Annotated in this window: 52 protein-coding genes and 1 other annotated feature (1 of these 53 running past the window's edge); of the genes, 27 read left to right on the top strand and 25 right to left on the bottom strand. The window is 48.8% G+C overall.

Features of this window, described 5'->3' with window-relative positions:
• The 7 genes from AC3WU2_RS19995 to AC3WU2_RS19965 all read right to left on the bottom strand — a co-directional run.
• On the bottom strand, window positions 1–268 hold the 5' portion of the coding sequence (locus AC3WU2_RS19995) for an NUDIX hydrolase (RefSeq protein ID WP_492456827.1). 218 nt of this gene lie to the left of the window's left edge; only the first 268 of its 486 coding nucleotides appear in the window; its start codon is at window positions 266–268; the stop codon falls past the left edge of the window.
• 124 nt (window positions 269–392) lie between these two features.
• Window positions 393–791: a DUF2871 domain-containing protein gene (locus tag AC3WU2_RS19990; RefSeq protein WP_492456826.1), complete on the bottom strand. Its 399-nt coding sequence runs from the start codon at window positions 789–791 to the stop codon at window positions 393–395.
• A gap of 126 nt (window positions 792–917) precedes the next feature.
• Window positions 918–3,143, bottom strand: coding sequence for an MMPL family transporter (locus tag AC3WU2_RS19985; protein ID WP_492456825.1), 2,226 nt, complete (start codon window positions 3,141–3,143; stop codon window positions 918–920).
• Between the two features lie 539 nt (window positions 3,144–3,682).
• Window positions 3,683–5,062, bottom strand: coding sequence for a sensor histidine kinase (locus AC3WU2_RS19980; RefSeq protein WP_018757477.1), 1,380 nt, complete (start codon window positions 5,060–5,062; stop codon window positions 3,683–3,685).
• On the bottom strand, window positions 5,059–5,739 hold the full coding sequence (locus tag AC3WU2_RS19975) for a response regulator transcription factor (RefSeq protein ID WP_492456824.1): 681 nt from the start codon (window positions 5,737–5,739) through the stop codon (window positions 5,059–5,061). Before AC3WU2_RS19975 ends, AC3WU2_RS19980 begins: the two co-directional genes overlap by 4 nt.
• A gap of 42 nt (window positions 5,740–5,781) precedes the next feature.
• Window positions 5,782–6,159, bottom strand: a complete 378-nt coding sequence (locus AC3WU2_RS19970) for an ArsR/SmtB family transcription factor (protein ID WP_379351333.1) — start codon at window positions 6,157–6,159, stop codon at window positions 5,782–5,784.
• Window positions 6,156–6,584 carry an SRPBCC family protein gene (locus AC3WU2_RS19965; protein WP_492456823.1) on the bottom strand — a complete coding sequence of 143 codons (429 nt, stop codon included), beginning with the start codon at window positions 6,582–6,584 and terminating at the stop codon, window positions 6,156–6,158. Before AC3WU2_RS19965 ends, AC3WU2_RS19970 begins: the two co-directional genes overlap by 4 nt.
• 824 nt (window positions 6,585–7,408) lie before the next feature.
• Here AC3WU2_RS19965 and AC3WU2_RS19960 point away from each other — a divergent pair.
• The 4 genes from AC3WU2_RS19960 to AC3WU2_RS19945 all read left to right on the top strand — a co-directional run bounded on the left by AC3WU2_RS19960 (window position 7,409) and on the right by AC3WU2_RS19945 (window position 14,349).
• Entirely contained in the window at window positions 7,409–10,534 is a 3,126-nt protein-coding gene (locus tag AC3WU2_RS19960; protein ID WP_492456822.1) for a beta-galactosidase, read from the top strand.
• A 3-nt stretch (window positions 10,535–10,537) separates the two neighbouring features.
• Complete coding sequence (locus AC3WU2_RS19955; RefSeq protein WP_492456821.1) at window positions 10,538–13,288, top strand: alpha-mannosidase; 2,751 nt, start codon at window positions 10,538–10,540, stop codon at window positions 13,286–13,288.
• A gap of 180 nt (window positions 13,289–13,468) precedes the next feature.
• The gene (locus AC3WU2_RS19950) at window positions 13,469–14,104 is read left to right on the top strand and encodes an FMN-dependent NADH-azoreductase (RefSeq protein ID WP_492456820.1); all 636 of its coding nucleotides are present in this window, start codon (window positions 13,469–13,471) and stop codon (window positions 14,102–14,104) included.
• A gap of 71 nt (window positions 14,105–14,175) precedes the next feature.
• On the top strand, window positions 14,176–14,349 hold the full coding sequence (locus tag AC3WU2_RS19945) for a hypothetical protein (RefSeq protein WP_492456819.1): 174 nt from the start codon (window positions 14,176–14,178) through the stop codon (window positions 14,347–14,349).
• Between the two features lie 174 nt (window positions 14,350–14,523).
• Here AC3WU2_RS19945 and AC3WU2_RS19940 read toward each other — a convergent pair whose 3' ends face one another.
• Window positions 14,524–15,858: an ABC transporter substrate-binding protein gene (locus AC3WU2_RS19940; protein ID WP_492456818.1), complete on the bottom strand. Its 1,335-nt coding sequence runs from the start codon at window positions 15,856–15,858 to the stop codon at window positions 14,524–14,526.
• Window positions 15,859–15,998: 140 nt separating this feature from the next.
• On the opposite strand from AC3WU2_RS19940, the gene AC3WU2_RS19935 reads away from it, so the two are divergent.
• The gene (locus AC3WU2_RS19935; RefSeq protein ID WP_492456817.1) at window positions 15,999–16,145 is read left to right on the top strand and encodes a hypothetical protein; all 147 of its coding nucleotides are present in this window, start codon (window positions 15,999–16,001) and stop codon (window positions 16,143–16,145) included.
• A gap of 554 nt (window positions 16,146–16,699) precedes the next feature.
• On the opposite strand, the gene AC3WU2_RS19930 is transcribed toward AC3WU2_RS19935, so the two are convergent.
• Window positions 16,700–17,152, bottom strand: a complete 453-nt coding sequence (locus AC3WU2_RS19930) for a hypothetical protein (RefSeq protein WP_492456816.1) — start codon at window positions 17,150–17,152, stop codon at window positions 16,700–16,702.
• A 955-nt stretch (window positions 17,153–18,107) separates the two neighbouring features.
• Between AC3WU2_RS19930 and AC3WU2_RS19925 the strand changes: the two genes are divergently transcribed.
• Window positions 18,108–19,352: an acyltransferase family protein gene (locus AC3WU2_RS19925; RefSeq protein WP_492456815.1), complete on the top strand. Its 1,245-nt coding sequence runs from the start codon at window positions 18,108–18,110 to the stop codon at window positions 19,350–19,352.
• Between the two features lie 327 nt (window positions 19,353–19,679).
• On the opposite strand, the gene AC3WU2_RS19920 is transcribed toward AC3WU2_RS19925, so the two are convergent.
• Entirely contained in the window at window positions 19,680–20,108 is a 429-nt protein-coding gene (locus tag AC3WU2_RS19920) for an Lrp/AsnC family transcriptional regulator (protein WP_492456814.1), read from the bottom strand.
• Window positions 20,109–20,242: 134 nt separating this feature from the next.
• Here AC3WU2_RS19920 and AC3WU2_RS19915 point away from each other — a divergent pair, with 134 nt between their 5' ends.
• Window positions 20,243–20,989, top strand: a complete 747-nt coding sequence (locus AC3WU2_RS19915; RefSeq protein ID WP_492456813.1) for an MBL fold metallo-hydrolase — start codon at window positions 20,243–20,245, stop codon at window positions 20,987–20,989.
• Window positions 20,990–21,013: 24 nt separating this feature from the next.
• Here the strand turns inward: AC3WU2_RS19915 and AC3WU2_RS19910 are convergent, their stop codons facing one another.
• Window positions 21,014–22,927: an arginine--tRNA ligase gene (locus AC3WU2_RS19910; protein ID WP_492456812.1), complete on the bottom strand. Its 1,914-nt coding sequence runs from the start codon at window positions 22,925–22,927 to the stop codon at window positions 21,014–21,016.
• A gap of 42 nt (window positions 22,928–22,969) precedes the next feature.
• Window positions 22,970–23,202, bottom strand: a binding site (T-box leader).
• Between the two features lie 211 nt (window positions 23,203–23,413).
• Between AC3WU2_RS19910 and AC3WU2_RS19905 the strand changes: the two genes are divergently transcribed.
• The 10 genes from AC3WU2_RS19905 to AC3WU2_RS19860 all read left to right on the top strand — a co-directional run bounded on the left by AC3WU2_RS19905 (window position 23,414) and on the right by AC3WU2_RS19860 (window position 33,902).
• Window positions 23,414–24,337, top strand: coding sequence for an ArsR/SmtB family transcription factor (locus AC3WU2_RS19905; protein ID WP_492456811.1), 924 nt, complete (start codon window positions 23,414–23,416; stop codon window positions 24,335–24,337).
• 279 nt (window positions 24,338–24,616) lie between these two features.
• A complete protein-coding gene (locus AC3WU2_RS19900) occupies window positions 24,617–26,350 on the top strand; it encodes an ABC transporter substrate-binding protein (RefSeq protein ID WP_492456810.1) in 1,734 nt (577 codons plus the stop codon).
• A gap of 57 nt (window positions 26,351–26,407) precedes the next feature.
• Window positions 26,408–27,361, top strand: coding sequence for an ABC transporter permease (locus AC3WU2_RS19895; protein WP_492456954.1), 954 nt, complete (start codon window positions 26,408–26,410; stop codon window positions 27,359–27,361).
• Between the two features lie 18 nt (window positions 27,362–27,379).
• Window positions 27,380–28,300, top strand: a complete 921-nt coding sequence (gene opp4C, locus AC3WU2_RS19890; RefSeq protein ID WP_492456953.1) for an oligopeptide ABC transporter permease — start codon at window positions 27,380–27,382, stop codon at window positions 28,298–28,300.
• A gap of 10 nt (window positions 28,301–28,310) precedes the next feature.
• The gene (locus AC3WU2_RS19885) at window positions 28,311–29,294 is read left to right on the top strand and encodes an ABC transporter ATP-binding protein (RefSeq protein WP_492456809.1); all 984 of its coding nucleotides are present in this window, start codon (window positions 28,311–28,313) and stop codon (window positions 29,292–29,294) included.
• Window positions 29,287–30,255: an ABC transporter ATP-binding protein gene (locus AC3WU2_RS19880; protein ID WP_492456808.1), complete on the top strand. Its 969-nt coding sequence runs from the start codon at window positions 29,287–29,289 to the stop codon at window positions 30,253–30,255. The genes AC3WU2_RS19885 and AC3WU2_RS19880 overlap by 8 nt, the downstream gene beginning before the upstream one ends.
• A 208-nt stretch (window positions 30,256–30,463) precedes the next feature.
• The gene (locus tag AC3WU2_RS19875; protein ID WP_018757496.1) at window positions 30,464–31,054 is read left to right on the top strand and encodes a hypothetical protein; all 591 of its coding nucleotides are present in this window, start codon (window positions 30,464–30,466) and stop codon (window positions 31,052–31,054) included.
• Between the two features lie 73 nt (window positions 31,055–31,127).
• Complete coding sequence (locus AC3WU2_RS19870) at window positions 31,128–31,475, top strand: hypothetical protein (RefSeq protein ID WP_492456807.1); 348 nt, start codon at window positions 31,128–31,130, stop codon at window positions 31,473–31,475.
• 350 nt (window positions 31,476–31,825) lie between these two features.
• A complete protein-coding gene (locus AC3WU2_RS19865) occupies window positions 31,826–32,395 on the top strand; it encodes a hypothetical protein (RefSeq protein WP_492456806.1) in 570 nt (189 codons plus the stop codon).
• A 4-nt stretch (window positions 32,396–32,399) separates the two neighbouring features.
• The gene (locus AC3WU2_RS19860; RefSeq protein ID WP_492456805.1) at window positions 32,400–33,902 is read left to right on the top strand and encodes a methyl-accepting chemotaxis protein; all 1,503 of its coding nucleotides are present in this window, start codon (window positions 32,400–32,402) and stop codon (window positions 33,900–33,902) included.
• Window positions 33,903–34,005: 103 nt separating this feature from the next.
• On the opposite strand, the gene AC3WU2_RS19855 is transcribed toward AC3WU2_RS19860, so the two are convergent.
• The 4 genes from AC3WU2_RS19855 to AC3WU2_RS19840 form a co-directional block, all read right to left on the bottom strand.
• Window positions 34,006–35,085: a M42 family metallopeptidase gene (locus tag AC3WU2_RS19855; RefSeq protein ID WP_314587566.1), complete on the bottom strand. Its 1,080-nt coding sequence runs from the start codon at window positions 35,083–35,085 to the stop codon at window positions 34,006–34,008.
• Between the two features lie 267 nt (window positions 35,086–35,352).
• Window positions 35,353–35,826 (bottom strand): VOC family protein, encoded by a 474-nt coding sequence (locus tag AC3WU2_RS19850; protein ID WP_492456804.1) that lies wholly within the window; start codon window positions 35,824–35,826, stop codon window positions 35,353–35,355.
• A gap of 15 nt (window positions 35,827–35,841) precedes the next feature.
• The gene (tatC, locus tag AC3WU2_RS19845) at window positions 35,842–36,606 is read right to left on the bottom strand and encodes a twin-arginine translocase subunit TatC (protein WP_492456803.1); all 765 of its coding nucleotides are present in this window, start codon (window positions 36,604–36,606) and stop codon (window positions 35,842–35,844) included.
• Window positions 36,607–36,626: 20 nt separating this feature from the next.
• Window positions 36,627–36,860 carry a twin-arginine translocase TatA/TatE family subunit gene (locus AC3WU2_RS19840; RefSeq protein WP_018757505.1) on the bottom strand — a complete coding sequence of 78 codons (234 nt, stop codon included), beginning with the start codon at window positions 36,858–36,860 and terminating at the stop codon, window positions 36,627–36,629.
• Window positions 36,861–37,116: 256 nt separating this feature from the next.
• Here AC3WU2_RS19840 and AC3WU2_RS19835 point away from each other — a divergent pair, with 256 nt between their 5' ends.
• Genes AC3WU2_RS19835 through AC3WU2_RS19825 form a run of 3 tightly spaced genes read left to right on the top strand, consistent with a single transcriptional unit; the run spans window position 37,117 to window position 40,190 of the window.
• Window positions 37,117–38,121 (top strand): Gfo/Idh/MocA family protein, encoded by a 1,005-nt coding sequence (locus AC3WU2_RS19835; RefSeq protein ID WP_492456802.1) that lies wholly within the window; start codon window positions 37,117–37,119, stop codon window positions 38,119–38,121.
• Window positions 38,122–38,156: 35 nt separating this feature from the next.
• Window positions 38,157–39,092 carry an AraC family transcriptional regulator gene (locus AC3WU2_RS19830; RefSeq protein ID WP_492456801.1) on the top strand — a complete coding sequence of 312 codons (936 nt, stop codon included), beginning with the start codon at window positions 38,157–38,159 and terminating at the stop codon, window positions 39,090–39,092.
• 12 nt (window positions 39,093–39,104) lie between these two features.
• Window positions 39,105–40,190 carry a Gfo/Idh/MocA family protein gene (locus AC3WU2_RS19825; protein ID WP_492456800.1) on the top strand — a complete coding sequence of 362 codons (1,086 nt, stop codon included), beginning with the start codon at window positions 39,105–39,107 and terminating at the stop codon, window positions 40,188–40,190.
• A gap of 314 nt (window positions 40,191–40,504) precedes the next feature.
• Here AC3WU2_RS19825 and AC3WU2_RS19820 read toward each other — a convergent pair whose 3' ends face one another.
• The 3 genes from AC3WU2_RS19820 to selD form a co-directional block, all read right to left on the bottom strand.
• A complete protein-coding gene (locus tag AC3WU2_RS19820; protein ID WP_492456799.1) occupies window positions 40,505–42,073 on the bottom strand; it encodes a stalk domain-containing protein in 1,569 nt (522 codons plus the stop codon).
• Window positions 42,074–42,179: 106 nt separating this feature from the next.
• A complete protein-coding gene (mnmH, locus tag AC3WU2_RS19815; protein WP_492456798.1) occupies window positions 42,180–43,214 on the bottom strand; it encodes a tRNA 2-selenouridine(34) synthase MnmH in 1,035 nt (344 codons plus the stop codon).
• A 15-nt stretch (window positions 43,215–43,229) separates the two neighbouring features.
• Window positions 43,230–44,279, bottom strand: a complete 1,050-nt coding sequence (gene selD / locus AC3WU2_RS19810) for a selenide, water dikinase SelD (RefSeq protein WP_492456797.1) — start codon at window positions 44,277–44,279, stop codon at window positions 43,230–43,232.
• A gap of 101 nt (window positions 44,280–44,380) precedes the next feature.
• Here selD and AC3WU2_RS19805 point away from each other — a divergent pair, with 101 nt between their 5' ends.
• From AC3WU2_RS19805 to AC3WU2_RS19795, 3 genes are all read left to right on the top strand, one after another.
• Window positions 44,381–45,100 (top strand): SOS response-associated peptidase, encoded by a 720-nt coding sequence (locus AC3WU2_RS19805; RefSeq protein WP_492456796.1) that lies wholly within the window; start codon window positions 44,381–44,383, stop codon window positions 45,098–45,100.
• Window positions 45,101–45,118: 18 nt separating this feature from the next.
• Window positions 45,119–46,381 (top strand): hypothetical protein, encoded by a 1,263-nt coding sequence (locus tag AC3WU2_RS19800; RefSeq protein ID WP_492456795.1) that lies wholly within the window; start codon window positions 45,119–45,121, stop codon window positions 46,379–46,381.
• A gap of 97 nt (window positions 46,382–46,478) precedes the next feature.
• Window positions 46,479–47,684 (top strand): hypothetical protein, encoded by a 1,206-nt coding sequence (locus AC3WU2_RS19795; RefSeq protein WP_492456794.1) that lies wholly within the window; start codon window positions 46,479–46,481, stop codon window positions 47,682–47,684.
• Window positions 47,685–47,728: 44 nt separating this feature from the next.
• Here the strand turns inward: AC3WU2_RS19795 and AC3WU2_RS19790 are convergent, their stop codons facing one another.
• Window positions 47,729–48,712 carry a helix-turn-helix transcriptional regulator gene (locus tag AC3WU2_RS19790; protein ID WP_492456793.1) on the bottom strand — a complete coding sequence of 328 codons (984 nt, stop codon included), beginning with the start codon at window positions 48,710–48,712 and terminating at the stop codon, window positions 47,729–47,731.
• 132 nt (window positions 48,713–48,844) lie between these two features.
• Between AC3WU2_RS19790 and AC3WU2_RS19785 the strand changes: the two genes are divergently transcribed.
• Complete coding sequence (locus AC3WU2_RS19785) at window positions 48,845–49,717, top strand: SDR family oxidoreductase (protein WP_492456952.1); 873 nt, start codon at window positions 48,845–48,847, stop codon at window positions 49,715–49,717.
• Between the two features lie 60 nt (window positions 49,718–49,777).
• Here the strand turns inward: AC3WU2_RS19785 and AC3WU2_RS19780 are convergent, their stop codons facing one another.
• The 6 genes from AC3WU2_RS19780 to AC3WU2_RS19755 all read right to left on the bottom strand — a co-directional run bounded on the left by AC3WU2_RS19780 (window position 49,778) and on the right by AC3WU2_RS19755 (window position 55,289).
• The gene (locus AC3WU2_RS19780) at window positions 49,778–50,635 is read right to left on the bottom strand and encodes an SDR family NAD(P)-dependent oxidoreductase (protein ID WP_492456792.1); all 858 of its coding nucleotides are present in this window, start codon (window positions 50,633–50,635) and stop codon (window positions 49,778–49,780) included.
• An 84-nt stretch (window positions 50,636–50,719) separates the two neighbouring features.
• Entirely contained in the window at window positions 50,720–51,310 is a 591-nt protein-coding gene (locus AC3WU2_RS19775) for a TetR family transcriptional regulator C-terminal domain-containing protein (RefSeq protein WP_492456791.1), read from the bottom strand.
• Window positions 51,311–51,846: 536 nt separating this feature from the next.
• Window positions 51,847–52,194 carry an MmcQ/YjbR family DNA-binding protein gene (locus tag AC3WU2_RS19770; protein ID WP_492456790.1) on the bottom strand — a complete coding sequence of 116 codons (348 nt, stop codon included), beginning with the start codon at window positions 52,192–52,194 and terminating at the stop codon, window positions 51,847–51,849.
• 29 nt (window positions 52,195–52,223) lie between these two features.
• The gene (trpS, locus tag AC3WU2_RS19765) at window positions 52,224–53,216 is read right to left on the bottom strand and encodes a tryptophan--tRNA ligase (protein WP_492456789.1); all 993 of its coding nucleotides are present in this window, start codon (window positions 53,214–53,216) and stop codon (window positions 52,224–52,226) included.
• 494 nt (window positions 53,217–53,710) lie between these two features.
• Window positions 53,711–55,009 carry an MFS transporter gene (locus tag AC3WU2_RS19760; protein ID WP_492456951.1) on the bottom strand — a complete coding sequence of 433 codons (1,299 nt, stop codon included), beginning with the start codon at window positions 55,007–55,009 and terminating at the stop codon, window positions 53,711–53,713.
• A gap of 82 nt (window positions 55,010–55,091) precedes the next feature.
• The gene (locus tag AC3WU2_RS19755) at window positions 55,092–55,289 is read right to left on the bottom strand and encodes a hypothetical protein (protein ID WP_492456788.1); all 198 of its coding nucleotides are present in this window, start codon (window positions 55,287–55,289) and stop codon (window positions 55,092–55,094) included.
• Window positions 55,290–55,497: 208 nt separating this feature from the next.
• On the opposite strand from AC3WU2_RS19755, the gene AC3WU2_RS19750 reads away from it, so the two are divergent.
• Genes AC3WU2_RS19750 through AC3WU2_RS19740 form a run of 3 tightly spaced genes read left to right on the top strand, consistent with a single transcriptional unit; the run spans window position 55,498 to window position 57,456 of the window.
• Window positions 55,498–56,460, top strand: a complete 963-nt coding sequence (locus AC3WU2_RS19750; RefSeq protein ID WP_492456787.1) for an ROK family protein — start codon at window positions 55,498–55,500, stop codon at window positions 56,458–56,460.
• Window positions 56,461–56,470: 10 nt separating this feature from the next.
• A complete protein-coding gene (locus AC3WU2_RS19745) occupies window positions 56,471–56,797 on the top strand; it encodes a YnfA family protein (RefSeq protein WP_492456786.1) in 327 nt (108 codons plus the stop codon).
• A complete protein-coding gene (locus AC3WU2_RS19740) occupies window positions 56,779–57,456 on the top strand; it encodes a bifunctional 4-hydroxy-2-oxoglutarate aldolase/2-dehydro-3-deoxy-phosphogluconate aldolase (protein WP_492456785.1) in 678 nt (225 codons plus the stop codon). The genes AC3WU2_RS19745 and AC3WU2_RS19740 overlap by 19 nt, the downstream gene beginning before the upstream one ends.
• Window positions 57,457–57,671 lie beyond the last annotated feature (215 nt).

Below are 57,671 nucleotides of genomic sequence, written 5' to 3'. Positions count from 1 at the left end.
TCATATAACCGAGCAGTGTGCAATCCCCTTCAACATACCCCTCTTCCATCGCTTCCCGGCGGAAACAAGCTTCAGGCGTTTCATCGATTTCAATGTGTCCTCCGGGGAAATCCCAGCCTCGATGATGAAGGTCTACCAATAGGATTTGCTGATGATGGAAGCAGAAACCGTGGACGCTTGTGATGAGATGCTGCGGCGGGAGTTCAGTGCTCTGCTGCCAAGTTAATAGGACACGGGATGCGCCCCAGTCTACAGCGATGGTTGTCAATACTATTCCTCCTTGGATGAAAGTCATGATCCGAGTCTAGCATAGCGCTCTTTTGCTGGGAATCCTCGGTAATAAAAAAAGCCCACTCTTCGAGTTGAAGAATGGGCTTTTAGGCTTCATATCTCTATTCCTTGATCTGTTTGCGGAATAATAAGAGGAACCAAATCAATGCGCCGAACATCAGGGTATGCGAAAGTCCAGCGATATGCGGAAGCCCAGCGAAATCAGCTCCTTCGATCTGTAAAATACCCCGGGCGATTAACGCACCGATCATAATGATGAAAGCGACATTGTAGACGATGAACCAGAGATTAAATTGCTTATGCTTGTGAATATCAAATAATTTGCACAGAATCAAAACGACGAGGAAGAACAGAAAGCCTAGGACGAGTAAATGCGTATGTGCGACGCTAAGAACGGATTGCCCGTCAAAGTTAGAATATTTGGTATATTCACGGTAGAATACACCGGCTAACATGCCAATGATGAGATAAAAGAATGCTGCATAATAACTCTTTTTCATAGTGATGTAGTCTCCTTAGGAATGATATGAATTGAACGATGTTCATGTACACGATTCATCATACGAGACGAATATGAACGGAGAATGAACAGAACATTACAACATGTCGTGCTGATCCAAGGCCGATTACAATCGGGATTGTTCTTTTGTAAGCGGGGCATTGATTGGTTTGCTGTGCGATCCCATGAGTGCCATCAGAGCTGGAAGCAGCATGCCGCGCACGAGGAACGTATCGATCAAGATGCCCATTGCCATGATGAATCCGAACAGGAACAGCTCTTGCAACGGCTGCGTGATCAGTACGCAGAACGTGGCTGCAAGGATGATCCCTGCGGAAGAGATGACACCGCCGGTTTTGGCGACGCCGCGGCTGATCGCTTCTTTCCAAGGGTAATGCTTCGCTTCTTCTCGAATGCGGGAGACGAGCATAATGTTGTAATCGACGCCGAGCGCGATCAAGAAGACGAATGTATACACTGGCAGTCGATAACTGATGGCTTCATAGCCGAGGATGTCGTGGAACACGATCCAGCCTAGCCCGAGCGTAGCGGTATACGAGAGCAGCATCGTGACGATCATCGTGAAAGCGAGTTTGAGCGAACGTGCTTGGAATGCGAGCATGCATGCAATAAAGATGGTGATGAGTGTGAAAGTAACGATGGTATCCTGCTTGTTCATGCCGCGAACATCGAGCTGTTGTGCCGTCTGCCCCGCGAATTGAAGCGTATTCTGTGCCGGATCGAAGCCGTTCTGCTCCAGAATGGATTCGCTTTTCTCGCGTAGGTTGCTAATAACCTCTAGCGCTTCGGGGTCATAAGGGTTCGCCTGCAGCGTTAGTTTCAACATCAGGGTGTGCTTCTGATCTGAGAGGAACCGATCTGGCAGCTTTGCACCCGGCGCTGCGAGGTCATTCGTGATATTCGGACGGATGTCATGGATGCCGCCCTCTGCTTCGAGCGCTTGGGTGAGTTTTGTTAACTTCTCTACATAGGCAGCGTCGATGGCGATTTCCTTATTGGATTGGAGCAGCATCGTAACCGGCGCCAATTGCCCTGGCGGGAACTGTTCTTCCAAGAGCTCGAACCCTTGCCGGGACGAGGTATCGCTCGGGAAGGATTTCATCAGATTGAAGGAGTAATTCATCCCTGTCACATTGATGGACGACACGATTAAGAAGAGCAATAGAATCCCAGATGTAAGGCCAGGTTTTCTCGTTACAACGCCGCCCATTCGGGTCCAGAAGCCTGGCTTCTTCGGCGTGGGAGCGAGCTCTTTCTTCGGCATGAAAGGCCAGAATCCACGACGTCCGAATAGGGCGTAGATCGCAGGGATCAAGGTCAACCCGCCGAGCAGAATAACGACCATCGCGACAGAGAAGACCGGTGCGAAGTTATGGTACGGCTTAAAGATTGCTGCGAACAGTGTCAGCATCGCAATCAATACCGTCCCGCCGCTAAAAGCAATCGGTTCAGCAACTTGACCAAGCGCGACGCCCATCGCCTCATATTTCGAATCGATCGTCTTCAAGGCCTCACGGTAGCGGGAGACGATGAATAGACAGTAGTCGGTTAGGACGGCGAACAACAGGATCATCATGATGGAGAGTGCCTGCTTGTCGACGACGAACCAATCATTTTTGGCTGCAAGCCCGAGGATGCGGTCGGTTACTTGGTAGACGAGCCCTGCAATGATTAACGGTATGATGGCCATCAGCGGCGAACGATAGATGACGATCAGGAGGATAAGAATGAGTCCGACGGTGGCGAACATCAGAACGAAGTCGGCATTCTTGAATAGACTCGTGGTATCGGCAGCGATCCCTGCAGGACCTGTAATTTCAAACTGCACATCATTCATCCCGATTTGAGCGACCTTATCTCGAATTTGCTGCATCGTATCGTAGACTTGAGCGGAATCGAGATCCTTATCTAACGCAATGTTGAGAAGGATCGTGGTCTGATCTTCTGAGAACATCTTGTCTTGAACAGGCTTCGGGAATTTGTGAAAAGGCAGTGCACTGGAGACATGCTCCGGCTTCTGATCTGACGACAGCCAAGTGCTGACTTCGGCGATCTTGGCGCGTTCCTCGGTTGTGATGGCCTGCTTCGCATGGAAGACGAGCAGCCCGACAGGTCCATCCTCGGACGGGAATTGTTCGTTCATCAGTTGTTCAGCGATTGCCGAAGGCGTATTCTCATGAATGCTGCCTTCACCGCTGCTGACGGCAAATTTCTTCGAGCTGGGTGCTACGCCGCTTAAAACAATGATGACGACGAGCCATATGGCGAGTACGGTCCAAGCGCCTTTACGCGTGCTTATTCGTTTTGCTAACGATTGGTAAAATCGGTGCATAGTTCAAGGCCTCCAATTCTATTTGGCGGTAGAAACTACCTCAGAACGCGGTCGCTCCTCTTGGAAGGACCTCGATAGAGGTTTTTCTTATACGATGCATTGTAGGTCTGGAATATGAACGCATGATGAACAGGGAATTACAAGTGTGGGGATATGCGAAAAAAACCGAGATCCCACGCTGCTGGATGCAGAGGGGTCTCGGTTATTGCTGTGTAGGATATGATGGGGGAATTAACTGTAATAGTGCAGTTAAATAGCATGGAGTGGCAGCCTGATGCCGAAATAACTGCAAAAGTGCAGCTGATGGGCAGGAAGAGGCCACCCGACGCCGAAATAACTGCAAAAATGCAGTTAATATGCTCGAAGAGGCTACCCGACGCCGAAATAACTGCAAAAATGCAGTTAATATGCTCGAAGAGGCAGCCTGACGCCGAAATAACTGCAAAAGTGCAGTTAATATGCTCGAAGAGGCCGCTCGACGCCGAAATAACTGCAAAAATGCAGTTATTTCGCGCGATCCGTCGCCCGTACACGCACACTCACCCCATCGGCACCCGAACCGTGAACTCGGTTCCCTCGCCCAATTGGCTCGTCACCTCGATCCGCCCGCCGTGCAGCGCGATGACCTTGCTCGCGATGGACAAGCCCAATCCGCTGCCGCCTTGCGTGCGATTGCGCATCTTATCCGCCTTGTAGAAGCGGTCGAAGATATGCGCCAGCTCGGCCTCCGGGATGCCGATGCCCGAATCGGCGATCCGCACGACAACAAGCCCGCCCTCCGCCGCAAGCACGACGCGCAGCACGCCTCCCGGGTTCGTGAACTTGATCCCATTCGTGATCAAGTTGTACCACACCTGGTTGAGTAGCTGCTGATCGGCAGTCACGACGACCTCCGGCAGGTCGAGATCCAGCTCGATATCGCGTTCGGACCACTGCTGCTCCGTCACGATAAAGATTTGTCGGATCTGCTCATCCAGCCGGAAGCTCGAACGCTTCAAGACATGATCTTCCTTGTCGAGCGTCGCCAAGGTTAACAACTGCTTGCTGAGGGAAGAGAGTCGTTTGCTCTCCTCTTCAATAATACGCAGATAACGTTCTTCTTCCTCGGGACTCGTCTTCTTCTCGAGGATCGAATGGGCGAAGCCTTGAATCGAAGTCAGCGGCGATTGAATTTCGTGCGAGACGTTCGCGACGAATTCCTGCCGCATGTCGTCCAGCTGCTTGATCGATCGTGCCATATGGGTGAAGTCCCTTGCGAGATCCCCGATCTCATCACGCCGCGTGACATCGAGCTCCATATGATAATCGCCGCCGACAATACGGTGCGTCGCATCGGTCAGCTTCTTGATCGGCTTGACGATAAATCGCGACAGCACGACGATCAAGATGATACTGAAGAGGAACGAGAAGCCGAGAAGCAGCGCGAGGATGATCCTCACTTCGCCGATCTGTTGTTCCATATTCGGTCGGATGAAGAGCGCATAAGGCTCGCCGTGAACTTGAACAGGCAGCCCGACGCTGTTGCGCAGACTATTTTCGAATAGACCATTGATTTTGAGCCATTGCGATTCTTGCTTGATGCCGTTATAGACACCACCTTCAAGGACATGTTTAATATGCTCACCATTGAACTGTTTGTGCTTGAACGGAGTACCGTAATATGTCCCGTTCAGCTCGCTGTCGACGGCATAGATCTGATATCCGAGGTTCGCGATATGCGTCAAATAACTGCCGAGCTCCATATTCGGATTCTGCTCATAGAGTGAGCGAATGTCCTCGCCGATGCTCATAATCTTCTTCTCGTTCGAATCTTGAATATGCCCGAGATAATAGAAGTTCGTGACAATGAGGGCGAGAATACCTCCTAGGAAACTAATCAGGAGGAAGATCATGACGATTCGAACGTAAAGGGTTCTCACGGTTCTGTCACCTCAAGCTTGTAGCCGAGACCTCGTACCGTCGTAATAACGAAGTCCTCTGGTCTGTCATGGAACCGTTCGCGTAATCGCTTAATATGCACATCAATCGTTCGGCTGTCGCCTTCATAATCCGCACCCCAGATGGCTTGCAGCAGTTGGTCCCGTGTGAAAATCCGTCCAGGATTGCTCGCGAGATGCGATAGAAGCTCGAATTCCTTGAGCGGAAGGACGAGCGTGTCCCCATCGATATGAATTTCATAGCTTCTACGGTCAATCATCGTTCGGCCGAGCTTAATCGTCTCCGAGGAGACGAGCTGATACCGCCGCAGCAGCGCGCGAATACGGAACAGCAGCTCCTTCGGTTCGAAGGGCTTCACCATGTAATCATCTGTCCCGGATAGGAATCCTTTTTCTTTATCATCGATTTCACCCTTGGCCGTCAAGAGAATGACGGGTATATCGTGGTGCCGCCGAATCTCTTCGCACAGCTCAAGCCCCGTCTTACCTGGCATCATGACGTCGATTACGGCAAGATGTACTTGTTCATTCTCTAGAACGCGCATCGCCTGCTCGCCGTCTTCCGCTTCATGAGGGACATAACCCTCCTTCTCCAGAATAAAGCGCAGCAGTTCGCGGATATGCGGATCATCGTCCGCAACGAGGAGATGTATTCTCATCGTGGCATGCTCCTTTCATCCCATCTATTGTGAAGGCAAGCCTTAGAGCGGCTTGAGCGGACCCGACATACTCGATTGACTCGGATCTGCGTTTGTACCCCCATCTGCCGCCTCCACCAAATGCTTCAACAAGGCGAGCTTGTTATCCCAGAATTGCTCGTAGTACGCGACCCAATCCTTCAGCTCTCGTAGTGGTGCAGCTTGAAGACTGTACCTTGTCTCGCGGCCGATCTTGCGCTCCGTGACGAGCCCCGCACTCTCAAGGACATGCAGATGCTTCGATACCGCGGTCCGGCTCATCGGGAAATTGCTGCTAATCACATTTACAGGAAGCTCTTGCTCTGCGAGCAAATGCAGGAGCTTTCGCCGCGTCGGATCAGCAATCGCTTGGAACACGTCATATTTTGGAGCAGCTGTCATGCCAATCCCTCAACATACGCTTTGAGTCTTGGCAGGACGCCTGAGTCCCATCCGCCGTTCATGCGCTCGCGAGCAACCGAATAAGGAATCCCCGTATCTGGTGCCACTTTGTCCACCCAGCCGCCATGGATCAATGTAAACGCAGTTCGATCCTCCATCGCTGTCAGCTCGAACGTAATGATCCAATCTTCTCCCCAGCTGAACACCAGCTTGTTCGGGGGATCAAGCTCGAGCACCTCGCAAGGCGATACCGCATAGGCGGACGTGATCGTGAATTTGTGTCCAAGCACTGGCTCGAAATCATTCGGCATGAACCAAGTGGCAATGCCTTCCGCTGTTGATACGGCATCCCATACCTTCTGGATGGGCGCGTTAAATTCAATTTCTTTTACAATATCGGGCATAGTCCCGGGGTGATTCGTCATGGGTTATAAACCTCCAAAAATGTATATTCGAAACCTATTGGTTTCATGAAAATTATACGGAACCGTTGATCACTGTGTCAATGCAAGAACACCACACCCCCTCAAGATGGCGAGAGATTATAGGGCCACGGGGGTCGTATTCTATCGTATTGTAAGTTTTGCTGCGTCTCGCAATTTCTGATAAGGAGGGATTACTATCAGGCAGTCATCGATCGAAAGATTAGCGACGATGCTGATTATTATGTCACTAGGCTCCATCGACAATACCAGTTATGAATCCAACCTATTTGGGGTAAGTATTCAAGTACGTGCTCGAGCGTGCGAATTTCCTCGTGCTAAATACGGATAAATGAATATATGAAATTGCGACAGAAGTAGGGTTCCCCGTGCTGGATTCGTTCTACAAACGTATTAAAGAGTATATGGGGAAAAGTGCAGGTGGACTCCGATCAGAGTCCGAGTTGATGTAAGGATCTCTATGAGTCTTTAAAATCACGACATATCGCACCGCCTATCTCATGCTTGTGTCGTAATTTTAGAATTGCGATGGTCCACGCCTTCCGTTACAATATTCGGGAAATATGTCCACTGTGGTTGCGTCATTAATAGATAAAGAATTGACCGAACGGGTCTTCCGATAGATAGAATTTTTTAGTTGGTTTGAAAGCGCTTGAATGAGGATCCAATCGTTTTCAGAAATAATACGGCGTTTAGCGCCGAGTGAAAAGAATCCTTAATACGTTGAAAGTCAGGCAGCACAGGGGATTGGAAGCCCGTATTTTATGGACACCGATGTCGTATAAATCTATGAAAGAGGGATTGCTATGAGTACAAAGGCTATTATTTTCTATGATCCATCATTTCCTATCATTCATGCAGAAGGCATTGAAGTAGAGGAGTTAGCTAGATTCGGTACCGTGGTAGGAGCCGAGGGGCTTGCTTCCGCATTGGAAGGCGTAGAAGGCGGCTGCTTCGTGAATATGCATGCGCCGTATTTCCCGAAATCCGCATGGAACGGGATCATTCAGTATTTGAGAAATGGCGGCGGACTTCTAAGCGTCGGAGGTGCGCCGTTCAAACGTCCGGTTCGTCATGAGAACGGCGAATGGATCGTGGAAGCGGAGCAAACAGGTTACCATCAGGAATTGTATATTCATGAAGCGCTCAAGGTTGATGCTGCGAAAGTAGCGCGTATGGAGGCATCTGAGGCATATCCGCTGCTTGCCGATCAAGTAGGGCTATTCGATATTGCTGATACATGGAATCTCGTTCCGCATACGACGAAGAACGCGGATTTGCCGCTCCAGATGGGTTCGGCGGGTACGATGAGCACACAAATCACCCCATTATTAATCGGGAAGAGTGCGGATGATCGGGAGCTTAGCGCACCGGTTGTATTATGGGAGAACTCGCGTGGGACATTCGTGGGATCGCGCTGGATCTTCATCCATATGCCGCTTAGTTCTTCATTCTGGTCGCAAGGCGGTGCGGCAGTGATTGCGAAGCTGGCAGCGTTCTGTGGCAGAGGTCTGACGGAAATTTCAATTAAACCGAATTATGCCAATTATGAAGCGGGTGAACGTCCAATGCTCATGCTTCAGACTCAGTGCTTGCAGCGCATGATCGCAGGTACTTCGGCTGCTGTGGAGTCTTGGACATTTGATCTTACCTTAACACGGCATGATGAAGAGACAGCTTGCTGGACGCATCGCGTTGAAGCGGAAGCTGGAAGTGAGCTTCAGTTCGTGCGCATCCCTGTGCCAGTAGAGATTCGCAGCGGCTTCTATCAGCTTCGTTGTGAAGCGACATCGGCTAGCGGTGAAGTACGTGTGCTTCGTCAAGGATTCTGGGGCCATGATGCGGCATTGCTTCGCGAGGGTGAGCCTATCTCCGCCAATCGGGATTATTTCGTAAAAGATGGACGTCCGCTTCCTGTGGTTGGGATGACTTATATGACATCGGATGTGGCGCGTAAATTCTTGTTCCTGCCGAATGTGGACGTCTGGGATCGCGATATGGCACAGATGAAGAAAGCCGGCATCAATTGGATTCGTACGGGCGTATGGACGGCATATCGGAACATTATGCAAGTGGATGGTCACGCGTCCGAAGAAGTACTGCGTGCCATCGATGCGTTCATCTTGACGGCGAAGCGTCATGATCTTCAGCTTACCTTCACCTTCTTCTCGTTCACACCAGAGACATGGGAAGGCGTAAATCCGTACTTGGATCCGCAAAGCGTCGAAGCACAGAAGCGCTTCATTCGCTCCATTGTTAGCCGTCACCGGGATACTTCGAATGTGGATTGGGACTTGATCAATGAACCGTCGATGTTCGCACCGGAGAAAATTTTCTCGTCAGGTCCTCGTTCCGCACATGATCCTTATGAGCGTGAGGCGTATCGGACGTGGCTGAAGGAACGCCATGGATCGATCGAGCTCTTGCAAGAGCGTTGGAATATGTCGCCGGCACAGCTGCCAAGCTTCGATGTGGTGTTACCGCCGGAAGAGGAAGAGATCAACTTCGACGTTCAGAATATGCACCAAGGCAAGAAAGGAACGCTTTGGCTGGATTACTGCTTGTTCTCGATGGAGATGCATAATCGTTGGGCAAAGGCGTTGTACGATACCATTAAGGACATTGTTCCGAATCATCTTGTCACGGTAGGCCAGGATGAAGCGCTCGGTGCGCAGCGTCCGTCGCCATTCTTCTATGAAGAAGCCGTCGATTATACGACCGTCCATTCCTGGTGGTTGAATGATCAATTGGTCTGGGATGGGATCTTCGCGAAGACGGCGAATAAGCCGAATGTGATTCAAGAGACAGGAATCATGTATGTCGAGACACCGGATGGTCGGGCGAAGCGTTCAGAGCTTGAACTGCGGAGCATCTTGGAGCGCAAATATGCGTATGCCTTCTCCACGGGCGGTGCAGGTGCCATTCAATGGATCTGGAACACGAACTTCTATATGGATAACGCGAATGAATCGCATATCGGCGCACTGCGAGCCGATGGTACGGAGAAGCCGGAAGCGGATGTATCCTATGATTTCGGTCAATTCATGAACGAGAACCGCGATTTGTTCGAAGATCGTGCGCTTGAGGACATCGCCGTAATTTTCCCGTATTCGAATGATTTCTCGAATCGGAAGCTGGCATTCGACGCGACGACGCGGATTACGCGTGTCATGAACTATAGTCTGAAATGGCCGTTCCGTGGGGTTTCGGAATATCATTTAGAAGATTTGCGCGTAAACCCGGCGAAGCTCATCGTGCTGCCGAGTGCACACAATGTGGATGATCAAGCCATGGAACAGCTCGTGGAGATCGTCAAGGAGACTGGTGCGACTTTGTTGATTACGGGTCCTGTAGGCATCGGTGCTTATTGGCAGCCATCGAACCGCTTGAACGAGCAGTTCGGTGAGCGGACGATTGGCAATGTTCGTCGTGAAGAGATGCTGTTGATAGGTGACAAACGCTACCGGGTATCCTTCGGACAGCGCCGCATTGCACAGCTCGCGAAGGAAGTGCCTTCGGTACAACAAGCGACGGGTGGGGATGCCATCGTTGAAGTGTCGATTGGCCAAGGCCGGATTCTCTGGAGTCCGCTGGCGGTTGAACTGAATGAACGGGATGAAGCAATCGAAGCGTTGTATCGTTATGCAGCAGGCCAAGCAGGTGTGAGTCCTGTCATGGAATGGCTCACAGGCAGCGATTTGCCGGGCGTGTATGGTCAGAAGCTGGCGTTCAAGAACGGGAACTTGTATATTTTCGTATCGGAATATGCTTGGGATGCGCCAGTTGAGATCAAAGATCCGGTATCAGGTATGACGTATCAATTCACGTTACCAGCAGAGCGCTCGATTCTATTCGCAACGGATCAAGGAGGACAGCTCGTATCCACTTATCGTCCACAAGAAGTGAACATTGCAGTGAAGGGAAGAGACTAAGCGATGGAACAACGTAGAACAGCACATATTATTTCGCATACCCACTGGGATCGGGAATGGTACCTCCCTTATGAGAAGCATCATGTACGCCTTGTGGAATTGGTTGATGCTTTGCTGGACAAGCTGGATCAGGATCCGGATTTCAAGAGCTTTTGCTTCGACGGGCAGACGATTATTCTCGAAGATTATTTGCAGGTTCGTCCCGGTCAGCGTGAGCGTCTGACGAAATTTATCCAAGAAGGCCGAATTATGATCGGCCCTTGGTACATTCTTCAGGATGCGTTCCTGACGAGCGGCGAAGCGAACGTGCGCAATATGCAGGTCGGCCATGAGGATTCGAAGCGATTCGGCGAACCGGCGAAAATCGGCTATTTCCCAGATACGTTCGGCCTTGTTGGACAGACGCCGCAATTGATGCGGCAATCGGGCATTACGAACGCATTCTTCGGACGCGGTGTGAAGCCGACCGGTTTTAATAACACGGTATCAGACGGGGGCTATGAGTCCTCGTTCTCCGAGCTCATGTGGGAAGGCCCAGACGGCTCGAAGGTGCTCGGCATTCTGTTCGCGAATTGGTATTCGAACGGGAATGAGGTTCCGACAGATAAAGAAGAAGCGAAAAAATTCTGGGATCGCAAGCTTGCGGATGCAGAGAAATACGCATCAACGCGGGAATTACTCTTCATGAACGGCTGCGATCATCAGCCAATCCAGTTGGACGTACCGGAAGCGATTTGCGTCGCGAAGGACCTATATCCGGATACGGAGTTCATTCATTCGAACTTCATCGATTATCTGGCGGCCGTCGAAGGTGCGATGGAACGGGAGTTATCTTCGGTTCGCGGCGAGCTTCGCAGTCAACGTACGGATGGATGGGGCACGCTCGTGAATACGGCGTCGGCGCGCGTCTATTTGAAGCAGATGAACCAGACGGGACAGATGCTATTGGAAAAGGTAGCAGAGCCGCTCGCGACATTCGCAGACCTGCTCGGCCGTCCTTACCCGCATGATCTGCTCACGTATGCATGGAAGACGCTGATGCAGAACCATCCGCATGATAGCATTTGCGGCTGCAGCGTGGATGAAGTGCACCGCGAGATGGTGATACGCTTTGATAAGAGCCGTCATGTCGCGGAATCGATTGTGGATACAAGCGTGCGTACGATTGCGGATGTGGTGGACACGACAGGGTTTGAAGCCTATGGTGAAGATCCATTACCGCTGGTTGTCTTCAATACGACAGGCTGGAGCCGTACAGGGGTTGTGTCGGTTGAGCTGGAAGTCGCGAAAATCTATGAGCGTGAAGGGATTCGAGCGAGAGAAATGACGGAGCGCATGAAGGCAGTAAGCCTCGCGGGACGGGTGCTCGTGGATACGGAAGGGAACGCGATTCCTTGTACGGTGGAGGATTTGGGTGTGGTGTTCGGTTATGATTTGCCGAACGATAAATTCCGTCAGCCATTCCTAACGCGCAAGGTTCGTCTTACGTTCCAAGCGGAGGGAATTCCTGCGCTTGGATTGCACACATATGCTTGGGTATTACGTAGTGAAGTGGCATCGCAGTTGAGCTCTCTGGTCACGAGCGAACGCAGCATGGCGAATCATCTGCTGCAAGTGGAGATTGCTGAAGATGGCTCCTATACGCTGACGGACAAGCGTACGGGACGTGTGTACACGGATCTTGGTATTTATGAAAGTACAGGCGATATCGGGAACGAATATATGTACAAGCAGCCGGAAGGTGAGCAAGCGCTAACGACGAAGGGACTTCCTGCACAAGTTCGCGTGCTTGAGGATTCGGCGTATCGCGCTTCGTTCGAGATTGTCCATGCATGGGAAATCCCAGCATCGGCTGAGGATTTGCTAGATACAGAACAGCGCGAGTTGGTCGGCTGGTCTGTACGTAAAGCGCAGCGCTCGAAGAAGATGGTACCGTTCATGGTTCGTACGGTATTGACGCTTGATCGTAATGGTCGTGGTGTACAGATCGAGACATCGTATAACAATCAGGCGCAAGATCATCGTCTGCGTGCGTTGTTCCCGACGGATGTCACAGCGAGCACGCATGACGTGGATTCGATGTTCGAAATCGTGAAGCGCTCGATCGAGCCTGCACCGGAGTGGACGAATCCGAGCAATACTCAGCATCAGCAAGCCTTCGTCGACGTGAGCGAAGAAGATGCGGGATTGACGATTGCGAACTTCGGTTTGAATGAATATGAAGTGCTCCGCGATGGACGCAATACGATTGCAGTCACCTTGCTGCGCAGTGTCGGCGAGCTCGGCGATTGGGGTTACTTCCCGACGCCAGAAGCACAGTGCATCGGCGAGCATACAGTACGCATGGAAGTCATCCCGCATGACGGCGACGGTATTGAATCCGGTGCTTATGCGGAAGCCTACCAGTTCCAAGTGCCTTGGACGGCATGTCAGACGGGCGTTCATGCGGGCCGCATAAGCGCGGTATGTACGCCGTTCCGTTGGGAATCGAAGGCTGCGGCCTTCTCTTCCTTGAAGATGAATCCGGAGACTGGCGACATGATGCTGCGTTGGTACAATATGAGCGCACAGCCTGTTGACATGGCGCTGAACGCAACGATTCAGACCAAGCAGCTCTACAAGACGACGATCTTGGAGCAGTCTGCAGAGCCTTTCGCAAGCGAGGCGACGGAAGGTGTAACGCTGCCGCTGGGTCCATGCGAGATCGTCACAATCGGCGTGAAGCCGGTACGTGTTGGTGTGAACTACGAATAAATTTGGCATGATTCTAATCAGCCGCCCTCTGATCCTGAATGAAGGATTAAGGGCGGCTTTTTATGCAAATATTAGAAAGCATAGGTTACACGAGGATAGAAATTGATCATTGCGGACATCGTATATGCTGGTGAATCCATTTTCGTTAAATTATAGACAGAAGGGAAGTTATTCGGGATCATGGCAACCGTCCTCTACATCACTGCGCATCCGAACGATCATCAAGTATCGTACAGCATGGCTGTGGGCAAAGAATTTATTGAAGCTTATCGTGAAGCGAATCCGAAAGATGAAGTCATTCATTTGGATTTGTACAAATTAAATATCCCGCATATTGATGCAGATATTTTTAGCGGGTGGGGGAAGCTCCAGGGAGGGTCTTCCTTTGATCAACTGTCAGAGAATGAGCGTTCCAAGGTAGCCCGTCTGAACGAGATCGTCGATCAATACGTGGCAGCGGATAAGTACGTGTATGTTACGCCGATGTGGAACTTCTCGTTCCCTCCGATTCTTAAAGCGTATATCGATGCGATCTGCGTCGCAGGCAAAACGTTCAAATATACCGAGAATGGCCCCGTCGGATTGCTGCCGAACAAGAAGGCTTTTCATATCCAGGCGAGCGGCGGGATTTACTCGGAAGGGCCGGCAGCAGCCATGGAAAGCGGACATAGCTACCTGCAAAAGATCATGCAATTCCACGGCGTTCCGTCGTTCGAAGGGATCTTTGTCGAAGGGATGGGGGCTATGCCGGATCAAGCGCAATCCATTAAAGAAAAAGCGATCGCTAAAGCCAAGGAGGCTGCAAAACGTTTCTAAATGGAATGGGATGAATTGCGGCAAATAACGATGCATATCTTCTGTTTAAGAACAATAGTTTGAGGAGTGGAATGATGTCGGCACGAGATCAGAAGTTTCCAGTTTATTACGATGGTTCTGCGCATGTAGAGTTTGCTGAAGAAATGATAGAAGGCCTGGAACATAATCAAGATGATCGTTCGATAAAGAATGAAGAATGGCGCCGCCATATTAGCGGCAATCCTTTTTTTTACACACAATCATGATCATGAGAAACGGCTGCTTCCGGTTATATACCTGAAGGCAGCCGTTTTTTCTTAAAATATAAAAATTTATAAGTTTCACGAATAAACTGTTCTTATATTTCTCGCTTAAATGCTTATTGTCCTATAGAGGACGACGAAGTCGTTTATGCTTGTTCAATCTGATAAGTATTCGCTTTACTTTTGTTTGGATATTGCGTCTTTGATTTTGGCCCCCGACTCTTCTTTCAGTTTTCGTAAAAATTCCGGAATGTTCATGTCGGACTCAGCGAATTTGGCCAAACTCTCGTTAATATTGACGTATTTGTCATATCGGCTTATTTTTGAAGGCGGAAGAGCTGGTTTTGATGCAAAAAATGCTTTAATATTTTTGCCTTTAAACAGTTCTTGATCAACGGCATATTGGTCCCTGACTTCTTGGGCATTGAGCACCGAAGGGTCGACGCCTTTTCTTGTGATTCTGGACTGGTTTTCAACAGATACGAACTCGGCCATGACCTTAAACGCCGCGTCCTTGTTTTTGCTATATTTGTTCAGAATGATCGGATGTGAATACGAAGTCGGTGAAACGTTCGGAAGCTCCGGCCAAGATGGCAGCGGCACAGCATCGACATTTTTAACAATGTCCGCGTCGCCGATCCCCCACATCAAGTATTGCGGCCACGTGACGATCATGCCGACATTTCCTTTCGGAAACTGGTAGCTTTCTTTGTTGTACAAACCGGGGATGCTGTATATGCGCTTCATCAGTTCCAAATATTTAGTAACTTCCGGCGATTTGTCGATGAGGACTTCTCCGGTATCCGGATCTGTTAAGTTAACGGAAAATTGCTTGAGCGGTACAAGTGCTTCGCCATAAGCACCAAACTCAAAACCGTGGTACTGCATGCCGTCACGTTCGCCTGTCAGCTTCTTGGACAGGTCGACAATATCGTCCCAAGTCAAATTTTCCTTCGGGTATGGAATACCGAATTTATCGAATACGTCTTTATTGTAATACAGTGTGAAGTTGTCGCTGAAAGTAGGCATTCCGATCAGACTGCCATTCGGGTTCATGGCGCGGTAAGAAGCGATGATCGAAGGCTCGATTGTTGATAAATCGAAATTGTTGGCTTTGACCAACTCGTCTAACGGCTCGATCATATCGAGCTCCTTGGTCGCTTCGATTGCGTCGCCGTCGCCCCAAATCAAGTCAGGTACGATCTTCTGGGCGTTCAGTTCCTGAAGCGACTCCAGATTGTTTCCTTTTTGCAGCTGCACCAGCTTAATATTTTTCAGCTTCTCACTAATTGTTCCGAATCGGGATTTGAAGTTTTCTTCCGGGTGCGGGTATAAAACTGTGATCTCAACTACTTCGTTATCGGTTTGTTTGACCGTGTCTGCCGAATCGCTCTTCTCTATTTCCGGTTCCGTTTTCTTCGCATTTTCGTTATCGCTGGTGCAACCGCCAAGCAAAGATACTAACATGAGGAATACAAGCAACCTAGTCGTGCTCTTTTTATTCCTTTTCAAACTTATTACCTCCCAATAGTAAAATAGGCAGCGCTTACTTAACGGTGCGTGATCCATGCGTGGCTTCGATTCACTCTCTTATAAAATTCCCCCTTCGTGTCAATCTACCCATATCCTACCAAACGGGGCGTGAAGATGGTGTGAAGAATCGACGCTGCGGTCTAACGCCAAAAAGCCCGGCTTGCATCATTCGCAAGCTGGGCCGCTTCGTTCAACTCAATTCGTTTAAATACGTTGCGAAGGTACCGTGGAGTGTGTGCTTCGCAGCTGCAGGAGCAGCATGCTAAGTGCGATCGAGGACTATGGCCACGCCACCCGTTGCCGGCGCATATGAGTGAGGAATACATCTGGATCCGAAATGTCTGTGGATCCGCAACTGAAAGAGCAGTATTCTATGTGCGATCGAGGATCCAGGTAGTTCTATCCGTTGTTGGCATCTGTGAGTGCGGAATACTTACGGATACGAAATGTGTGCTATTCGCAACTGAAGGACAAGTATGCTAAGTGCGATCGTCGATTCGATCGCGCCACCCATTGCCGGTGCATGCGACTGAGATACAAGATGCTGCGTGTGGTCCGCAGCTGCAGGCGAAGCATGCTAAATGCGATCGAGGAATACATGGCCGTTCCCGCCAGAAGCCAGAGTAACGTAAGGCACTGTGGAGTGTGGCGTAACTATGGGTGACGCCACGTCACAATTGGGATAAAATCCGCTGTGGTTGGGTGGTACCTCCATTTTACCAAGGAAAGGTTTCTTTTTGTTTTACAAAAATTAGAAAGGGGCTGGCCCTCAGTCATTATTTATGACTTTTGGGACAGCCCCATTGCAAGATTATAACGCTTACCAAGGAGTGTCAGAAGCTTTAAGTACAACTGATCCTTTTGGCACACCTGATCCACCGTAAATAGTCACTGTGTAAGTACCTGAAGGAACAAGTGGATTACTATCATTATTTATGAAATTTACTCCTACTCCATCTGCATCAATGGTTTTATTAAAGATAATTGTACCCTTAGTATTATGCTTTACTTCAACTCTAAAAGATTTTGCCCCTGTATTTTTTACATACATGTTAATATGTGGATATCCAATCTGTACTGTCCATGAAGTACTTGGGTCTACAGTAGTATTTTTTGATAAATCCCAATTTAGTGTACTGGGTTGGATTGCCATAGGAGTAATTCCAATGACCTCATTTCCTTCGTTGGATGCTGTATAGCCATTTGCCGAAACAGCACTAGCAACTCCAGTAATAAGTGAAATAGATAATGCACTAGCACCAATAATCTTCAAAAATATTCTCTTAACTTCCTCTCAAAATAATTTTTTGAATACACTAATATCATACATGCATGAAATGACAAGTAATATCCTACCAAATAACCAGTAATACGGCATTTAATTACATTATTTCCCTGTATAATAAGATCTAATTTCACTTTCTCATAAAATTTCTCTTGTAAAACGAGACTCTTACATTCTTCGACGAGATCCTTGTCAACAAGTTCACGCTCAGTGAATCGCTTGTTTTGAAGTTCTTCGCCCTGAAGGTCTGGAACGAGCTTTATTTTTGCTAATTCCCCCTATGTCTCTATAATGATTTACCTGTATTTTCCACGCAAAAGTAGGTAATCTACCAGCAAAAAAACGCAGAATTGTTGGTTTCAACTCTGCGTTTTGAGGTTATGCGGTCATCTTTTTTTCAAATAGTTTAATTAATAAAAAATAAAGTGTTAGACTGCGAAAATAAAGTTGTAGACTGACGGCTGTATAAACCCGTTACAGAAATCCTCTGAACCTTCCCCGGGTCTTGTGCACACCGTCTGTTACACTAAAGAAGTCGCTATCTGAATACAAAAAATCCTCCGCAACGAGCGCACCTATTGTGGTAGTCTACAACTATATTTTCTTAGAACATTGTCGGTTTGCGGTACGGACACCTTCCCCTAGATATCTAGTCTAATACTTATTTTTCATAGGCTAACGATTTCACGACCAAGAAATCGCATTAAATCAATATGGCTGTATTCGAGCACGCCTTGCCCAAACAAGCGAAACGGTGATTATGCTGCAACTTCTGGTGATGAACCTGGAGCGCAGGCTCCGCGTTCTTTTTTTCCTTATTTTCACGATGCTGTCACGTCGGCGCTTAGCTTTGAATTTTCGGTAAAGAATCGTTCAGCAAGCCCTATTTAATCGCGCAGCATCGCATGTTATAATATCCTTATTAATGGAAGAAGAGGAAAAAATGAATAAAGAGACATTTGAAAAAAAGCTATTCTATTTGGATGGCATTAGGGGCCTCGCGGCATTTGCCGTGGTTATTTCGCACTACATACAAGTATTTTATCCAGCTGCGTTAACTGGAAGACCGCAACAAGCTCATTTTGAATGGGATATCTGGTACGGATATTCTCCGATTAATTTATTTTATAATGGACAATTTGCCGTTTGTTTGTTTTTTGTGCTAAGTGGTTATGTGCTCAGTGTCAAAATGTTTGAAAAAGAGCTCGATAGTGACACCTTTCTAAAATTGTTGCATTCCAGCGCCCTACGAAGGTACATTCGGCTTGCCGTGCCGGCAGCGGTATCCGTATTGCTTGTGTATCTAGCAATTATTACGAATGCCTTTTATCTCCAAGATATATGGGGAACAACATGGACGGATATGAAAAAGAACTATTACGCTTTAGATACAAATATATATACTGTTATAAAGGCTGCTATTTTTGATCCGTTTTTCCGTTTTGAAGCACATCCTTACAATCCAGTCCTTTGGACAATGAGCTATGAGCTATTAGGTTCTTTTTTGATATTCGGTTTTCTTGCTTTATTTGGACGAGTAAAAAAAAGATGGATTGTGTATGTGGTCTTATCCATTGCTTTTATTCAAACCTATTTTGTCGCTTTTTTGTGGGGAATGCTGCTTGCCGATTTGCTCAAGCACAAATGGATACAAAGCAAAATAACGGTAGTACTTGTACTTTTAATGGGGATTTACTTAGGTTCGGCGCCTTATACTTCATTAATGGGGACTATGTACGAACCTATAGAAGTGTGGACAAAAAATATCAATGAATGGATTCAATTTGACATTGACCCACGACTTCTTGCACGAACCCTAGGTTCTGCTATGATTTTGTTTGCTCTGATTCGTTCAAAAGTGCTGCAGCATGTATTTGAAGGGAAACCTTTTGTTTATTTAGGACAGATTTCATTTTCCCTTTACCTCATTCATTTCACTTTCCTAAATACGTTCTCCGCGTTCCTGTTTAGTAAAGTGATTCATCACTTTAGTTATAATCTTGCCTATGCAATTACGTTTATGGTTTCCATGGTGCCCTTATTTATTTTGTCGCATTATTATATGAAATATATCGATCAAGGGGCATTAAAACTAGCTCGAAAAGTTGAAAGCATGTTAGAACATGAAAAAGCGTCGACTACTCAAATTTATGCCCAGCTGCGCGAAGAACGTAGAAGAGAGTTATAGAAGAGAGTTATATCGCCGCTGTTTTTTAACAAATAGTTGAGTAACGTCAATTTGAAAATTAAAATGCCGTTACTCAACTAAAGGGAGACGATAGTTTAAAATAAAGGGTTCCACATATTAGTCATGCATAATATGTAGAACCCTTTATTTTAATTGATTTTCTTAAGTTTAGGTCTTGATAATTTTCAGTCTAATACTTTATTTTCTCTGATCAGTGACGCGATTTTGGATCAGCTTGCTTACGTCATTTATCTGATTTTTGTCCACTCATGTGGTTTTCACGCCCAAAAAGGACCGTCCGGTCGAGTTTGATCCGGACGGTCCTTCTTATTTGAGCTGATCAATCGTGAGGTTGACCTTATAATTCGCGAACCGCAGGAGCCGCTCGAGAAAATCGTTCAACGCCGAGGGCGATGCAACACGAACCCGCATCCAATAGCAGCCTTCGCCGCTGACGCTATAGGCTTCAATCACTTCATCGCTGCTGGCGACGAAGGAGCGGAATTGCTGATGTGCATGATGGGAAGTCAGGAAAATCGTGATGAGCGCTTGGACAGATTGCCCGAGCTTATCCCGATTCCACCTTACCGTATACCCTTCGATAATGCCGATGTCTTGCAGCTTGCGCACACGAGCACCGACCGCTTGCCCCGTTAGGTGGACGATTTGACCAATTTCTTTGTGAGATCGGTTCGCATCTTCGATCAATAATTGGAGTATATCCAAATCTACGGAATCAATGGTTCCATCATTCATTTGCTGAACACCTCTATGCAACGTATAAATTCTTACATGATGAAAGTAAGAATCGACGTTTCCTTTCATCCGATTATTTATGTGGTTCATGATCCTGTGTATCATTGTATCAGGAAGTAAAGGAGGATGTCAGGATGAAAATACAATTGATAAGAAACGCAACATTATGGCTTGAATATGCAGGTGTTAAGATACTCGTGGATCCAATGTTTAGCGATGCGGGTGCAAATCCGCCGATTATAAATTCCAATAATGATCGACGCAATCCACTCGTTCCGCTGCCAGCAGAAGCTGTGACGTGGCAGAATCCTGATCTGATGCTCGTCACGCATCTTCACCAAGATCATTTCGATACAGCGGCGGTTACGCACCTACCGAAGTCAACGCCGGTTGTGTGCCAACCCGGTAATGAAGATCAAATTCAATCGCTCGGTTTCACGGACGTCACGCCGATCGATACAACGTTGACCTGCAATGACATCACGATTCACCATACGAACGGTCAACACGGAACGGGGGAAATTGGCCAATGGATGGGCCAAGTATCTGGTTTTGTCCTGCAAGCAGCGAACGAACCAACGCTATATATCGCTGGCGACACGATCTGGTGCGATGATGTCGTTCAAGCTCTGGATGCCTATCACCCTGACGTAACGGTTGTTAACGCCGGAGGCGCGCAGTTCGTTACAGGTGATCCGATTACGATGAACGAAGTTGATGTCCTCGCCGTGTGCGAGCACGCACCGTATACGCAAGTTGTCGCCGTTCACATGGATGCCATTAACCATTGTCATGTCACGCGTGCGAAGCTTCGCGAAGCACTCGCCGCATCAGGGAAATCCTACAACGTGCTTATTCCTGAAGACGGCGAATGGGTTTAAGCCACAACCGGCATGTTTATCCGATTACATACGCTCTGGCGCAGGCAGCCCGAGCGTATGCAGCGCGTCGCCCAGCGTCTCATGGAACTGGGAAGTTAACCAGATCCGGAATGCCTTCGAAGCTTCATCACCCTTAAGAATCGGACATGCGCCGTAGAAGTTACTGAATAATGTCGCGAGCTCATGAGCATACGTACAGATGAGGCTCGGAGACAATTCCTCGGCAGCCGCATGCAATGTATCAGGCCATAGTGCGAGCTGTCTTAAGAGCGCGTATTCTGCACGATGCAGCGCAGGGAATGCCACCGGAACCTGCGGCGTTATGCCATGCTCTCCCGCCGCACGATTTATAAGCGTGCTGGCCCTGGCGTAGGCATACAGCAAGTAGACGCCGGTGTTGCCAGAGATTTCGGTCGCTTGCTGCAAGTCGAAGATGACTTCGGTCTGCAAATTGAACCGCAGTAGGTAATACCGGATCGAAGCGGCTGCGATTAATCGACTGGATAATCCGTCCGGATTGGAACGGTTCTCCGCAATCACCTGCTCCATCAGATCGAGCAGCTGGGAGATCTTGATGCCAATGCCTTGACGGCCGGACATCGCGTAGGCATGCTTGCCGTCCGACGTATCGATGCCAAGATCGGCCGCCGATCGCGGGCTAAGCGAGACTACGCCATAGCTGATATGGCGTAGTTGGTCCGCTTGGGCTGTGAAGCCGAGCACCTCTAGCGCTTGCTTCACCATCATCTGTGGGTACGCTTGGCGAGCATCGATGACGTTAATGACGGTGTCTGCTTGACCGAAGGCGCCGGTGTCAGCAGGTGCCCCAGCTGCTCCAGCGGCGGCGGTAGTCGTATATAACTCGTCCGCGAATCGTTTATAACCGAAATCTTTGCCCAGCAAACCGAACTTCCAGAGATGGTAGGCGATATCTTTCGCTGTATACGTCAGAAGGCCATTGGAACGAACCAGTACTTTGTCTTGCTGATGTTCGCTTTCTGCTTCATGCTCATCACAACTCTCCTCGCCAACGCTCCCTATCTCTCCTTGCTTCAGCACCCAACAGCCGGCCAACTTGCCCGCCTTCTCCTGCTTGAATTGCGAAGTCTGCTGCAGAAGCTGAAAGGCAGCATCCCAGAACCCTTCACGCACAATATTGCTCTCCCAGACGAGTAAATGATAGGCAATGCCGAACTGCTCCATCTCCTCCAATTGCTCACGTACGATGCGCTCGGCGACGAGCATCCCCATCCAAGCTGTATTGTTATGACCTTCTTCCAATGCATGGAGGACGGCGGAACGCTCTTGCTCCAATCCAGGATTAACCTTGTATTCCCGATGCAGCGAGGAATAGACATCCCAACAGAAATCCCCGAATCGTGCATACTCGTGCTGAAGCGGCGTGTGGAGCATTCCGACGACCGTATCTGCGAGTTGATTGCCGAGATCATCGATGTAATTGTGCACCTCGACCTCAACGCCTGTACGTCTTAGTAGACGAACGATGCTGTCACCGATGCAAGCATTGCGAAGATGGCCGATATGGGCGGATTTGTTCGGATTGATTGACGTATGCTCGACGATCGCTTTCTGTTCTCCAGTGCTTTCAAGCAGCCAATCCCGGCTCGCCCATACACCCCAATCGATAGACAAGTTAATGAATCCCGGCGGTGCAACCTCGATCTTATGAATAAGCTGCTCCATCTTACCATCTTGCGTAAGTTGGGCCACAATCTCAGAAGCCAACAACATCGGTGATTTGCGCACAACCTTCGCCAGCTGCATCGCGATATTCGTGGAATAATCTCCGTGCTCTATATGGGATGGCTGCTCGACCCGCACGGCGACTTGCGAATTCTGCTCCGAAGCAAATGACAGCTCATAAAGACGTGTAATCGCCTTCTCGATGTGAGTGATGATAAATAATTGTAATCTCATACGAATTCCTCCCTAGAAATGAAAAAAACAGCCCTGTCTCAATGAAGAGACGAAGGCTGTTGCTTCGCGGTACCACTCTTGTTGCTAGACATGATGTGTCTAACCCCTCTAGCCGATAACGGACGGCGCCGAATCTCCATACCACAGCGGCTGCAGCGCGCTGGTTCAGCAGATTTCCTCCCGGGTCCGCTTCATTCATGCTGTCGTACCGGCTCACACTATCCCGGTTCGCTTGGACGCTTCACATGAATTACTCTCCCGATCAACGAAATTGAATATATATTGTCAAACACTATACAAAATCTGTGAAATAAATGCAAGTGGCAGATGACCGGGAACGAGTCTATGTTAGTTCTCGGGGCCCCCACTTTGTGGGGTTATTTTAGGGGTACGCTACAGAACCGCTTGATTATAGATACAGTTTTCTATACATTTAGAAGGTAAAAATATCGATACACGTAAGAGATAGGAAAGGAGCGGAGGTGTGTGGCATTGAATTATCGCTTGTGCGTGAGATTTACGCCGTTGCATGAATTTATTAGCAGTCTGCATACTTATTTATGCCGCAAGTCCTATAAGAAGATTGATCTGTCGATGGAATGGGTCGAGACAACGCAGGAGCGATTAACACCTGAACTCCAAAGGTTGCTGGACAGCACCGAGGTGAACGGTGATTGGAGATTTATCTATTTGCTGGCCATTGTCTGTCCGGACTCGACATCTCCCGAAGAGCTCGTGACGTGGATTGAAGGTCATTCCGTGGGTGAGTTATACGAACTGTTGTCGCAATATGGCAATGATTTTCCAGCTCAGATGGAAGCGTTCCGCACGCATGCAGTTCAATTGTTGACGGCTTGGAATGAAGAGTATTTCCGCCAACTGGACCCGGAGATCCTTCGGTTGCTTCATGCGGAAGTAGCTCGGAGAACGGAGATGTTGACCCAGCTGTCGCCAGAGGATTTCGTTGATGATACGACGAACGGGATGCTGTTCACCCCTATACCGGGGCTTGAAGAATTGATCCTTGTCCCGCAATACCATTTTCAACCTCTGAATCTCATTTGGCACTTTGGTAAAGTAACACTTTGCCACTATGCAGCAAGAGTGTATATGGACCAGCCTGGGGAGCTCTCTCCTCATCATTATCGCGTTCTTCGGACCATTGGTGAGAAGAGCCGAATGAAGATTTTGCGTTATTTGCATCATGGTCCGCAGCCTTTTACCGAGATTGTTCGTCATCTGAAAATTTCCAAAGGGATTACCCACGATCATATTGGGAAACTGCGCAGTGCGGGATTCATTCATGCCCATATCGAAGGGGAAGTTACGACGCATTATAGTCTTCGGCTCAAGGCAGTAAGGCAAATTGACGAGATTCTATACCGCTACATCACTACAATGTCGCAATAATATAGTCAGCGAAATGAACATTGGATCTTTTTAGGAAATATTGTTCTTATATTTCTCGCCTAGACGCTTCCCGTCCTTGAAAGGACGCCGGAGGCGTTTTTTTGTATAGATGACTTCTTGTGAACTCAAAATAAATTCTCTTTATACAAAACTATTTTTAAGTTCTCTATTTACAGAACACATTTTGATTCTTATAATAAAACCAATCAAACTTAATTCACACCTTTCGGGTCGGAATTTAATGTGTAATTCAATTTATTGGAAACGGGGAGACGTGTTATGAGAAAGGGTTTATTTTCAGTACTAACGGTTATCATTAGCGGGGCACTCTTACTGTCGGCTTGCTCTTCACCTGCTTCGACGCCTGTGGCGGATAGCGGCAAGACCGAAGCGGGGGCGACAACTACCGAGCAGACAACAACACCGGCAGCTGGGGGCATCACGAGCTTGGTGAAGGCGACAGATCTAGCGAAGCTTCCGGAGAGTGCAAAGAAACGTACGGATACGATTATCGTCGGCTTAACGGATCCGAGCGGTGCGTTCACGCCGTATTTCCATCAGAGCGGTTATGACGGCAACGTCTCGTCCGTTATCTATTCTTCACTGGTGAAAGTGGATGACAAGGGTCTTCCGATTCCTGGTCTTGCAGAGAGCTGGGACATCTCGGATGATCAATTAACGTATACATACCACTTGCGCAAAGATTTGAAATTCAGCGACGGTTCGCCGCTGACGGCGGAGGATGTTGCATTTACATGGACGATTCTGCATGACAAAGCCTATGACGGCCAATACGATATTCTATCCACGAACGTGAAGGGCGGCAAAGCTTACAAAGAAGGGAAAGCGACCTCCATCGAAGGGATTAAGGTCATCGACCCGCAGACGATTTCGGTAACGCTTGAGAAGGTCAATGCGACAGCCTTGATCGTGCTTGGTTCCGATGTCTTATCCAAAGCTTATTACGGCAAAGACTACAAATTCGGCCAATTGGATTACATTAAGAATTTGCATGCGAACCCGCTCGGCAACGGACCTTACAAGCTGGAGAAGTTCATCCCTGGCCAAGAAGTGCGATTCGTAGCGAATGAATATTACTATGCAGGCAAGCCGAAGACCGAACATTTCATCTACAAGACAACGGAAGGCGATGCGTTCCAGTTCATCGAGACAGGGGAGCAGGACTATGGCAGCTTCTCGGCCACCCAAGACAACATCGAACGTCTGCAGAAGCTTGGCTTCTTGAACTTGGAGCCGTACACGAAGAGCAACTACGGGTACCTGCAGTTCAATTTGGAGCATGAGGCATTGAAAGATAAGCGTGTTCGTCAAGCCTTGACGTACGGACTTGACCGCAAGACGATCTATGTGGATTCGGAACAAGGCGCTGCGACCATCGCGAACATCCCAACGCAACAAAGCTCATGGTCTTATACGGAAGAGGGAATTAACCCGTACAACTATGATCCGGAAAAAGCGAAGCAATTGCTGGATGAAGCAGGCTGGAAGGAAGGCAAGGACGGTATCCGTGAGAAAGACGGCAAGAAGCTGAGTGTTCACTTCATCGGCTCCAAGAAGAAAGGAACGGACATCTTCATCGCGGTAGCCAAAGAAAACTATGCAGCGATTGGCGTACAGCTGGAAGCTGAACAATTCGCAGACTTCAATGCACAGATTGCGAAGTTCGAGAGCGGTGACTATGATCTTGTTTCCTTCTCAACATCAATCTTAGGAGATCCTTCGGATGGTGTCCTCTCCTTCGTCGACGGCGAAGTGAAAGGGTATGATAATCCGAAAGTGAAGGAGCTCTATGCGAAAGGTCTGGCAACGACGGATATCGAAGAGCGTAAAGCGATCTATAAAGAGCTGTATCAAGTGATCAACGATGATGCCCCGTATATTTTCACAAGCTATAGCAAATTGATCCTGGCATACAACGGCCGTATTGAGAATATCAAAATCAATCCATCGCAAGGCATCTCAGCGAGCTTGCCGGAGTGGACTTTGAAATAATACTACCTTTCCGTCCCTTGTCGTGCAGACAGGGGATGGACTATGAAGGAGCCAAATATGAGCACGTATCTAACAAAACGCCTGATCTATATGGTATTGATATTACTCGGCGCTTCGATGCTGATTTTCTGCTTATATGCGCTGACGCCTGGGGACTTCGTATCCAGCAATATGAAGCTGACGGCGGAACGGAAGGCGGAGCTTCGAGAGATCTATGGCTTGAACAAGCCGCTGATTGATCGTTACCTTCTCTGGATGAAGAATGCGCTGCATGGCGATTTCGGCTATTCGCTTGCACAGCAGAAGCCGGTACTGACGCTGTTCAATGAATATATCTGGAATTCATTCCTGCTCGCGATTACTTCGACTTTCTTGACTTGGCTGCTCGCCGTCATTATTGGGGTAATCTCGGCCTATCGGCAGTACTCTTGGTTCGATACGCTTGTCATGATCGGGATCTTCGCGGCGATGTCGATTCCGTCGTTCTTCATCGGACTATTCCTGATCAAGACGCTGGCTGTGGATCTGAAGTGGCTGCCTCCGGGTGGCATGATGACAACAGGCAGCAATGCGACGGGGATGGCTTATATCAAGGAGGTTATCAATCATATGGCGCTGCCGGTGATCGTGATGACGCTGCTTGGTGTCGGGTCGTTAACCCGGTATTTCCGCAGCAATATGATTGACGTTATCAAACAGGACTACATCCGTACGGCCCGTGCCAAAGGGATGATGGAAAAGACGGTATTATTCCGTCATGCGCTGCGCAATGCGTTATTACCTGCGATTACGCTCGTCGGCTTCGAGCTGCCTGGGCTTTTTGGCGGTTCGCTCATCATCGAGAAAATATTCAATTGGCCGGGGATCGGCCAGCTATACATGCAATCTTTTGGTGCAAGGGATTATCCGCTGCTCATGGGATTTACGATGTTCATCGCCATTCTCACGGTCATCGGTACGCTCGTATCTGACATTCTATATAACGTCGCGGATCCGCGCGTGAAATTGTGAGGGGGGGAGCATATGTCGATGGTTCAAGGTCAAGTCGTCAGAGGTCGTAGCAGCAAGCTCCCCGTAGCGAGAACCTCGCTATGGATTCAGTCCATGCGGAAATTGCGAAAAAATAAATTAGCCGTATCCGGTTTTATTTTCATTGTGTTTATGTTCACCGCCTGCTTCATTGGGCCGTTCTTCTCGCCTTATACGGACGGCAAAGTGAATGTAACGGCGATGAATCATGCGCCAAATCTTAAGCATTGGTTAGGGACAGATATGCTAGGTCGCGATGTCCTGACACGCTTGCTCCAAGCCGGTCGGATCTCGCTGACCGTCGGTCTTGCCTCCATGCTGCTATCGGTCTTTATCGGCAGCTTGCTCGGTGCGATCGCGGGTTACTATCGCGGCATCGTGGATCAAGTGATCATGCGAGTCGCTGATCTATTGCTCTCCATCCCGAGTCTCCCGATCTTGTTCATCTTAGGGGCCTTGTTATCCGAGTGGAAGATTCCGACGGATTACCGGATGTATATTGTCATGATGATGCTGAGTTTCGTTGGTTGGCCGGGTCTTGCCAGACTTGTCCGCGGGCAGATGCTGAGTCTTCGTGAACGTGAGTTCATGCATGCGGCTGTTGTCCTTGGTCTAAGGGATCGGCGCAAATTGTTCAATCATCTGCTTCCGAACTTATTCCCTCTCTTAATTGTCGTAGCAACACTCAATATCGGTGGAGCGATTCTATCGGAGTCGGTTCTGAGCTATTTCGGTCTCGGTGTCATGCCGCCTACCGCCACATGGGGGAATATGATTGATGCGGCGAATAGCATCATTGACTTCGAGAAGCATCCGTGGCTCTGGATTCCGCCAGGTTTTGCGATTTTCTCGACGGTAATCGCCATTAATATATTCGGTGACGGGCTTCGGGACGTGCTGGATCCCAAACAAAAGAAGTAGGTGAATGAGGATGAAGAACACATTAGAAATCGACCATTTAAGTACGTATTTCTATACCGAGGATGGTACGGTCAAGGCGATTGACGATATAAGCCTGCGTGTGCGAGAAGGGGAGACCATCTGCATCGTCGGCGAATCAGGCTGTGGCAAGAGCATGACAGCGATGTCTATTATGGGATTAATTGAGGGGCCGTCAGGGAAAGTTGTGAATGGTCGGATTGGATTCGAAGGGGAAGATTTGCTGAAGATGAGCAAAAATGAACTTCGAACGATTCGTGGTCATGAAATCGCAATGATCTTCCAAGAACCGATGTCCTCGCTCAATCCAGTGCTTCCGATTGGCCAACAGATCACGGAGCCGCTGATGGAGCATCTGAAGCTGAGCAAGAAAGAAGCGCGCAAAAGTGCCATTGAGCTGATTGAACAAGTTGGAATCTCGAGAGCGGAGCAAATTTTTGATTCGTATCCCCATGAATTGAGCGGCGGCATGCTGCAGCGGATTATGATCGCCATTGCGATCTCCTGCAATCCGAAGCTGTTGATTGCCGATGAACCGACGACGGCGCTCGATGTCACGATCCAAGCGCAGATTCTGGATATGCTTCGCGAGATCAAGGCGCATTCGAATATGTCGATCCTGCTCATCACCCATGATCTGGGTGTCGTAGCGGAGATGGCGGACTATGTGATCGTGATGTACTCCGGCAAAATTGTCGAGGAAGGCGAAGTGGTCGAGCTCTTCAACAACCCGAGACATCCATATACGCAAGGCTTATTGAAGTCGAAGCCGATCATCAATCAGCGGCAGGACCAGCTCTATTCGATTCCAGGACAAGTTCCGAACCCATTGTCTCTGACGGAATCTTGTTATTTCCATGATCGCTGTGACGAGTGCATGTCGATATGTCAGTCGAAGCAGCCGCAATTAAAAGACATCGCAGACCGCCAGAAGGTGGCATGTTGGTTATACGAGGAGGCGGCCGTTCGTGTCTGAACCTATCGTTGAAGTAAAGAATTTGAAGAAGTATTTTCCGATTACTGGCGGGTTGTTGAATCGTACGATTGGTCATGTGAAGGCTGTCGATGATATCAGCTTGTCGATCCGAGCAGGCGAGACGTTCGGCCTCGTCGGGGAGTCGAGCAGTGGGAAGAGCACGGTAGGACGCACCATTCTGCGCCTAACAGACAAGACCTCCGGTGAAGTTCTGTTCAAGGGGATTGATCTTCACACGCTCCCTCCGAAGGAGCTGCGGAAGCTTCGTCCACAAATGCAATTAATCTTCCAAGATCCTTATAGCTCGCTTAATCCGCGTGTCCGCGTAGGGGATGCGATTGGAGAGGCATTACTCGATCACGGTATATTGCAGAAAGGCGAAGTCCGGGACCGTGTGGAGGAAGTGCTGGCAGCCTGTGGCTTGTCATCCTATCATTATGATCGGTTCCCGCATGAGTTCTCCGGCGGACAACGGCAGCGTATCGGTATCGCACGTGCGCTTGTCCTCGATCCTGCTTTGATTATTGCAGACGAACCGGTCTCGGCACTTGATGTATCCATCCAAGCGCAGATTATTAACTTGTTCCGCGGCCTTCAAGAATCGCAAGGTCTTACGTACTTGTTCATCTCGCATGATCTAAGCGTGGTCGAACATTTATGCACGCGAATTGGCGTGATGTATTTGGGCTCGATGATGGAGACGGCTCCGCGCGACGAGTTGTTCCGTAATCCGCTGCATCCGTATACGAAGGCGCTGCTCTCTGCGGTGCCGATTCCGATTCCGAAGCTGAAGCGGGATCGTATCGTGCTCAAAGGGGATATTCCTAGCCCGGCGAATCCGCCGTCAGGCTGCAAGTTCCATACGCGCTGTCCTTTTGCAACGGATATTTGTAAAACAGAAGTTCCGCAATTCCGTCATGTCGGCAGCGACCATTATGTCGCGTGCCATTTGGTGAATTAATGAAGAATCGTTCTAAGAGAGGTATCTCTTGCCTCGAGCCTTTTCCCGAATTAGAAGGAATTGATCTACAGAAGTTATGGCAATAAATTAAATTGTCGAATTCGCTTAAATTTGGAAATCACAAACATAAATGCAACAAAATCATAATAAACACCTATCTTACATCTTCCATTTCCTGTATATTTATACGTAGGGAGTGGGTAAAAAGATGGACTTTCTTGTAGAACGCCAAGCATTCGATTCCTCAACGGATGAAAGCTTGGTATGGGTATGTTTTAAGCCGATCATCGCGACCTACAAAGAGTTGATGCAGAAGAATGAAGAGATGGGCGGAGACGGCGTATTAGCCAAAGTTCAATTCTATAAACAGTTGACCCCGGGTCAACAAGCGTTATTTATGTATTGTTCCTATCATCACCATGCCATACAATCCCAAGCCGAGTTCTACTGGTGGAGTGCGTATTTTTTTGCGCAGCCGATGTTCTGGTCGAGTCTGAAGAAGGCTGTTCAGTATTTTGGGGAAATTACAATGCTGAGACTGCTCGAGGAAGTAGAGAAGGTATTTACTTCTAGACACGATACCCGGGACATTGACCAAATCCATCATATATATCACGATCTAGATGAGGATAAGCAAATGTTCGCTGCGATCTCACCGCTGGATCAAATGTTCCGTCAGTTCGGACCTGCCACATTACAGCGGATTGGCGCTTATATTCGGTGTTATCCGGCAGAATTTGTCCAATGCATAGACGAGGAAACAACGAGTAGTGAGATGGAATCATTACGAATGTTCTGAAGCTTCCCCCGTATAATGAGTAAAGGAAGTTCTTGCGAACATCTGCCATCAAGGATAGAAGGATGTGGTGAGCATGATATCGAGAATGATGCGAATGCGGGCGCAATCGAAGTATTCGGCAGCTTCAGTCCTATCTCTACTAGGCGTCATTGTGCTGCATACGGTGCACTGGCTCTCGGCCCCCATGCTGATGAGTACCATGGCGACGATGCATCATCATGACATGGCTGCGGGTTCGTCGACGTTCATGAATGTGTTCATGATTCTGGTCATCGTATTGAATGTGGTGGGTACTCTCTTTGCGGTTCGACAGTTGATCTATGCGGTGAAGCATCGGATGGAGGGGCTGCACACGGTTTTATGCAGCATTTCGTCTGTCTTGGTGATCGGACTCAGCGTGTATTTCACTTTGATGTTGTAAGCGATACTGTTTACGTTGTTCAGTACCAATGAACCCCGTAGTTCGTGGCAAAGGGTCATCCCTTTATCGCGTGATGCGGGGTTGTTTGTTTTAGCGGGATATGGTTTTTTTACAAAAATGTTAAATGGTACCGCTCTGTAATGTTCAATGAAATGGTTAGTTTTGCCGATAAATGATAACAAGTGATAAAAAAAGATCATCAATTCTATTGACCATTTTAAAATAAGACTATTCCTAGGTATTTAGTAGGAAAAATTGGCGCTTGTATGGTTCTTTTCCCAATATATCAGTAAAATAAGGGTAGGAACACACAAAAATAACCAATTTATTTAAAAATGGGAAGGGGTTGTATGATGTATACCGTTGTTCAGAATCATTCGCAACTGTTGGAGTTTCATCGCATTTGGACAGAGGTATGGCGTGAAAAAGGGTTTGAACTTGAATATGGGCAAGAAGTCCTGGATCGGCTGATCGTAAGCGATGAAGAAGGGGTGTATGTAGGTACTTTCGAAATTAAACCTTATCACGCTGAAAAGAGCAATCCCATTCACCAAATTGCGCCATTTCATGAGCAGCCAGAATTGATAGAACCTTCTGCGCGTGTCGCAGAAGTGGACAAAGTAGCTCTATTAAAACAATATCGGGGACCGAACATCTCGCGTTTGCTGTCGGCGATGGTGCATTATGCGGACAAGCATCATTTGAATTATTTTATTTGTTTGCTAGAGCCGGTATTTGCCCGTGCGCTTCGGGTATCGTTCCACGTGCCAACAACTCAGATTGCGAGTCGAACTGCTTATAAAGGAGATGATGTCATACCTACGATTATTCACGTGGGTGAAGTTCGCGAGAATAAATCCGATTTTGAATGGTTACTGCCGGATCCCCAAGAGGTAGAGGGGGTATCGATAGTAGGATAAATTAATGAATAGGAAGTGGAGAGGTTTGAATGAGCGGAATATTCTAGACAAGAGAAACCGATTGTTTGTCAAAATAATATGGGCGATGATTGTGTTAGGAACCGTAACGAATCTTGCAGCAGGGGCTCAGGCCGAGCTGATATACACGCTAGTCATTGGTGGATCGGTAGGCTGCGGGATTGCAACATTTTTGACGTATAAGCGTCTTGCAGTCCAATACATTATGTATTTCGTTCCCGTTATTATGACAGGACTTATTCTATTGCTGATGCTCTCTGACCCGAACCCAATCTTTAGTACATACCTCCTTGTGTATGTGAATATGGGTATCATGACGCTTTATTCGAACTTCCGTCCCGTGCTGTTGACCGGTGTACTTAGTATTGCTACAACGATCTATGTGTACAATCATCCGGTTTTGCATAATGCATTATTCACGAAGGAGCCACTTCTTTATTTGTTATTGTATGTGGTATTGGCGACCATTGCCTTGTGCGCATCAGCTATATTCATCGAGAAGCTGCAGCGGCAAGTGCTGGAGCATAGCGAAGCAGCGCTGCAATCCAAAGCGCAAACAGAGAAGCTGCTAACTGAGATTCGTGAATCCGTCACGATGTTGAATGAATTTAGCATAGAGCAGAAGGAACGCGTAGTGACGACGAGCAGCATTTCCCGCGAAGTCGTGGGAACCTTTGCTCAGATCGCAAGCTCGATTGAGCAGCAGACGAGTAATCTACATCAAATGAATGCTTCGGTTCAAGCCGTGGAGCGTTCGTTGCGACATGTCGGCGAGGGCAGCGGGCAGTTGGATGAAGTTGCGACGGAGACGCTGAATCTGGTGACGCAAGGGAATACCCAAATATCAACACTCGTCCAAGAGATTGGACATGTCCAGTCCATGATCCGTGAAACGGTTCAATTGATGAATAGACTTACGGCGCAGACGGATCAAGTGGGAAGCATCGTGCAGACCATCAGTGAGATATCTGCTCAGACCAATTTATTGTCATTGAACGCGGCGATTGAAGCGGCTCGCGCAGGTGAGCACGGATCGGGTTTTGCTGTTGTTGCGAATGAAGTGCGTAAGCTCGCTGATCATTCTCAGCGTGCGGCGCAGGATATAGCCTCCATCCTTGAAAGTATTCAGAGCCAGATTACAGATGCAGCCCACCTGATTGATCAAGGCGAAGGCGCTGTAACATCAAGTGTCGAAGCAACGAATATCGTAGAAGGCATCGTGCGGTTGATTATGGGGAATACGGATCAAGTCAACAGCCAAGCAGAGCTTATGCGCACTGCCGTAGCTGATCTGGAGCAGCAGTATGGTACGATGGCCCAAGGTATGATCTCCATTGCTACAAGTACGGAACAGCATATGATGTCGATTGAAGAAGTGACAGCGAGCATGGAACATCAGGATGGGCAAATTGAAGCGCTCGTTCAAGGATATGATCGTCTGGATCAACGCGTATCCAGTCTGAAACAATTGGCAGAGCATCAAGCCTAACGGATTCATTAAGAATATATAGCAAAACCCCACTGTCTGGGAAAGGTTTTCATTACCTTCTCTCAGAGCAGTGGGGTTTTCTTGGATTTGTGAATCAGTCGGACTAGCTATTCTCCACAATCGTATTGTACGTTGTACGATCGGTATGTTTCACGAGTTGGATGAGCAATTCTTTGGCTGCATCGATATCATCGGTATGTACAATCGAAGCAGGGGTATGGATATAACGGCCAACCACCCCGATAATCGTCGAAGGTACGCCGATGCCGCTCATATGAATTTGACCTGCATCGGTACCGCCAGGCGATACGAAGTATTGGTAAGGAATTTTGTGCGTATCCGCAATATCCTGTACGAATTCGATGAGACCGCGATGCGTAATCATCGTCGGGTCGAAGATACGCAGCAAAGCGCCTTTGCCCAAATGACCGAAAGAATTGCGATCGCCTGTCATGTCGTTGGCTGCGCTGCAATCCAGTCCATAGAAAATATCCGGTTGAATCAGATTCGCAGCTGTGCGCGCACCGCGAAGTCCCACTTCTTCTTGAACCGTTGCACCCGCGAACAGGATATTCGGCAGCTGCACTTTCTCGTTATGTAATTCCTTCATTAGTTCAATCGCAAGCCCTACACCATAACGGTTATCCCAAGCTTTGGCCATGATCTTCTTCGGATTGAGCATCGGTGTAAATTCGCAGACTGGCACAATTTGTTGGCCTGGACGAATACCTGCTGCTTCCGCATCTTCACGGCTGTCTGCACCGACATCGATGTACATGACTTTCGGATCGACCGGCTTGTTCGCCGTTGCTTCATCCAAGAGATGCTTCGGAATGGAACCCACAACACCACGGATCGGGCCGTTCGGTGTGATGACATCGACTTGCTGTGCGAGGATGACTTGTCCCCACCAGCCGCCGAGGGTCGTAAATTTGATCATCCCGGTATCGGTAATTTGCGTAGACATGAAGCCGACTTCATCCAAATGTCCTGTCACCATGACGCGAGGTCCTTCTTCGTTCCCACGCATGACACCGAACACGCCGCCGAGCGCATCATGGATGATTTCATCGGTGTATTTCGAGATTTCGCTTTTGACGAGTGCACGAAGCCCACGTTCAAAGCCGGATGCGGCAGGGAACTCCGTTAATTTGCGGAACAGATCCAACGTTTCTTGTTGCATGCTTATATACTCCTTTTATGAAAAAATTCAAGCCTGTTGAGGCTTCCAAATTAATCTACCTACAGTATGAACTTCTTGCGATTAGGAAGCAAGTTCGGTGCTGCATTGATCCTGCTCATCGCAAATTTCTCCACTTCTGTTGGAAAAATATACAAAATGACGAGACTATCATATCACGATTGAATCGTAGGGGAAACCATACAAATAGCGGTGAAGCACCATACAACTTGCAGGTCCTTCACCGCTATTCGAGGCATTGCTATCCATTTAGGATTGTTGTACCGTTCGCAATTTTTCTTCCCATTCTTCGATGGTAAGCAGCATGGTGATCTCCCGTAATGAAACAGGGACATCAATGTTCGCCATGAGCTCCAGACTGTTGCCGTCGGGATCATCGAAGTAAATCGAGGCATTCGCCTGACTCGGACGAACGACGGGGTCGCCTGTTGCTTGTCCCGGGAAAATGACGGGCTCAATCTGCATGGATCGAAGCCATGCCGCAGCATGCCGAAGATCCTCATAAGTCGTTGTAAAGGCAATGTGACGCAGTGATGCATGGTAAGGCGTGTTGACCTGCTCTCCTTCCCATAAACCGAGCCAACTCTTGCCTTTTTCTATCCATAAGAATGCGGTATGTTCGCCCTGCCATCTGGCGAAGGTTAATCCAAGCCGTTCATAGAATGGGATAGAGACCGCTAGACTGCGCACCGGCAAGTGGGTCTCGTATAAGCCTCGAATCATAGAATCTGCGTCCTCCTAAGCGATATGCTGTTCATCGGCATCCGTTTCAAGTTGTTGATCGGCGGTGAGCTGCTTACGGTACACGATGCTGGATACACCGACACTAATCTCATATAGGATGAGCAGTGGAATGGCTACCATCAGGTGAGAGATCAGCTCTGGAGGTGAGATCATGGTCGCAACGATGACGAGAATGAAGTAGGCATATCTTCTGAACTTGTGCAATTTCTTCGGGTTCAGGATGCGCAGCTTTGTCAGGAACATGACAAGGACAGGCAGCTCGAACGCTAGGGACACCGGGATAACCAGGCTGAACATGAATCCAAAGTATTGCGACACGCCGTACGTCGGAATCAGATGCATGCTTACAGTCATCCGGGTCGTGAACTTGAACGCCATCGGGAAGACGACGAAGTAGGCGAAAGCAAGTCCGACGATCAACATGAGACAGACGAACGGGATGTATCGTAAGGTCGCCTGCTGCTCCTTCTTCCGCAGTCCTGGCTTCACGAATTTCCAGAGCTGGAATAGGGTGAACGGCAGGGTAATGACGCAGGCGAATAGGATCGTCACATTCATATAGACCTTAATGGCATCCCACGGTGAAAAAGCATTCCATTCGAACGTCGATCCTGGCGGAACGCTTCTGAGATAAGCAATCAATTGCTGGGAAATAAAAAGGCCAATAATGGCCGTCAGGAAAAGTACTGCGATGATCCATATCAACCGTCTGCGTAGATCACCAATATGTTGTAAGATGGCTTGTAGTTTCTCGGGCATCCTTATCACCTAGCCGCAGCTTATTGCTGCGTGTTTTTGTCTTTTTCTTCGGATTCGGACCGCAGCGCAGCAGGAGAAGATGTTTCTTTCTTCGCAGGTTCGGTGTCTGACATTAAACCGCTCGTCGCATTTTTGAATTCGCGCAGCGTTCTGCCTGCGGCACGGCCGAGTTCGGGTAATTTGCTAGGACCGAATATGATAAGCGCTAAAATAACGATCATGATAAAACCGCTCGCTCCGATGTTGCTGAACATGGTATACGCCTCCTAATAATTTAAGCTCGTTCAATTTGGACTCATTACCAATTATAAACGGAATCTAGGCATATGACCAATATCTTTTCCATGAAATTCATCACTTGGATTTGATAGATATATAGAATTGCGACTTTTTGAATTTATGTCGCGAATTTTAAGTTATCTGTCGTGTAAACATAGTGAAATAAGCTAAAATGATATGATAGATTATGTTCATGATGTCCTAATATTAAATACAGAGGTGAGCTTAAGAATGATTAGAATCGGAAAAATTAGTTATTGGCACGTACACGCATGGGATTACACGAAGCAAGCACAGGAACATCCGGAAGCGGAGATCGTTGCGGTATGGGATGAGAACCCAACGCGTGGTCAAGAAGCGGCAGACAAACAAGGGGCACAGTTCCATGCCTCACTCGACGAAATGCTGCAGCGGGATGATATTGATGGCGTGATTGTGGATGCGCCTACATCGATGCACCGTGACGTCATACTTGCTGCGGCACGTGCGGGCAAACATATTTTCACCGAGAAAGTTCTAGCTCCAACGCTTCATGAAGTGAATGAAATTCTAAGCGCGGTGAAGGAGCACCATGTCAAATTGACGGTGTCTTTGCCAAGATTAAATGATAACTATACCCTTGCCATTCGTGACATCTTAGATCAAGGATTGCTCGGCAAAGTAACGCTCGTTCGCGTACGCCTCTCCCACAATGGTGCAACGGCAGGTTGGCTGCCAGAGCATTTCTATGGTCTGGAAGAATGTCTGGGCGGCGCATTGATCGACCTTGGCTGCCATCCGATGTATTTGACACGCGTATTCCTCGGGGAAGAGCCAGTGGGCGTACAGGCGCAATTCGGTTATGTAACAGGCAAAGAAGTGGAAGATAACGCCGTTGCAACACTATCGACGACATCAGGTGCTGTTGGGATTGTGGAAGCCGGGTTCGTTAACAACTTCTCTCCATTTACTATTGAGGTACATGGCACGGAAGGTACGCTCTTATTCGGTACGCCGGATGAGAAATTGCTGCTTCGTACATCGAACCCAGCGAAAGAAGCCGCTAACGCATGGGTAGAACAGCAGTTGCCTGCGAAGCGTGAGAGCGCATTCGAGCAATGGATTAACCATATTAAGAATGATACAACAGCAGATGAGAATATCGCGATTGCGGTGGAATTGACGAAATTAATGGAGGCAGCGAATCAATCGGCACGCGAGCAGCGTAGTATTCGATTGGATGAGCTTCAAGCCTAAAATATTATAAGGTTATGTTATGAGAGGTGTATGGAATGAGCAGTTTTCCTTATGAAGTGATGCGAGATCGCCAAGATGCGCTGGAAAGGCTCGATTTGAGCATTACATGGGGCAATTATGAAATTCGCGTTCTCCGGTTCCATCTCACATCTTTTGCACCAGGGAAGATCGTGTCGTTCCATAAGCATGCGGAATTTGAATTTCACTTCATCCCTCGCGGCAAAGGGAGTGTGATCCTGGTTGATGAGCCGTACACGCTTCGCGAAGGCATGTTCTATCTGACGGGGCCGGATGTGCTGCACTATCAAGAGGCGGATCCCCGTGAATCCATGGAAGAGTTATGTCTCCATGTGGATATTGTTGAGCGGGATGAGGATTCTCTGCTTGCAGATTCCCTAATCAATCCGTGGGAAGTGGATGAAGCACGCGATTGTGTGGAGAAGCTGAGGCTGCTTCCGCTGAAGCCGACGATGGATATTTACCGGGCGATGCCATACTTCCTAGATGCCTATCAAGCGACGGCACAGCGGTATAACGGCGTATATACGACGATTAAGCAATGTATTGTCCAAATCTTGCTGCGTGCAGTCCGTGCTTATTATTCGGAACCGAATGAAGCCGAACTGCCGTTCCGTGATATGAAGGCGTATCGATATCAATTGGCGCTGGAGTATATTCAGACGAATTCGACAGGCCAATTGGTACTGAGCGATGTCGCAGATAAGCTTCATATCAGTTCGCGGCAGCTGCAGCGCATCTTGAAGGAGCAGGGGGATGGACGTTCCTTCAGTGAAATCGTAGAGGATGTGCGACTAAATGCGGTATGTCGGCGATTGGTTGAGTCCACGATGCCGATTGAAGATATTGCGCTTAAAGAGGGTTTCTCGAACGGAAGCTACCTGCATACGGTATTCCGGAAACGGTATGCGATGACGCCATCGCTATATCGAAGAATGAATGCGAGGGGATAGGTGACAATGGCCATGGGAAGAGCAATTCGGATTGGGATTATTGGAAGCGGCGGTATTGCTGGCGGCCATGTTGAGGCCTATAAACGAATGGAAGACGTTGAAGTCGTCGCGGTGGCAGACATTATGCCGGGCCGTGCGGAGCAGTTCATCCAGCGATGGGGGCTGCAGGGCGCCGCAGCTTATGAAGATCACCGCCGCCTGCTGGAGCTGGATTTGGACGGCGTAAGTATCTGCACACCGAATGTGGCACATTACCAGACGACGATTGACGCGTTAAATGCAGGTAAACATGTGATGTTGGAGAAGCCGATGTCGGTTACGCTCGAAGAAGCGGTCGATATGGTCCAGGTGGCGAAAAAGACTGGCTTCATGCTCAATGTGGGGTTCCAGCCGCGTTATGACCCGAATATGAGCACGATTAAAAAAATGGTTGAGTCCGGTCAACTAGGAAAAGTCTACTACGTGGAAACCGGAGGCGGCCGCCGCCGCGGCATGCCGGGTGGATCGTTCATCCGTCAGGAGATTGCAGGGGCTGGCGCTATGGCGGATATTGGCTGCTACTCGCTTGACTTGGCGTTGAACACACTCGGGTATCCGAAGCCTCTGACGGTCTCGGCGTACACGTCGAACTATTTCGGCACGAATCCGAAATACCATGGGGAAGCGTCGAAGTTCGATGTGGAAGATTTCGGGGTTGCTATCGTGCGCTTCGAAGGCGATTTGGTGTTGAACTTCAAGACCTCTTGGGCGATGCATATGGACACGCTCGGTGCGACGATGTTCCTCGGGACGGATGCAGGGATGAAGGTAACGCCTGCTGGGAAAGGTCCATGGAGCGGCGTATGGGATGGCAGCGTCGGTTCGATTTCGCTATTCCATGATATCCATGGTCATCATACTGAGAGCGCGATCCCGATCGTAGAGCACAAGCTCAATGTTTTCGAGGAGAAGGTGAAGGATTTCGTTCGCGCCGTTCGTGCCGGGGAGCCTGCGCCGATTCCGGGTGAGCAGATTCTACGGAATCAAGCGATTCTGGATGGTATCTTGCGTTCTTCGCAATTGAAGCGGGAAGTGGAGATTGTGATTCCGGAGATTTAGAGTGTATAGAACCGTTCTTTTGACAGAGGTGCGTTATGGGCCGAAGGTTGAAAGAACGGTTTTCTTTTTTTTGTGGGATGGTATAGGTAGGCGCGCGCAAAAAAAAAGCAGTTAAATCGCTCGAAGTGGCATCGCACGCGCAAATAACTGCCAAAAAGCAGTTAAATCGCTCGATGTAGCGCCGCGCGGTGCAAATAACTGCCAAAAAGCAGTTATTTCACTTCCCATATCACTTGTACTGGCATAGCAAGGGGGATTTACAATGAACGCCCGCTCTTCGGCGTTCAACCGGGGAGTGGGCGTTATTCATTGTGCTAAGAAATTTTTATACTCGTGAGGATTTCGTTGAACTCAGCGTTGGCTTGTTTGCTGACCTGCGGTGGAGTCGTTAGCAATAGGGTATAGAATTCATTGTTTTGCTCGAAAAGGATCATTCGATATTCAATGGTTTTATTTTTGATGATTAAGCTGTAGTTCAACTGCTTCGCATCGATTTTCCCAACTTTTACGGATTGCTCCGTCATTTTCATCCCATATCTATCTGTGAGATCTTTTTTGGCGAAGCTAACATATTCGTCGAAGCTCATATCTAAATCGCTCTTGCTATAATGCTGAATAACCATCGTGCTCATCACGGAGGAGAATAAGATCAGCTGGTGATCTCCTGTATTCTCAATAGAAGAAGTCACGTCACTCCAGTTTTGGTAAGCTGTGATTTGGATTTTCTTGTCTTTGGTCGCAAATGGCTGCCTTGTATAAATCGCGGCGGTTTGAACCATCTCCTGCCAGTCCACCTTGGCATCCACAGCTTCGCCAATAAAACGTAACGGAACGTAGGTGCTGCCACCAATTGTCGATGGCGCTGCCGTCAGTTTCATCTGCTTCCCGTTTACTTCTGCCGTGCCGGACCCGACTTTTAGCTTGATAAGCGTATTGGCCTTACTGCCCGTGATGGATTGCGCCTTTGGATCCCAGTCGACTTTAAGTCCCAAGGCTTCGAAAATCGCCCGGAATGGAACCAGCACAGAACCATTCTTCTGGATAGGCGGGGCTTGGAATTTCAATAACTCGTTATTCAACAGAACGGTGATTCCGTCTGGCTCAGAAGGCGGTGTCGATTGCTCATCAGATTGATCATCTGCATCCTCAAGCACTTTCACACCTTTGGCGGTAAGTTCGGCCAGCACTTTTTCTGCATTGGCGTCCAGAGGGTTGTTGCTTAGCGATACCTCTTGAAGCTTCGGTAGGGTCGTTAAGACGCTAATATCTTGGATTTGATTGTTCTCGATGTATAGATGTTCAATATTCGGATGATTTCTAAGCGGTTCAAGCGATTCGATCTGGTTATCGCTGACGATGAGCCAACTCAGTTTGGTTAGCGATTGGATCGGCGACAGATCCTTAATCCGATTATGACCGATTAACAAGTCCGTCAAATTGGTCAATCCTGCTAATGTATCGAGCTTCTCAATTTCATTCGCATCGATCATGAGCTGTTCCAATTGGTGTAACCCTTGCAGCGGTTCCAATTGGCGGATTTGATTGCCACTCAGCGCCAAGAAGGTGACTTTATGTAAGTCCTTCAGCGGGCTGATGTCTTTAATGCCGAGCCCCGGGAGCATGAGGCTCTCTAAATTAACGGCATGCTCGAGCCCTATTAAGCTGCCGACTTTCTTCTCGGGATCTTCGGGATAGAGAGACGTCAGGGACGCCAAATCTTTTTTAGTGATTGCACCAGTCGGCTTCTTGAGCTCAATTCGAATCGCTTGATCCAGATTCTTGTCTGGGATGAGGGATGTCTCTGCCAAAGCGGATGGAATGGAAGCGAAGCTTAAAATGAATACAAGAGCAATGACTAGCTGAAGTTGGATCGGTTTACGCAAAATAGGTTCACTCCTCGAATTGTCGTGTAGACTAAATTCGACATTTGTAAACTATTCCCTTTATATGAAAAAAGACAGCCCCACGGGCTATCTTTTGACAGGTCTATTATGGAGTCTTCACGGGAAGATGGGCCTTCACCGCCTCCATGGCTTCCTCGATCGTATTCACTTCAATGATAATGCGTTCCCCTTCGTATTGGCTCATCGCATGTGCGTATCTTGGATCGTAATAATGTTCCAGCAGCAGCTTCACCGCACGTTCGAATTGTCCGATCAATAGATTGGCTTCGATTTCCTTCGCGATCGGGGTATGGATGCGATTCTTGATATGCTTGAATGCTTGCACCAGTTCATCCTTATGCTGCATCGGCTGATAATCTTCGAGAATATGGCGTACCCGTTCCTCTAGCGGAAGCTCGATGAAGAGCTGGGTGCCGGATTCTTTAGAACGAACGACACAGTCGGGCAGCACGGCCTTACCGACACGTTTGCTCTCGCCTTCCATGAGGACATAAGGCGAACCATGCAGCATGAGTGCTTGCTCGACGAGCAGCGCTTCGAAGGATTTCTGATTGTTCGCATGCAATCCGATATGTCCGAAGATCGAACCGCGATGACCCGCCATCGCTTCCAGGTCCAGCACCGGATATCCCTCGGCTTGGAGACGGCGCAGAATCAACGTTTTGCCAGTGCCGGTATTGCCGTTAATGACATATCCAGCCGGCGGCAGTTCCAACCCGTCAAGTGTAGCGACGACCCATTGCCGATAGGCTCGAACCCCGCCCATGAGGCGAGAAGCTTTGATGCCCATCAGGTCGAGCACCGTCGCTGTCGTCTTGCTTCGCATGCCGCCCCGCCAACAGAAGACGGCCTTCGGACCTTGGATTTGGGCGAAAGTCTTGATGAAGGTAGGCAGCTTGGCGGAGACAATTTCGAGTCCTCGGCCCTTAGCTGCTTCGACGCTGACTTGCTTATAAATCGTACCGATCTCAGCGCGCTCGGCATCATCGAAGATCGGGATGTTCAGACTGCCTGGAATGGTGTTCTCTTGATATTCGGAAGGCGAACGGACATCAATTAACGTCAGCTCTCCGGATGATCTACGTGTTAATAATTGTTCAATGGTGATATCTTGGAACACGGTTGAAGGACCCCTTTAGCGTACGACGATACGTCCTGGATGATTCTCGGTCGTCTCGCCAATCATGCTTGCTTCGACGCCGGCTTGTTGCAGTTGTTGAAGTAATTCCTCGGCCTGTTCACCAGCGACGGAAATGAGGAGTCCACCGGAGGTAACGGCATCGCATAGAATCCATTGTCCGACCTGATCCAGCTCGGCCGGGAAGGTGATGGATTCCTGCACGTGAGCGAAGTTGTTCTTGGTTCCGCCCGGCACGAAGCCTGCTTCAGCTAGCTCACGCACGCGTGGCAGTACAGGGACTTGATCCGCATGAATGATCAAGCCAACGCGGCTGCCCTTGGCCATCTCAAGGCTATGTCCCATCAAGCCGAATCCCGTCACATCCGTACACGCATGAACATCGAAAGGCTCCATCGTCTCAGCGGCTTTCTTGTTCAACGTCGCCATGACGCTCGTTACGCGTTCGACTTCCGACTCGCTAAGCTGATCTTTCTTAATCGATGTTGTGAGGATGCCGACGCCAATCGGTTTGGTGAGGATTAGCTTGTCCCCAGGCTTGGCTCCTGCATTGGCACGGACTTTATCGGGATGTACCAGACCAGTCACGGCAAGACCGAACTTCGGCTCTTTATCATCGATAGAGTGCCCGCCGACGAGCGTGACGCCTGCTTCATTCATCTTGTCTTGTGCGCCGCGCAGAATATCGGCGAGGACCTGTTTGTCCAACGTATGGATCGGAAAAGCTACAATATTAAGTGCAGTGAGCGGTTTGCCGCCCATTGCATAAATATCACTGATCGCATTCGCAGCAGCGATCTGGCCGAAGGCATACGGATCATCCACGATCGGAGTGAAGAAATCGACGGTCTGCACGATTGCAAGATCGTCAGTCAGTTTATAGACACCCGCATCATCGCTCGTATCGATCCCGACGAGAAGGTTCGGATTCGGGATCGCTGGCGGTAAGGAGCGAATGACTTGCGACAAATCCGCAGGGCCGATTTTGCAGCCGCATCCGCCTTTCGTGGAATAAGAGGTTAATTTAATTTTCTCTGTGGCAGACATGTTCTTGTTCCCCTTTCAATCTTGGACTAAGATGGAAGTAATTATATATTCATGATAACCGATTTTACGGTTCGAAATCTATTCTCGAGGAGGACCGCCTCATGTGCGGACGATATACCATTACGATGACCTTCGACGAGTTAGTCGTGCGATATTTTATCGAAGAAGTGAATGACCCCTTCTATCTACCCAGATACAACGTGGCTCCGATGCAAATTGTCCCCGCGATTATTAACGATGGAAGCCGCAACCGTCTAGGTCCGCTGCGCTGGGGGCTCGTCCCGAACTGGGCGAAGGATCAGCGGAAGGCGGGCGGCATGATCAATGCAAAGGCGGAGACGCTGCTGGAGAAGCCTTCATATCGTAATCTAGTATACCGCAAAAGGTGCATCATTCCAGCGGATTCCTTCTACGAATGGAAGGCGATTGGAAGCAAGAAGCAGCCGATGCGGTTCATGCGGAGGGATGAAGGAATTTTTAGCATGGCGGCTTTATATGATAGCTGGGTGAACCCGGAAGACGGCGAGAAGATCAGCACGTTCTCGATTATTACGACGACGCCGAACAGCCTGGTGTCCGATGTGCATGATCGGATGCCGGTCATTTTGCGCAAGGAAGATGAGGCTTACTGGTTGGATCGCCATCAGTCGAACCCGGACAAGCTGCTGCCATTACTGAAGCCTTATCCTGAATCCGAAATGATGCGCTACGCGGTGTCCAGCACCGTAGGAAGCGTAAAGAATGATGGCCCGGAATGTGTTGCGATGGTTGATGAACTTAAGGCGACGGAGGAAGAGTCCGAGCACCCGTATTTATTTTAAAGGGAGAGGAGAAAAACGATGGAAAATGAAGTCGAATTGTCTCGTGCGAAGACGTACAAGCAAAAGCGATGGAAATGGAGGTGGAGGACCGGAAAGCAGCCTCAGCAGCCGACCGTGCCTGCCCTTCTCGATGATGGGATAACGACGATGGATCGCATTAATATTCGTCACATGATTATCATTGGCGCGATTATCATGGCGTTAATCTATATTTTTAACCGAGTAAGTGCGATGGAGCGGGATATTTACGTCGATAATCAGATTGATCTGAATATGATGTGGAATTTCGTGATTTATATGATTAAGGGCATGGTCTGCTCTATTTTTATCCCCATTGTGTTCTATCTTTTTCATTTTGCATTCTATTTCATACAAGATTCTCGCATTACGCTGGCTAAGATTGAGAAGTATTTTACGATCGTGCTCTACTACTGCGGACTGAGTATACTATGTGCGCTCGCATTTCCGTTGTTATTTATCTACTTATTGGTGAATGTATTGCAAAATCATCAGCTAGATTCGATCAGTTATCTCATCGTTGCCGTGGTGATCGCGCTCGTTCTTCTGGGCTTTTATCTGATCATTCGGGTGACTTCCACCAAGAGATATATCGGTAAAAGCTATGGATTGTACGTCGTGATGATGTTCTTGTTCATGATCGCCTTCTATATGTATCCATCGGCTAAAAGCGCATGGTTCCCATCCATAGCCGTCTCGAGTACGGAATTTTATTCGTCCAAAGATGATGCTGCGCTCGTGAAGTTCAAGGGCAATGCCGTGGGAGCGTACCTCGTGCCAGCACCTTATGCGGACAATGAGAAGGAGAAAGGAATCCGGCTTAAAGAAATATACGTAAATCCGGGGGTACGGCAGTTCTTAATCGACTTCACGGACCCGCGAATTACCGCAGACAGCTATGATATTGTGATCATTTATCAGAATGAAGGGTGGCTCCCACCGTTTACAAGTGCATCAAGTTCGGGCGAGAAGAAGATATCGAGACGGGTTGCGTACATTTTTGACGGAGGAATTGAGGATAAGGCCGATTATTTGAACCGATATATGACTTTGTTGAAAAGAGAAGGACCGGCTAAAGGGGTGACGCCGGAAGCCTTGGACAAGACGTTAGCGCATTTTGCTAAGGTATTTCAAGCGAATCGCTACGATTTCCGTAACAAAGAAGTTCAGACTCTGCTTGAACCGGTAAGAGCGCAGATCTCGCCTGATGTGCAGGATGTATTTAGTAAGATGATTACGGATAGTGTCTTCAATACGAATTAGCGGTGGACTGCAACCTTTCTGGCGAAGGGGCGTCTATAGGATGGTTGTTACATTAATTTCCAACCTATCATTTTATTCCTATTGGGGAGTGTTACGTGTGAGAGTAAATGGGAAGTGGAGAATTGCCGCGTTGGCTGTGTTGAGCGCTACGCTGCTGATGGGTAGTAGCGTGAGTTATGCAGCAGAGTCGAATGCGCCGGCAGGTACGGTCGTGGAGAATCGTCCGGACGTCGCGCCGAAAATTGAGAATCAATATGTTGGGTATATCGATGAGGAGAGGGGAACGGTTTATTACAATGTGAGTGGACATGATGGAGATAGCTACTGGAGTGCCGTCGTTGAACGCAAGCCGGATGGAAGCCTAAGTCGGTGGGGAGAAGGGTTTACTTGGGTAAGTAAAGGGACCCCAAAGGACGCGCCTAACGTCTGGATTCCGTACAATGTGGATATGGAATTCCAACCTTCTTATTATGACTGGACGGAGGACACGGTCCACGAGGGTCCGAACTTCATACTGTCACCGAATAGCAAGTGGGCTTTTATCGAGCAATCGTATTATCTCACTGTGGGTGACAAACGCTATGTTTATTGGATGCGTAATGTCGAAACAGGAGAGATTGTAGAGTGGAATGAGAGCTACGGAAATGCAAGAGCGGCTTGGACGGCAGACGATCGGATCATTTTGAAGCGCTACAGTGAGAAAGACCGTCAGAATGAGATTGTGACATACGATCCTGCATCTGGGAAGTGGGAGCGGATCTTGTTAGGGACATTATATGCCTATGATATCAAGAGCAACCTGATGGTTTATGTGAATAATGAACCGTCTCGACAAGAAATGGTATATGATCTTGGTACGAAAAAGTCACGTCCTCTTGTTGATGATACGGAGCGGAGCCGTCTATTTGCTTGGTCACCGCCAGGATATGAACAGCAACCGGAGCTCGATGCGAATTTGGACGTCTGGAAACTCCCGGTTCACCCTGTTGCGGTCGTAAGGGATACATTGCATACTGTTCATGTCGATGGCAAAGAGATTGCAGTCCCATATGTCTTCAACAGAGATGGAGCGCAATGGATTCCGATGCGTGAGCTGGCGCAGAAGCTGCATTGGCAAGTGAAGCTGGAGTCCGCTAAGGATCGTGCCGCAGTACCGAGATATCGCTACACGATCCAAGTCGGTTCACGGCAAATCGGACTTACCCCAGATAACAGTAGGATCATGAACGATCATGTCTTCATGACACAAGCACAATTGAAAACACTAGGGTATTCGGATATTACAATTACATCGAATCGTTAACGGATTTGGGTGATGAGGGCTGGGCAGGAGTTAACTGCTCAGCCTTATTTCTTTTTGTGCGTTGTATTCCGATAAGCCTCCACAATCGCTTCAGCCTGCCGCACGACGAGGTCATGCAGCTCCTGCGGGGCGACGACCACGGCGTCGGGCCCATAGCCTAGCAGGTAGGAAGCTGCGGATTCGATCGTATCGAATTGAATCCGTGCGGTGCTCCACTTCGGAACGTCATGCAGGGGCTCTTTGTGTAAGATGGTTGCGAATCGTGCATACTCAATCCGGGTTAGGATGACGTTATGTACCTGAATGACGGCCTCGTAGCGTGGCAGATTGGTTTTGAAACTTTGCACAGATGCATCCCAGTAAGCGGCAAGATTGAAGTCAGCGGGGCGCTCGAAGGATTGCTCCGTCTTGCTGGCATGCTTGATCCGGGAGATACGATACGTGCGAAACGTGCCTTCTATTGTAAGGGCAGCGACATACCATGCGTTTCCTTTGACGACGAGGCCTAACGGTTCAATCATCCGTTCGGTCACCTCAGACTGTGAGGATGACGGATAGTGAATGAGTAGCTGTTTTGCTTCCCACACGGCTTCTTGGACGACTGATAGCCAGGAAGAGCTGCTGCCCCCAGTGCTCCAGCCCGCGCCATCAATATGAATGCGTTCCCGGACGAATTCAGCATCCGCTTGGAGGGTTTTGGGCAAAGAAGCGAGCAGCTTGAGAAGGGCGGAATCATATTCTTTGTGCAGACCTAGTTCAGATAACGTCTCCGATGGATGAGCTAACAGCAGCGACATCATCTCGTCCGCATGCAATCCCGTAAGATTGGTGCGGTATCCTTCCATGAGCGCCCATCCGCCGCTTGAGCCGCGCTCTGCATAGACCGGAATCCCGGCCGTACTCAAGGCTTCCATATCCCGATGAATGGTCCGCTCAGAGACTTCGAGTCTTGCTGCGAGTTCGGATGTTGTCATTTTGCCATGGCTTTGAAGATATAACAGAATGGATAATAAGCGGTCGCCGCGCATGCTGAATACCTCCTTGGATCAAACTGAATTTCATATATGACAATTGATGTCATCATAGGGATGATACATTAGACACAGGTAACATGCAAATAGGAAAGGTGGATGACGATTCTTATGACAAATTCTATGCAGATCAAATCGCTGGCAGGAAAAATAGCTGTTGTGGCAGGAGGAACTCGCGGTGCAGGGCGGGCGATTGCTGTATCCTTGGGGGAAGCGGGAGCGACGGTCTATGTGACGGGGCGTAGTGTCCGCGGATCTCTATCGGATATCGGACGCAGTGAGACGATTGATGAGACAGCGGAGATGATTCAGGCAAGAGGCGGCACAGCCTTTCCAGTTCGTGTGGACCACACGGTGGAATCGGAAGTTGTTGCCCTATTCGAGCGTGTGAAGCAGGAGCAAGGACGTCTGGATATTCTCGTCAATGATATTTGGGGTGGCGAATCGCTGGTCGATTGGACGAAACCGTTCTGGGAGCATTCACTTGGGAAAGGTTTGCTCGTGCAGGAGCGAGCCGTACGAACGCACATGGTTACAAGCTACTATGCGGCGCAGCTCATGGTCGAGAATAAGCAAGGGTTGATTCTCGAGATTACGGACGGGGTTAGTTATGATTATCGCGGCAATCTGTACTATAGCTTGGCCAAGATATCGAACATTCACCTGGCGCAAGCGATGGCTGCGGACTTGCGTCCTCATGGCGTAACTTCATTATCGTTAACGCCAGGATTTCTGCGGTCGGAGGAGATGCTGGAGCACTTCGGTGTTACCGAAGCGAATTGGCAGGAAGGCGCGAAGAAGGACCCTAACTTCATCGCATCCGAGACACCATATTATATCGGCCGAGCTGTCGTTGCGCTGGTGAGCGATCCGTGCGTATTCGAGAAAACAGGCGGAACCTACAGCACATGGGGACTGTCAGAGGTGTACGACTTCACGGATCTTGATGGGACAAGACCGCATTGGGGACGGCATTATGCGGAGCATGTTGCGAAAGCATAATCATACCTCGGAATGGAGCTGCCTATCAGGGGTCCAAACCAAGATAGGCGGCTCTATTGATTAAGCACCTTCAATAAATGTATTTTCCCGTGACGGTGTCGGTGCGATGCTAGCTTGACGAGCTACCTTACATACAAGTCGCATGACCTTCCGATGAAGTGCAGGGAATAGGGTGAATACAATATCCATCGTCCGCCGCAGAGGCATCGGGCAAATGATGGGTTCATTTCGCTTCAGCCCCTTTAAGGCAATGCTTGCGAACTGCTCAGGGTGCATCAATTTTTGTTTTTGCATTTGGGCTGTGATTTTGGCTTTATCCATGTTAAGAGTCTCGCTCTTCTCGAAAATCGGAGTATCAACGAAGGAGGGGCATAGCGCGCTGACTTTGACACCGAATGTTTCGGCTTCATAATGAAGCGATGTCGTTAGTCCGACGACCGCATGCTTCGTGGTGGCGTAGGCAGCGGCTGTCGGTGAAGGACCGAGCCCGGTAGCTGAGGCCGTATTGGCAATATGCCCGAAGCCTTGCTGCTTCATAATCTGGTAGGCGATACGCGTTCCATGAATCACACCCCACAGATTCACATTCATGATCCGTTCCCAATGCTCGCGTGTCGTATCATATAACTCCCCGCACATGGAGATTCCCGCATTGTTGAACATATAGTCAAGTCGCCCGAACTCTTGATGAATACTTCGAATTACCGTTTCTACTTGATCGGCATCGGTCACATCGAGGTGGATGCCGCGTGCGCTGCCGCCTGCTTGTTCAATCGCATGGACGGTTTGATCCCGGCCTTGTCGATCGATATCGGCTATGATCACATAGATTTGTTCACGAGCTAACTCGATTCCAAGCGCTCGCCCAATTCCCGAGGCTCCGCCGGTGACAATGGCGATTTGATGCGATGTTGTCAATTTACCCACATCCTATTAGTCGTATTTGTTGTGATGAATTAGAACGTTTAGAACGATCGTTCTAATCCGAAGATAGGCAGCTCCTTATTTCTGTCGGATACCGCCGAGAAAAATCGTAACACACTGTTGGAACATGCCGTGAAGCTGCTCAACATCCATCGTGTAAATATGCTGGCATAAGGAGCCGAACCACGTGCCGAGCAGAAAGGTTGTCGCCTCAAGATTCTCAATCGCAAACTCATCCGAATCGATCCCAAGCTGCAGAATGGTCGCATAGGCTTGCATGGGTGTTGCGGCCAGTCCGTAGAGCTCCTGCACGGTCTCTGGTTGAACGTTAGAATTCGCTGCTAATTCTTGACCTACCTTGAGCAGCGGCGTATGGTAGTTGTTCAACACGAAGGTAGCCATCGCGTATAGCTTCTCGGTGGCTGTCTCATAATTCGGCGAGATGGCAGCCCATTTCTCGGCCCATACACGCATGCCGTCCTTCGCGAGATAGAGGAACAACTTTTCCTTGTTTTCGAAATGGTAGTAGACATGCCCTTTGCTGTAGCCCGTTTCTCTAGAGATATCGGAAATAGAGGTTCCTGCAAATCCTTTTTGTGCAAACAGCTGTGCTGCTTTCTCTGCGATCTCCCTGCGCGTAAGATCACTATCGTAATGTCGTTTCATCATCTGTCATCCTTATCTATGGAACGATCGTTCTATTTAAATCATAATCGATGGATTGCCGCGAGACAACAGATAATGGAAAATTTCACAAGCTATCCACATAAGTCTAAAAATAGACACGGACCTCCATTGGGACATGGAATACAACAAGAGGAGGCAGCTCGTCGCCAGCCGAGGGACACGTAATCCTTCCAGTCGACGGGCATGAGATTCAATCCATCGAGATAAGAGAAGATGATGTACAGAACAGAATTGGCTAACCTGTATATTTGCAGTAACTTGGGTCCTATAAGAAGCAAATCTAATATTATAGTGGATTCCTGCAGTAATTTGACATCATTTCGGCGCAAACAAGTCATATATGGCTGTCCATCCTGCTCAGATCCATGATAGACGAGGCTAAGGGGTATGATCTGCGTCCTACATTGTACGAAATCCAACATAGCAGCAGGGAACTAGCATCGTACGACGTGATACTGTCGCCCAAAAAAAGATGAAGCAAGAACAACTCTTGCTTCATCTTCCTAGACAATTTTAATTTATCCCGTGATTTCGGCTTTCTCCGCCTTCGTTAACCCTTTGAAGACCAACTCGTACGAGTGATCGATCAGCATCTTGATCTCCTCGTCCGTAAGATTGCCATCCAGGGTGACGGTATTCCAATGCTTCTTGTTCAGATGGTAGCCGGACTTGATCTCAGCATATTGTTCCCGAAGGGAGGCGGCACGAATCGGGTCGCATTTCAGGCTGATGTGAGGTGCTGGGTCGTCGGACGACATGAGTGCGAACATTTTATTCCCTACCTTGAGGACGCGCACTTCATTCCCGAAGGGAAAAGTCAGGCTAGTACCTGGTTTGCTTAAGCAGTATTCTAGATAATGGATCATGTGCGATTCATTCCCTTCTTGCAATCTATTTACTTAAAATATTGAATCCCCATCACTTCACGTACTTCCTCCATCGTATGGCGTGCGATACCACGAGCACGTTCGGTTCCATGCTGGAGCATCTCATCGATGAATGCAGGCATGGCTTCATAAGCAGCGCGGCGTTCGCGCATAGGCGCAAGCAGCCCTTGGAGGGTATTCGTGATGCGATGCTTGCACTCCGTACAGCCGATGGTGCCTTGTTCGCATGCAGCATGAATTTCGGCTGCTTCATCCGCTCGAAAAGCTTGATGGTAATGGTAGATCGGACAGCGTTCCGGATGCCCCGGGTCGTTCTTATGAATCTGTGCAGGATCGGTCACGGCTTTCCGCACTTTGAACGCAATCTCTTCGTTACTCGCGCTTAAGGCGATAGCATTCCCAAGACTTTTGCTCATCTTCGCATTGCCGTCGAGCCCGATGAGTCGAGGGAACTTGCTTAGCAAGGCCTGAGGCTCAGGGAACACGGGTCCATAGAGCTCGTTGAACCGCCGCACAATGTAACGTGAACTTTCTAAATGCGGAAGTTGATCCTCGCCGACGGGGATGATCGTTGCTTTGCAGAATGTAATATCGGCTGTCTGACTGATCGGATATCCTAGAAAGCCGTAATAGAGCTCATCGAATGAGCCACCTCTAGATTCCGCTTTGATCGTTGGATTGTGACACAGATGATTCACCTTCACGAACATCGAGAAGAATACGGTCAGTTCAGCAATTTCCGGAATCATGGACTGAATGAAAATATTCGCGTGCTCCGGATCGATGCCCACCGCTAAATAATCGAGTGCAACTTCGCGTACATGCTCCCGAATCATCTCGGGGCGGTCAAAATGAGTTGTTAGAGCTTGCACATCTGCTAACATGATGAATGTATCATATTGATGCTGCAGCTGTACACGGTTCTGTAAGCTTCCGGCGTAATGGCCAAGGTGAAGTCGGCCTGTCGTGCGATCTCCTGTTAATACGCGTTCTTGTGTCATATAAGCTCCTCCTTAAGAACACATCAGCACGCAGCTGGTGTCCTTTTTCATTGTGATAACATATGCAACGAACGAACCACGCCCACCACCAACCATCTTCCATGACCATCACCTCCTTCAACCTGTCAAATTGAACAAAAAAAGCCTTCGCCTATAGAAAGGACGAAAGCTTCGTGGTACCACCTTTATGAATCGTCACACGCCCAGGAAAGGGGAGGACAGATCCGCTCTAACGATACGGAATCGCTGATGCATTGCCGAACACCGGCACAGCTCATCGATATCGCTCCCTTGATAACGGCGGGAAACCCGGTACTCCCTACTCTCGTAGATACGGTTCGGGAGACAACTCCAAAGGCCATTCAAAGTACGCTGGACACCGGTTCACAGCTCCCACCGGCTCTCTGCAAGTCCACATTCGCGCTTTTACTTACCCTTTTTCAATGTCGTTCAGTAAGTTATTTCCATTTCCAGTATCATACGCGTTCGAATGACTATACGTCAAGCGCAGATTCGCGAATGCGTACTTGATCCGCTTGCTTCAACTTGAACATGAATCCTAGCGCAGCGAACACGATGAAGATACCGCCAAGCAGCCAGAAGAGCGATGAAATGGAAATATGCTGCATGCCGATCCCAGCCAAGTTCGGTGCAAGAATGCTGCCAATGCTGAAGATGAAGCTGGCAACGACGTTGGCCGAAGGCAGATAAGCCTTGGGCAGAATATCTGCGGCAAAAGCGAGTCCCAGCGAGAAGAAGGAGCCCAGCATGCCGCCAGCGATCATGAACAGGATCAGAATGGCTGTCGGATTAGCACCGTAGAGCGGAATGAGCAGGAACGCAATCCCGCCGAGGAATCCTGCGCCCATGAGCACTTTTTTTCGTCCAATCCGGTCACTTAGCACGCCAAGCGGTAATTGCAGAATAAGCCCTCCGATGCCGAAGAACGGCAGAAGGAAGGAGATCCAGTTCTGTTCCAGTCCAATCCGAAGCGCATAAATCGGGAAGCTGCTGTTCATCGATGCTTCGGTGTAGCCATATAGGAATGCTGGTAAGAGTGCGAACCATGCCCATTGGAAAGACCGTGTATAGCGGCGTTCCAGCACAGGTGCATCTTTTTTTGTCCCCATGACCTGATAGTCAGGCAGAATGAACATAATAAGGAGCAGCACAATGGTACATAGCACGCCGATCGCTGCGAAAGGCACCCAATCGCCGAACACAAGCAAATTCATGCCGAGCGGCCCAATGCTGAACCCGATCCCGTAACTCATGCCATAGAAGGAAAGGTTGCGTCCCCGATTCTGTTCATTACTCGATGTAAGTACCCAGAGTTGGGATGCGTAATGCAGCGCACTGTCGCCGACACCGACTAAGAAGCGCAGCGCGAACCAGATCCAAATGCTCTTAAACATCGGAAACAGTGCTAGAGCAATGATGACGAGCATCAATGAGAGTGAAATGAGTTTTTTGAACCCGAAATAGGCTAATAATTTCTCCACGAAAAAGAGAGTTGAGAAGATACCGATATAGAGCATCGCCGCATTCAATCCGTTCAAGTCGGATGAGACGCCCATATGCTCGAGCAGAACCGTTAGCAGCGGCAGCAGCAGTCCCTGACTCGCGCCCGTCACAATAATAACCGTAATCATAATGAAATAATGCAATCTCGAGGTTTGCATTGATGTGGAATCATTGTTCATGATGTATCCTCCTCTAGATGTAAACAGCACAACCGTTCTATTATAGTGAAATTGATGGAAAATCTCAACCGCGAGTGAAAGGTACAAAATAGAAATCCCACCAGCGCGCCGCAGAATGCTAAGCACGAGGGTGGGATAAAGTCATCTGAAAATATGTAGTTGATCGATGAAATCAGAAAAACAATTTAATGACGACGAGGAAAATAATATAGCCGGCAATGGATCCCCCGATATAGGTTAGTCCAGCACGCTTCCTTTCCTGAAAGAGCCGCAATACCCCAAGGCTAAGCAGTGGGCAAATTACCATCAAGAAGACGGCAATCGTAATGAATAGCGATGCATCAATTTGACTAATATCAACAATGGTCACTAGAATAACCCCCGTAAATGAATTCGATAACGAGATTGTGTGACGAGTATCACAATAGTATTATATAGAATGCTGCTGACATTTACCTTAATAATCCTTTTCCAAATGGGGCGAAATTAAGAATTTTCCGAATCCACGGGAATCGATATGATATAATAATCGATAGATTATATGAATCTATTTCCTTTAGAGAGCAGGAGGAGAAGTTGTGAGTTATTTGGTTGGGATTGATGTTGGAGGAACGAACATTGTGTGCGGTCTGGTCGATATGGAATACAACTTGTTGCAAACGCTTAAGCGGCCGACCGAACGGCATCTTGGCAGCGACCACGTGCTGAACAAAATGGTATCGATGATCGACGAATTGCTAAATAATGCGAAAGTGGATCGCAGCGAATTGAAGGCAGTTGGCGCGGGGATCCCTGGATTTATTGATCCGAAGAGAGGGTATGTCACGTTCAACTCGAATTTGCAGTGGAGAGACCTTCCATTCGCAGATTTATTGAGTGAGAAAATTGGCGTACCTGTATTTATAGATAATGATGTGCGGATGTACATTTTTGGTGAAGCGATGAAAGGTGCCGGTAAAGGTGCGAATGTCGTACATGGCGTTACGATTGGAACGGGCCTTGCGGCAGCGACTGTATCGAACGGTGAGCTGTTCTATGGAAGCGGGTATATGGCAGGAGAGCTTGGACACGTCACGATTGATGGCGAGAAGACGCCATGCGGTTGTGGACTAACGGGATGCTTGGAGACGGTTGTGTCGGCTACAGGGATTGCGCGTCAAGCAACGGAAGCGCTAGCTGCGGGACGTGAGAGCTCGCTACGTGAAGTCTATGAGAAGGGTGAATTGACAGCAGCGGAAGTGTCGAAGGCCTACGATGCTGGTGATGCATTAGCCATTGAAATTATGAACTATACCGGTAAGGTGCTCGGAAAAGGCCTTGCTTATTCTATCAGCTTGTTCAGCCCTGATGTCGTTGTGATTGGCGGGGGCGGCGCGATGGCAGGAGAACGTCTGCTCAAGCCTATGCGCGAAGAATTGCAACGTTCAGTCTACAAAGGGTATCTGGAGCGCCTCAGTATTCGTGTCGGAGAGCTTATCGATAACGGCGGCGTTATTGGAAGTGCTGCATTCGCGAATAGCAGCGTGTCCAAACAAGCATAGTCGAATTCCAATGATGATTGCCATTATTTTGTTCATTATCGCAGGACTCGCTGAGATTGGCGGCGGCTACCTGGTCTGGTTATGGCTGCGTGAGGCCAAACCGATGTGGTATGGCCTCCTTGGGTCGGCGATTCTGATCGCCTACGGCGTGATACCGACCCTGCAGAAATTCCCTTCCTTTGGTCGGGTTTATGCTGCGTACGGTGGGGTGTTCATTATTCTTGCTGTCTTATGGGGATGGCTCGTAGATCGGAAGACGCCAGACGTATATGACTGGATTGGCGCAGGCATTTGTATCATCGGCGTGTCCATTATGTTATGGGCCCCGCGATCTTAGATTTGGATGAGAAAGGACGAGTAGAATTGGATCTGACGACGCAATTATTACAGCATCGCATCGTCGCGATTTTCCGCGGCATTGCAGACCATCAGGCGGATGCAGCCGCACAGGCGCTTGTCGATGGCGGCGTTGCTTTTATGGAAGTAACCATGAATACGGCTGGAGCGCTGCCGATTATTGCGAGATGGCGCGAGTCATTCGATGGAAAAGCTTATATTGGAGCCGGTACCGTCTTAAATGTAGCGATGGCGAAGGAAGCCATTGCTGCAGGCGCACAGTTCTTGATCTCACCGAATCTAGATGAGCAGGTGATCGCCTACGGCGCTGAGCGTGGCGTGGATGTCTGGCCCGGCGTCATGACCCCGACCGAGATCGTTCGTGCATGGAACGCTGGGGCGAAGCTGGTGAAGTTGTTCCCGATGGCTTCGCTCGGACTGTCTTATCTGCATGAGATTCGTGCACCGCTCGACCATATTCCGATCATGGCAACAGGCGGCGTCGATCTGAGCAACATTGCAGAGACATTCGCGGCCGGCGCTGCTGCAGTTGGTCTCGGTACGAAGCTGGTTCGACCGGATCTGATCGCAAGCGGAGATTTCGAGCAGATGACGGTGAATGCGCGGGCGTATGTGAATGCGGCTGTGACGACACATTGAATAGACAGGCCGTGTGGAGACTTCCATGTCCGTGGGGATATGGAAGTCTTTTTTGGGATGGTTGCGTGGCAAAGCACGCTCCGCTCGCCGAAATAACTGCAAATGTGCAGTTGTTTCGCTCGCATTGGCACATCCCACGGTCAAGTCCATATGTGTGTGTAAATTCCTCCATGAGATTGTCTAGATGAATTTCAAAAGTTAAGCAGCAGATTTAA

The sequence above is a fragment of the Paenibacillus sp. EB106-05-06-XG162 genome, from assembly GCF_058791655.1.
Note: the sequence above shows the minus strand (reverse complement) of the source record. Positions and strands in the feature narration are given on the sequence as shown.

What these genes read in the sequence shown, in the direction of transcription:
- AC3WU2_RS19825 (WP_492456800.1), top strand. Translation starts at nt 39,105, where the DNA reads ATGGGAAGAGCAATTCGGATTGGGATTATTGGAAGCGGCGGTATTGCT.
- AC3WU2_RS19830 (WP_492456801.1), top strand. Translation starts at nt 38,157, where the DNA reads ATGAGCAGTTTTCCTTATGAAGTGATGCGAGATCGCCAAGATGCGCTG.
- AC3WU2_RS19975 (WP_492456824.1), bottom strand. Translation starts at nt 5,739, where the DNA reads ATGAGAATACATCTCCTCGTTGCGGACGATGATCCGCATATCCGCGAA.
- AC3WU2_RS19800 (WP_492456795.1), top strand. Translation starts at nt 45,119, where the DNA reads ATGGAAAATGAAGTCGAATTGTCTCGTGCGAAGACGTACAAGCAAAAG.
- tatC (WP_492456803.1), bottom strand. Translation starts at nt 36,606, where the DNA reads ATGCCCGAGAAACTACAAGCCATCTTACAACATATTGGTGATCTACGC.
- AC3WU2_RS19870 (WP_492456807.1), top strand. Translation starts at nt 31,128, where the DNA reads ATGATATCGAGAATGATGCGAATGCGGGCGCAATCGAAGTATTCGGCA.
- AC3WU2_RS19955 (WP_492456821.1), top strand. Translation starts at nt 10,538, where the DNA reads ATGGAACAACGTAGAACAGCACATATTATTTCGCATACCCACTGGGAT.
- AC3WU2_RS19850 (WP_492456804.1), bottom strand. Translation starts at nt 35,826, where the DNA reads ATGATTCGAGGCTTATACGAGACCCACTTGCCGGTGCGCAGTCTAGCG.
- opp4C (WP_492456953.1), top strand. Translation starts at nt 27,380, where the DNA reads ATGGTTCAAGGTCAAGTCGTCAGAGGTCGTAGCAGCAAGCTCCCCGTA.
- AC3WU2_RS19920 (WP_492456814.1), bottom strand. Translation starts at nt 20,108, where the DNA reads ATGAATGATGGAACCATTGATTCCGTAGATTTGGATATACTCCAATTA.
- AC3WU2_RS19745 (WP_492456786.1), top strand. Translation starts at nt 56,471, where the DNA reads ATGATGATTGCCATTATTTTGTTCATTATCGCAGGACTCGCTGAGATT.
- selD (WP_492456797.1), bottom strand. Translation starts at nt 44,279, where the DNA reads ATGTCTGCCACAGAGAAAATTAAATTAACCTCTTATTCCACGAAAGGC.
- AC3WU2_RS19900 (WP_492456810.1), top strand. Translation starts at nt 24,617, where the DNA reads ATGAGAAAGGGTTTATTTTCAGTACTAACGGTTATCATTAGCGGGGCA.
- AC3WU2_RS19835 (WP_492456802.1), top strand. Translation starts at nt 37,117, where the DNA reads ATGATTAGAATCGGAAAAATTAGTTATTGGCACGTACACGCATGGGAT.
- AC3WU2_RS19915 (WP_492456813.1), top strand. Translation starts at nt 20,243, where the DNA reads ATGAAAATACAATTGATAAGAAACGCAACATTATGGCTTGAATATGCA.
- AC3WU2_RS19790 (WP_492456793.1), bottom strand. Translation starts at nt 48,712, where the DNA reads ATGCGCGGCGACCGCTTATTATCCATTCTGTTATATCTTCAAAGCCAT.
- AC3WU2_RS19875 (WP_018757496.1), top strand. Translation starts at nt 30,464, where the DNA reads ATGGACTTTCTTGTAGAACGCCAAGCATTCGATTCCTCAACGGATGAA.
- AC3WU2_RS19770 (WP_492456790.1), bottom strand. Translation starts at nt 52,194, where the DNA reads ATGATCCATTATCTAGAATACTGCTTAAGCAAACCAGGTACTAGCCTG.
- AC3WU2_RS19895 (WP_492456954.1), top strand. Translation starts at nt 26,408, where the DNA reads ATGAGCACGTATCTAACAAAACGCCTGATCTATATGGTATTGATATTA.
- AC3WU2_RS19840 (WP_018757505.1), bottom strand. Translation starts at nt 36,860, where the DNA reads ATGTTCAGCAACATCGGAGCGAGCGGTTTTATCATGATCGTTATTTTA.
- AC3WU2_RS19950 (WP_492456820.1), top strand. Translation starts at nt 13,469, where the DNA reads ATGGCAACCGTCCTCTACATCACTGCGCATCCGAACGATCATCAAGTA.
- AC3WU2_RS19965 (WP_492456823.1), bottom strand. Translation starts at nt 6,584, where the DNA reads ATGACGAATCACCCCGGGACTATGCCCGATATTGTAAAAGAAATTGAA.
- AC3WU2_RS19740 (WP_492456785.1), top strand. Translation starts at nt 56,779, where the DNA reads ATGGGCCCCGCGATCTTAGATTTGGATGAGAAAGGACGAGTAGAATTG.
- AC3WU2_RS19860 (WP_492456805.1), top strand. Translation starts at nt 32,400, where the DNA reads ATGAATAGGAAGTGGAGAGGTTTGAATGAGCGGAATATTCTAGACAAG.
- AC3WU2_RS19775 (WP_492456791.1), bottom strand. Translation starts at nt 51,310, where the DNA reads ATGATGAAACGACATTACGATAGTGATCTTACGCGCAGGGAGATCGCA.
- AC3WU2_RS19910 (WP_492456812.1), bottom strand. Translation starts at nt 22,927, where the DNA reads ATGAGATTACAATTATTTATCATCACTCACATCGAGAAGGCGATTACA.
- AC3WU2_RS19805 (WP_492456796.1), top strand. Translation starts at nt 44,381, where the DNA reads ATGTGCGGACGATATACCATTACGATGACCTTCGACGAGTTAGTCGTG.
- trpS (WP_492456789.1), bottom strand. Translation starts at nt 53,216, where the DNA reads ATGACACAAGAACGCGTATTAACAGGAGATCGCACGACAGGCCGACTT.
- AC3WU2_RS19990 (WP_492456826.1), bottom strand. Translation starts at nt 791, where the DNA reads ATGAAAAAGAGTTATTATGCAGCATTCTTTTATCTCATCATTGGCATG.
- AC3WU2_RS19865 (WP_492456806.1), top strand. Translation starts at nt 31,826, where the DNA reads ATGATGTATACCGTTGTTCAGAATCATTCGCAACTGTTGGAGTTTCAT.
- AC3WU2_RS19855 (WP_314587566.1), bottom strand. Translation starts at nt 35,085, where the DNA reads ATGCAACAAGAAACGTTGGATCTGTTCCGCAAATTAACGGAGTTCCCT.
- AC3WU2_RS19885 (WP_492456809.1), top strand. Translation starts at nt 28,311, where the DNA reads ATGAAGAACACATTAGAAATCGACCATTTAAGTACGTATTTCTATACC.
- AC3WU2_RS19925 (WP_492456815.1), top strand. Translation starts at nt 18,108, where the DNA reads ATGAATAAAGAGACATTTGAAAAAAAGCTATTCTATTTGGATGGCATT.
- AC3WU2_RS19945 (WP_492456819.1), top strand. Translation starts at nt 14,176, where the DNA reads ATGATGTCGGCACGAGATCAGAAGTTTCCAGTTTATTACGATGGTTCT.
- AC3WU2_RS19985 (WP_492456825.1), bottom strand. Translation starts at nt 3,143, where the DNA reads ATGCACCGATTTTACCAATCGTTAGCAAAACGAATAAGCACGCGTAAA.
- AC3WU2_RS19970 (WP_379351333.1), bottom strand. Translation starts at nt 6,159, where the DNA reads ATGACAGCTGCTCCAAAATATGACGTGTTCCAAGCGATTGCTGATCCG.
- AC3WU2_RS19960 (WP_492456822.1), top strand. Translation starts at nt 7,409, where the DNA reads ATGAGTACAAAGGCTATTATTTTCTATGATCCATCATTTCCTATCATT.